This is a genomic window from Pararhizobium sp. A13 (assembly GCF_040126305.1).
In the GTDB taxonomy this organism is placed as follows: Bacteria; Pseudomonadota; Alphaproteobacteria; order Rhizobiales; family Rhizobiaceae; genus Pararhizobium.
Map to the genome: position 1 here is coordinate 3,278,770 of NZ_CP149510.1, position 55,825 is coordinate 3,334,594.

At 60.5% G+C, this 55,825-nt stretch carries 58 protein-coding genes and 3 pseudogenes (2 of these 61 running past the window's edge); 38 read left to right on the forward strand and 23 right to left on the reverse strand.

The window, feature by feature from the left end:
* From WI754_RS16185 to WI754_RS16195, 3 genes are all read left to right on the forward strand, one after another.
* Positions 1-307: the 3' end of a M23 family metallopeptidase gene (locus tag WI754_RS16185; RefSeq protein WP_349434511.1), read on the forward strand. It extends 1,010 nt beyond the left edge of the window; only the last 307 of its 1,317 coding nucleotides appear in the window; its start codon lies beyond the left edge, outside the window; the stop codon is at positions 305-307.
* A gap of 208 nt (positions 308-515) precedes the next feature.
* The gene (locus tag WI754_RS16190; protein WP_349434512.1) at positions 516-2,039 is read left to right on the forward strand and encodes a DEAD/DEAH box helicase; all 1,524 of its coding nucleotides are present in this window, start codon (positions 516-518) and stop codon (positions 2,037-2,039) included.
* A 15-nt stretch (positions 2,040-2,054) separates the two neighbouring features.
* Positions 2,055-2,477 carry an NUDIX domain-containing protein gene (locus tag WI754_RS16195; RefSeq protein WP_349434513.1) on the forward strand — a complete coding sequence of 141 codons (423 nt, stop codon included), beginning with the start codon at positions 2,055-2,057 and terminating at the stop codon, positions 2,475-2,477.
* Here the strand turns inward: WI754_RS16195 and WI754_RS16200 are convergent.
* Both WI754_RS16200 and WI754_RS16205 read right to left on the reverse strand, forming a co-directional pair.
* Positions 2,467-2,784: a TfoX/Sxy family protein gene (locus tag WI754_RS16200; protein ID WP_349434514.1), complete on the reverse strand. Its 318-nt coding sequence runs from the start codon at positions 2,782-2,784 to the stop codon at positions 2,467-2,469. The genes WI754_RS16195 and WI754_RS16200 overlap by 11 nt on opposite strands.
* 45 nt (positions 2,785-2,829) lie before the next feature.
* Positions 2,830-3,279: a flavin reductase family protein gene (locus tag WI754_RS16205; RefSeq protein WP_349437833.1), complete on the reverse strand. Its 450-nt coding sequence runs from the start codon at positions 3,277-3,279 to the stop codon at positions 2,830-2,832.
* A 229-nt stretch (positions 3,280-3,508) separates the two neighbouring features.
* Here WI754_RS16205 and WI754_RS16210 point away from each other — a divergent pair, with 229 nt between their 5' ends.
* The 7 genes from WI754_RS16210 (at position 3,509) to WI754_RS16240 (ending at position 9,583) form a co-directional block, all read left to right on the forward strand.
* The gene (locus tag WI754_RS16210; RefSeq protein ID WP_349434515.1) at positions 3,509-4,597 is read left to right on the forward strand and encodes an ABC transporter substrate-binding protein; all 1,089 of its coding nucleotides are present in this window, start codon (positions 3,509-3,511) and stop codon (positions 4,595-4,597) included.
* Positions 4,594-5,610 carry a P1 family peptidase gene (locus WI754_RS16215; protein ID WP_349434516.1) on the forward strand — a complete coding sequence of 339 codons (1,017 nt, stop codon included), beginning with the start codon at positions 4,594-4,596 and terminating at the stop codon, positions 5,608-5,610. Before WI754_RS16210 ends, WI754_RS16215 begins: the two co-directional genes overlap by 4 nt.
* 79 nt (positions 5,611-5,689) lie before the next feature.
* Positions 5,690-6,367 carry a ribulose-phosphate 3-epimerase gene (gene rpe / locus WI754_RS16220; RefSeq protein WP_349434517.1) on the forward strand — a complete coding sequence of 226 codons (678 nt, stop codon included), beginning with the start codon at positions 5,690-5,692 and terminating at the stop codon, positions 6,365-6,367.
* Positions 6,364-7,101 (forward strand): DUF2259 domain-containing protein, encoded by a 738-nt coding sequence (locus WI754_RS16225; RefSeq protein WP_349434518.1) that lies wholly within the window; start codon positions 6,364-6,366, stop codon positions 7,099-7,101. The genes rpe and WI754_RS16225 overlap by 4 nt, the downstream gene beginning before the upstream one ends.
* Before the next feature lie 41 nt (positions 7,102-7,142).
* The gene (locus WI754_RS16230) at positions 7,143-7,652 is read left to right on the forward strand and encodes a hypothetical protein (RefSeq protein ID WP_349437835.1); all 510 of its coding nucleotides are present in this window, start codon (positions 7,143-7,145) and stop codon (positions 7,650-7,652) included.
* Positions 7,653-7,714: 62 nt separating this feature from the next.
* Positions 7,715-9,016 carry an adenylosuccinate lyase gene (gene purB / locus WI754_RS16235; RefSeq protein ID WP_349434519.1) on the forward strand — a complete coding sequence of 434 codons (1,302 nt, stop codon included), beginning with the start codon at positions 7,715-7,717 and terminating at the stop codon, positions 9,014-9,016.
* Positions 9,017-9,277: 261 nt separating this feature from the next.
* Positions 9,278-9,583 carry a PilZ domain-containing protein gene (locus tag WI754_RS16240; protein WP_349434520.1) on the forward strand — a complete coding sequence of 102 codons (306 nt, stop codon included), beginning with the start codon at positions 9,278-9,280 and terminating at the stop codon, positions 9,581-9,583.
* A 69-nt stretch (positions 9,584-9,652) separates the two neighbouring features.
* On the opposite strand, the gene WI754_RS16245 is transcribed toward WI754_RS16240, so the two are convergent.
* Positions 9,653-10,459: a DUF2189 domain-containing protein gene (locus WI754_RS16245; protein ID WP_349434521.1), complete on the reverse strand. Its 807-nt coding sequence runs from the start codon at positions 10,457-10,459 to the stop codon at positions 9,653-9,655.
* Between the two features lie 229 nt (positions 10,460-10,688).
* Here WI754_RS16245 and WI754_RS16250 point away from each other — a divergent pair, with 229 nt between their 5' ends.
* Both WI754_RS16250 and WI754_RS16255 read left to right on the forward strand, forming a co-directional pair.
* On the forward strand, positions 10,689-11,243 hold the full coding sequence (locus tag WI754_RS16250) for an alpha/beta hydrolase (protein WP_349434522.1): 555 nt from the start codon (positions 10,689-10,691) through the stop codon (positions 11,241-11,243).
* 384 nt (positions 11,244-11,627) lie between these two features.
* Positions 11,628-12,413, forward strand: a complete 786-nt coding sequence (locus WI754_RS16255; RefSeq protein WP_349434523.1) for a class I SAM-dependent methyltransferase — start codon at positions 11,628-11,630, stop codon at positions 12,411-12,413.
* 114 nt (positions 12,414-12,527) lie between these two features.
* Here the strand turns inward: WI754_RS16255 and WI754_RS16260 are convergent, their stop codons facing one another.
* Positions 12,528-12,842, reverse strand: coding sequence for a DUF1476 domain-containing protein (locus WI754_RS16260; RefSeq protein ID WP_349434524.1), 315 nt, complete (start codon positions 12,840-12,842; stop codon positions 12,528-12,530).
* A gap of 235 nt (positions 12,843-13,077) precedes the next feature.
* Here WI754_RS16260 and purC point away from each other — a divergent pair, with 235 nt between their 5' ends.
* The 7 genes from purC (at position 13,078) to arsC (ending at position 16,289) form a co-directional block, all read left to right on the forward strand.
* Positions 13,078-13,842, forward strand: coding sequence for a phosphoribosylaminoimidazolesuccinocarboxamide synthase (purC, locus tag WI754_RS16265; RefSeq protein WP_018324721.1), 765 nt, complete (start codon positions 13,078-13,080; stop codon positions 13,840-13,842).
* Between the two features lie 16 nt (positions 13,843-13,858).
* A complete protein-coding gene (purS, locus tag WI754_RS16270; RefSeq protein WP_349434525.1) occupies positions 13,859-14,101 on the forward strand; it encodes a phosphoribosylformylglycinamidine synthase subunit PurS in 243 nt (80 codons plus the stop codon).
* Between the two features lie 19 nt (positions 14,102-14,120).
* Positions 14,121-14,315, forward strand: coding sequence for a hypothetical protein (locus WI754_RS16275; protein ID WP_349434526.1), 195 nt, complete (start codon positions 14,121-14,123; stop codon positions 14,313-14,315).
* 4 nt (positions 14,316-14,319) lie between these two features.
* Complete coding sequence (locus WI754_RS16280) at positions 14,320-14,559, forward strand: hypothetical protein (RefSeq protein WP_349434527.1); 240 nt, start codon at positions 14,320-14,322, stop codon at positions 14,557-14,559.
* Positions 14,556-15,227, forward strand: coding sequence for a phosphoribosylformylglycinamidine synthase subunit PurQ (gene purQ, locus WI754_RS16285; RefSeq protein WP_349434528.1), 672 nt, complete (start codon positions 14,556-14,558; stop codon positions 15,225-15,227). The genes WI754_RS16280 and purQ overlap by 4 nt, the downstream gene beginning before the upstream one ends.
* 52 nt (positions 15,228-15,279) lie before the next feature.
* Positions 15,280-15,687 (forward strand): hypothetical protein, encoded by a 408-nt coding sequence (locus WI754_RS16290; protein WP_349434529.1) that lies wholly within the window; start codon positions 15,280-15,282, stop codon positions 15,685-15,687.
* A 254-nt stretch (positions 15,688-15,941) separates the two neighbouring features.
* Positions 15,942-16,289, forward strand: coding sequence for an arsenate reductase (glutaredoxin) (arsC, locus tag WI754_RS16295; RefSeq protein WP_349434530.1), 348 nt, complete (start codon positions 15,942-15,944; stop codon positions 16,287-16,289).
* Between the two features lie 15 nt (positions 16,290-16,304).
* Here arsC and WI754_RS16300 read toward each other — a convergent pair whose 3' ends face one another.
* Entirely contained in the window at positions 16,305-16,559 is a 255-nt protein-coding gene (locus WI754_RS16300; RefSeq protein WP_349437837.1) for a DUF1127 domain-containing protein, read from the reverse strand.
* Between the two features lie 81 nt (positions 16,560-16,640).
* On the opposite strand from WI754_RS16300, the gene WI754_RS16305 reads away from it, so the two are divergent.
* The 8 genes from WI754_RS16305 (at position 16,641) to WI754_RS16340 (ending at position 25,297) form a co-directional block, all read left to right on the forward strand.
* Complete coding sequence (locus WI754_RS16305; RefSeq protein WP_349434531.1) at positions 16,641-18,059, forward strand: PLP-dependent aminotransferase family protein; 1,419 nt, start codon at positions 16,641-16,643, stop codon at positions 18,057-18,059.
* A 184-nt stretch (positions 18,060-18,243) separates the two neighbouring features.
* Positions 18,244-20,475, forward strand: a complete 2,232-nt coding sequence (gene purL / locus WI754_RS16310) for a phosphoribosylformylglycinamidine synthase subunit PurL (RefSeq protein WP_349434532.1) — start codon at positions 18,244-18,246, stop codon at positions 20,473-20,475.
* Positions 20,476-20,668: 193 nt separating this feature from the next.
* Positions 20,669-21,424 carry a membrane-anchored protein gene (locus WI754_RS16315; RefSeq protein ID WP_349434533.1) on the forward strand — a complete coding sequence of 252 codons (756 nt, stop codon included), beginning with the start codon at positions 20,669-20,671 and terminating at the stop codon, positions 21,422-21,424.
* A 3-nt stretch (positions 21,425-21,427) separates the two neighbouring features.
* On the forward strand, positions 21,428-21,661 hold the full coding sequence (locus tag WI754_RS16320) for a BolA family transcriptional regulator (RefSeq protein ID WP_018324712.1): 234 nt from the start codon (positions 21,428-21,430) through the stop codon (positions 21,659-21,661).
* A 5-nt stretch (positions 21,662-21,666) separates the two neighbouring features.
* Positions 21,667-21,891 carry a hypothetical protein gene (locus WI754_RS16325; RefSeq protein ID WP_349434534.1) on the forward strand — a complete coding sequence of 75 codons (225 nt, stop codon included), beginning with the start codon at positions 21,667-21,669 and terminating at the stop codon, positions 21,889-21,891.
* Between the two features lie 138 nt (positions 21,892-22,029).
* A complete protein-coding gene (gene grxD, locus WI754_RS16330) occupies positions 22,030-22,365 on the forward strand; it encodes a Grx4 family monothiol glutaredoxin (protein ID WP_113003395.1) in 336 nt (111 codons plus the stop codon).
* 371 nt (positions 22,366-22,736) lie between these two features.
* Positions 22,737-23,972, forward strand: coding sequence for a multidrug effflux MFS transporter (locus tag WI754_RS16335; RefSeq protein ID WP_349434535.1), 1,236 nt, complete (start codon positions 22,737-22,739; stop codon positions 23,970-23,972).
* Positions 23,973-24,010: 38 nt separating this feature from the next.
* Entirely contained in the window at positions 24,011-25,297 is a 1,287-nt protein-coding gene (locus WI754_RS16340) for a multidrug effflux MFS transporter (RefSeq protein ID WP_349434536.1), read from the forward strand.
* Between the two features lie 72 nt (positions 25,298-25,369).
* Here WI754_RS16340 and WI754_RS16345 read toward each other — a convergent pair whose 3' ends face one another.
* From WI754_RS16345 to WI754_RS16365, 5 genes are all read right to left on the reverse strand, one after another.
* Entirely contained in the window at positions 25,370-26,194 is an 825-nt protein-coding gene (locus WI754_RS16345; RefSeq protein ID WP_349434537.1) for an inositol monophosphatase, read from the reverse strand.
* Entirely contained in the window at positions 26,191-27,081 is an 891-nt protein-coding gene (gene ttcA, locus WI754_RS16350) for a tRNA 2-thiocytidine(32) synthetase TtcA (RefSeq protein ID WP_349434538.1), read from the reverse strand. The genes WI754_RS16345 and ttcA overlap by 4 nt, the downstream gene beginning before the upstream one ends.
* 123 nt (positions 27,082-27,204) lie before the next feature.
* Positions 27,205-28,149, reverse strand: a complete 945-nt coding sequence (locus WI754_RS16355; protein ID WP_349434539.1) for a glutaminase — start codon at positions 28,147-28,149, stop codon at positions 27,205-27,207.
* Positions 28,150-28,240: 91 nt separating this feature from the next.
* Positions 28,241-28,858 (reverse strand): 30S ribosomal protein S4, encoded by a 618-nt coding sequence (rpsD, locus tag WI754_RS16360; RefSeq protein ID WP_018324703.1) that lies wholly within the window; start codon positions 28,856-28,858, stop codon positions 28,241-28,243.
* Positions 28,859-29,141: 283 nt separating this feature from the next.
* Entirely contained in the window at positions 29,142-29,669 is a 528-nt protein-coding gene (locus WI754_RS16365; RefSeq protein WP_349434540.1) for a MarR family transcriptional regulator, read from the reverse strand.
* A gap of 110 nt (positions 29,670-29,779) precedes the next feature.
* Between WI754_RS16365 and WI754_RS16370 the strand changes: the two genes are divergently transcribed.
* Positions 29,780-30,115 (forward strand): cupin domain-containing protein, encoded by a 336-nt coding sequence (locus WI754_RS16370; RefSeq protein WP_349434541.1) that lies wholly within the window; start codon positions 29,780-29,782, stop codon positions 30,113-30,115.
* A 19-nt stretch (positions 30,116-30,134) separates the two neighbouring features.
* Here WI754_RS16370 and WI754_RS16375 read toward each other — a convergent pair.
* The 4 genes and pseudogenes from WI754_RS16375 to WI754_RS16390 all read right to left on the reverse strand — a co-directional run bounded on the left by WI754_RS16375 (position 30,135) and on the right by WI754_RS16390 (position 34,003).
* Positions 30,135-31,653, reverse strand: a pseudogene (locus WI754_RS16375) (ATP-binding protein).
* A 125-nt stretch (positions 31,654-31,778) separates the two neighbouring features.
* Positions 31,779-32,582 carry a glutamate racemase gene (gene murI, locus WI754_RS16380; protein ID WP_349434542.1) on the reverse strand — a complete coding sequence of 268 codons (804 nt, stop codon included), beginning with the start codon at positions 32,580-32,582 and terminating at the stop codon, positions 31,779-31,781.
* Positions 32,563-33,396 carry an RNA methyltransferase gene (locus WI754_RS16385; protein WP_349434543.1) on the reverse strand — a complete coding sequence of 278 codons (834 nt, stop codon included), beginning with the start codon at positions 33,394-33,396 and terminating at the stop codon, positions 32,563-32,565. The genes murI and WI754_RS16385 overlap by 20 nt, the downstream gene beginning before the upstream one ends.
* Before the next feature lie 82 nt (positions 33,397-33,478).
* Positions 33,479-34,003 (reverse strand): hypothetical protein, encoded by a 525-nt coding sequence (locus tag WI754_RS16390; RefSeq protein ID WP_349434544.1) that lies wholly within the window; start codon positions 34,001-34,003, stop codon positions 33,479-33,481.
* Positions 34,004-34,202: 199 nt separating this feature from the next.
* Between WI754_RS16390 and WI754_RS16395 the strand changes: the two genes are divergently transcribed.
* The 3 genes from WI754_RS16395 to WI754_RS16405 all read left to right on the forward strand — a co-directional run bounded on the left by WI754_RS16395 (position 34,203) and on the right by WI754_RS16405 (position 36,660).
* On the forward strand, positions 34,203-34,811 hold the full coding sequence (locus WI754_RS16395) for a DJ-1/PfpI family protein (protein ID WP_349434545.1): 609 nt from the start codon (positions 34,203-34,205) through the stop codon (positions 34,809-34,811).
* Positions 34,812-34,927: 116 nt separating this feature from the next.
* Positions 34,928-35,320, forward strand: a complete 393-nt coding sequence (locus WI754_RS16400) for a ribbon-helix-helix domain-containing protein (protein WP_349437838.1) — start codon at positions 34,928-34,930, stop codon at positions 35,318-35,320.
* A gap of 125 nt (positions 35,321-35,445) precedes the next feature.
* Positions 35,446-36,660 carry an NADP-dependent isocitrate dehydrogenase gene (locus tag WI754_RS16405; RefSeq protein WP_349434546.1) on the forward strand — a complete coding sequence of 405 codons (1,215 nt, stop codon included), beginning with the start codon at positions 35,446-35,448 and terminating at the stop codon, positions 36,658-36,660.
* 61 nt (positions 36,661-36,721) lie between these two features.
* Here WI754_RS16405 and WI754_RS16410 read toward each other — a convergent pair whose 3' ends face one another.
* On the reverse strand, positions 36,722-37,246 hold the full coding sequence (locus WI754_RS16410; RefSeq protein ID WP_349434547.1) for an STM3941 family protein: 525 nt from the start codon (positions 37,244-37,246) through the stop codon (positions 36,722-36,724).
* 226 nt (positions 37,247-37,472) lie between these two features.
* On the opposite strand from WI754_RS16410, the gene WI754_RS16415 reads away from it, so the two are divergent.
* A complete protein-coding gene (locus WI754_RS16415) occupies positions 37,473-38,816 on the forward strand; it encodes a glycosyltransferase family 1 protein (protein WP_349434548.1) in 1,344 nt (447 codons plus the stop codon).
* A 5-nt stretch (positions 38,817-38,821) separates the two neighbouring features.
* On the forward strand, positions 38,822-39,580 hold the full coding sequence (locus tag WI754_RS16420; RefSeq protein ID WP_349434549.1) for an HAD-IIB family hydrolase: 759 nt from the start codon (positions 38,822-38,824) through the stop codon (positions 39,578-39,580).
* A gap of 49 nt (positions 39,581-39,629) precedes the next feature.
* On the opposite strand, the gene WI754_RS16425 is transcribed toward WI754_RS16420, so the two are convergent.
* From WI754_RS16425 to recA, 3 genes are all read right to left on the reverse strand, one after another.
* On the reverse strand, positions 39,630-40,481 hold the full coding sequence (locus WI754_RS16425) for an AraC family transcriptional regulator (RefSeq protein ID WP_349434550.1): 852 nt from the start codon (positions 40,479-40,481) through the stop codon (positions 39,630-39,632).
* 165 nt (positions 40,482-40,646) lie between these two features.
* A complete protein-coding gene (alaS, locus tag WI754_RS16430; protein ID WP_349434551.1) occupies positions 40,647-43,310 on the reverse strand; it encodes an alanine--tRNA ligase in 2,664 nt (887 codons plus the stop codon).
* A gap of 223 nt (positions 43,311-43,533) precedes the next feature.
* The gene (recA, locus tag WI754_RS16435) at positions 43,534-44,625 is read right to left on the reverse strand and encodes a recombinase RecA (RefSeq protein ID WP_349434552.1); all 1,092 of its coding nucleotides are present in this window, start codon (positions 44,623-44,625) and stop codon (positions 43,534-43,536) included.
* A gap of 236 nt (positions 44,626-44,861) precedes the next feature.
* Here recA and WI754_RS16440 point away from each other — a divergent pair, with 236 nt between their 5' ends.
* Positions 44,862-45,809, forward strand: a complete 948-nt coding sequence (locus tag WI754_RS16440) for a carbohydrate kinase family protein (protein ID WP_349434553.1) — start codon at positions 44,862-44,864, stop codon at positions 45,807-45,809.
* A gap of 31 nt (positions 45,810-45,840) precedes the next feature.
* Positions 45,841-46,764, forward strand: coding sequence for a pseudouridine-5'-phosphate glycosidase (locus tag WI754_RS16445; protein WP_349434554.1), 924 nt, complete (start codon positions 45,841-45,843; stop codon positions 46,762-46,764).
* Positions 46,765-46,909: 145 nt separating this feature from the next.
* Here the strand turns inward: WI754_RS16445 and pyrF are convergent, their stop codons facing one another.
* Together pyrF and WI754_RS16455 are read right to left on the reverse strand one after the other, a co-directional pair.
* Positions 46,910-47,818, reverse strand: coding sequence for an orotidine-5'-phosphate decarboxylase (gene pyrF, locus WI754_RS16450; protein ID WP_349434555.1), 909 nt, complete (start codon positions 47,816-47,818; stop codon positions 46,910-46,912).
* 122 nt (positions 47,819-47,940) lie between these two features.
* Positions 47,941-48,558 (reverse strand): TetR/AcrR family transcriptional regulator, encoded by a 618-nt coding sequence (locus tag WI754_RS16455; protein ID WP_349437839.1) that lies wholly within the window; start codon positions 48,556-48,558, stop codon positions 47,941-47,943.
* 97 nt (positions 48,559-48,655) lie between these two features.
* Between WI754_RS16455 and WI754_RS16460 the strand changes: the two genes are divergently transcribed.
* Complete coding sequence (locus tag WI754_RS16460; RefSeq protein ID WP_349434556.1) at positions 48,656-49,180, forward strand: DinB family protein; 525 nt, start codon at positions 48,656-48,658, stop codon at positions 49,178-49,180.
* A 41-nt stretch (positions 49,181-49,221) separates the two neighbouring features.
* On the opposite strand, the gene WI754_RS16465 is transcribed toward WI754_RS16460, so the two are convergent.
* Positions 49,222-51,825, reverse strand: a complete 2,604-nt coding sequence (locus WI754_RS16465) for a response regulator (protein ID WP_349434557.1) — start codon at positions 51,823-51,825, stop codon at positions 49,222-49,224.
* 472 nt (positions 51,826-52,297) lie between these two features.
* On the opposite strand from WI754_RS16465, the gene WI754_RS16470 reads away from it, so the two are divergent.
* Positions 52,298-53,365, forward strand: coding sequence for an IS110 family transposase (locus WI754_RS16470; protein WP_349434558.1), 1,068 nt, complete (start codon positions 52,298-52,300; stop codon positions 53,363-53,365).
* A gap of 267 nt (positions 53,366-53,632) precedes the next feature.
* The gene (locus WI754_RS16475; protein WP_349434559.1) at positions 53,633-54,613 is read left to right on the forward strand and encodes a flagellar biosynthetic protein FliO; all 981 of its coding nucleotides are present in this window, start codon (positions 53,633-53,635) and stop codon (positions 54,611-54,613) included.
* A gap of 117 nt (positions 54,614-54,730) precedes the next feature.
* On the opposite strand, the pseudogene tnpA reads toward WI754_RS16475, so the two are convergent.
* A pseudogene (gene tnpA, locus WI754_RS16480) lies at positions 54,731-55,165 on the reverse strand (IS200/IS605 family transposase).
* 48 nt (positions 55,166-55,213) lie between these two features.
* Positions 55,214-55,825, reverse strand: a pseudogene (gene ltrA, locus WI754_RS16485) (group II intron reverse transcriptase/maturase); its annotated part runs 255 nt beyond the window's last position; the annotation flags it as partial.

The following is a 55,825-nucleotide window of genomic DNA, read 5'->3' on the forward strand; positions in this document are numbered from 1 at the left end:
ACCGAGCGGGACGCGGATCGTTGCGACGGCACCCGGAACCGTGATCACTGCCGGCAAGAGTGGCGGCTACGGCAATATGGTCGAGATCGACCACGGCAACGGCATCACGACGCGTTATGCCCACCTATCGTCTATTCTCGTCAATGTCGGCGATACGATTTCGGCAGGCGAAGCGATCGCCCGCTCCGGCAGCACAGGCCGCTCGACGGGTCCGCATCTGCACTATGAGGTTCGCCTGAACGGCGAGGCTGTCGATCCGATGCGCTTCCTGACAGCCGGGATAAAGCTTAGCCACTACATCAACTGACAGATATTTGGTTTGTGAACATGACCTTTTGAACGTCACGCCGGAGCCATCCTATTGATGGCAGGCCGCTTATTTACTCTGCTCCAGAGCAAACCGCCGGTTTTCTTGACTTTGTCCGCCTATGGGACTATGAGCCCCAGCGACGGCATGGAAAGCATTTGCCGAGTCACCAGAGTTCGACCGAACCGGAACGGAAACAGATTTCCCTTTGACCACTTTTTCAGACCTTGGCCTGAGCCAAAAAGTTCTTTCCGCAGTTACCGACGCGGGCTACACCATTCCTACGCCGATCCAGGCCGGCGCCATCCCGCCAGCCCTGCAGCGGCGCGATATTCTCGGCATTGCCCAGACGGGAACCGGCAAGACGGCGTCATTCGTGCTGCCGATGCTGACGCTGCTCGAAAAGGGCCGCGCCCGTGCTCGCATGCCGCGCACGTTGATCCTCGAGCCGACACGTGAACTCGCAGCCCAGGTCGCCGAGAACTTCGAAAAATACGGCAAGAACCACAAGCTCAACATCGCCCTGCTGATCGGCGGCGTCTCCTTCGATGAGCAGGATCGCAAGCTGGAACGCGGCGCCGACGTGCTGATCTGCACGCCCGGCCGCCTGCTCGACCACTGTGAGCGCGGCAAGCTTTTGATGACCGGCGTTGAAATCCTCGTCATCGACGAAGCCGACCGCATGCTCGACATGGGCTTCATTCCCGATATCGAGCGCATCGCCAAGCTGATCCCGTTCACGCGCCAAACGCTGTTCTTCTCGGCAACCATGCCGCCGGAAATCCAGAAGCTCGCCGACCGCTTCCTGCAGAACCCGGAACGCGTCGAAGTCTCCGTCCGCTCCTCGACTGCAACGACCGTGACGCAGCGCTTGGTCGCGACCCACAGCAAGGATTACGAGAAACGCGCGGTTCTGCGCGATCTGATCCAGGCCCAAGAAGAACTGAAGAACGCCATCATCTTCTGCAACCGCAAGCTTGATGTGGCCGATCTGTTCCGTTCGCTCAGCCGCCACGGTTTTTCCGTCGGCGCTCTGCATGGCGATATGGACCAGAGCTCGCGCACGAAGATGCTCGCGAGCTTCAAGGATGGCCAGATTCAGCTGCTCGTCGCCTCGGACGTGGCAGCCCGCGGTCTCGACATTCCGGATGTCAGCCACGTGTTCAACTTCGATGTGCCGATCCATGCGGAAGACTACGTCCATCGCATCGGTCGCACAGGTCGCGCCGGCCGTTCCGGTGCCGCCTTCACGCTGGTTTCCAAGCGTGACACGAAGTTCGCAGACGCCATCGAAAAGCTGATCGACAAGAAGATCGAATGGCTGAACGGCGACCTTTCCGCCCTGCCTGCCCCGATGGAAAGCCACGACAGTGGCCGGTCCGAACGCGGCGGACGAGACGGCAAACGCGGCGGACGCCGCAACGACAGGGATCGTGAGCACGCTCCCCGTCCGGTGTCCGGTCACAAATCGGACATCAAATCAGACGATATATCGACGGACCAGGAACCGGTTACAGCAAAGGCAGAACCTGTGAGATCAGAACGCAAGGCAGACACGAAACCGCAGAATGCCGGCCGCCACAGCAATCGCCCTGCGCCTCAGCCGTATCCTGCCAACGACGACAATCGCGATCGCCGCAACCGTTATCGCCGCGATCACGATGATGGTCCGACGCCGATCGGCTTCGGCGACGATATTCCGGCCTTCATGCTGATCGCCGGCAAGGCTTGATTATCAGGCAGTCGCATGGCGTATCCAGGCATTGATTTTCCCGGTGTGGGATCAGGGCTTGCCGTCTTGAATGACGGCAAGCTTTTGCTTTGCAAGCGTTTGAAGGCACCGGAAGCTGGCCATTGGAGCATTGTTGGCGGCAAGGTCGAACATATGGAGCCGACCGCAGACGCCGCGCGCCGTGAAGCGGAAGAGGAAAGCGGCCTGACGATCCATTCCGCGCGTTTTCTCTGCCTCAGCGAGCAACGGGTCGAAGCCGACCGCCAGCACTGGGTCTCACTGATCTACGTGACCGAGGATTTCTCCGGCGAACCACGGCTGATGGAGCCGGACAAGCTCTCCGAAATCGGCTGGTATGCGCTCGACGACCTGCCGCAGCCCCTGTCAGTGTTCGCGCAGGATGCGGTCAAGGCGTTGCAGTCGAGGGCTATTTCCTAGCGCGCAAGGCTGCCTCATAGGCAAGCCGCACCCAGCGGGCCATCTCGTCCGGGTCGTCGAAAGCTTCGTCCGGAATCGACCAGTAGGGCATTTTCACCGGCTTTCCCTTGCCGTCATAGGTCCATTGCGAACTTCCGGCAGCTTCGAATTCCGGCGCGCTTTCGGCATCCGCCTTGAGCAGGATGTCCCCGTCGACCTCCAGCGCCAGGATGCGACCCTCGAAATAGATGCCCTTGCCGCCGAACATGCGCTTGACTGTGACCGGACCGAGCGCCGCGAACATCTCCTCGATTGCCGCATTGTCCATTTCCACCAGCCTTTCGCTCTGTTTCCTCGACTCTCTTCGAGGAAACTACAGCGTGCGATAATCCCGGTCGAGGTAGACGAGTGCCGGTTTTTGTTCGCCAAGGGTGACAGCCACGACCTCGCCGAACAGCACGATGTGCGTGGCAACCGTCTTGATGTCGATCAGCCGGCAATCGAAGGCCGCGACGGCCTCGCGAAGAATGGGCGCACCGGTCTTCAACTCATCCCATGTGCCATGTTCAAACCGTTCGGCAGGATCGATGCTGTTGCGGCCGGAAAAGACCTGGGCGAGATCCATCTGATCGGCGCCGAGCAGATTGAGGGCAAAGCTGCCGCTGCGCGCAAAAATGTCATTTCTCGGGTTCGCGCCATTGAGGCAGACGAGCAGCGTCGCCGGCGTGTCGGACACCGAGCACGCCGCGGTGATCGTCACGCCGCGGCGTTCGCCTTCATACGCTGCAGTCACGATATGGACGTGGCCCGCCAGACGGCTCATGGCATCGCGGTAGGTCAGCGGATCCAGTTGGGTCTTGTCCAACACGGCAGTCTCCAGATCGATGTTCGCATTTTACACATAGACGCTACGGCAAAATATGAAAGCCATCAGCCGGATTTTCTTGGTCATGCGCGGCAATTGCCGTTCACGCGGCGAAGGTCACGATCTTTTCCTTTGACGCCTTCGGCCACATCTTTAAAACATGCGCATTATCCATCTGGAAAAGCGCATGTTCCGTTCGATTGTCGCAAGCCTCCTCATTACCGGATCGGTGCAGGCCGCTCCCGCGCTGGCGGCTGGCGTGAAGATCGCTGTCGTCGCGCCGGTTGAAGGACCGTTCGCGCTGCTCGGAAAGCAGATGCTCGACGGCGCGCGCTTCCAGGCCGAAGATCGCGGGTCCGAGATCATCCAGATTCCGGAAACCTGCGAACCGAACGACGCAGAAAGCCTCAGGAAGGCCTTGCTTTCCAGCGGCGCGGAAGCCGCAATCGGGTTTCTCTGCACCGAAAGCCTCGAGGCAACGCTTCCCGCGCTCGCCGAAGCCGGCATTCCTGCTCTGACGTTGAGCGTGCGTTCCGATGTCCTGATGGAGGACGCACTGAAAAAGAAGTGGCCGTTCTTCCGTCTCGTGCCGAGCGCCCGCATGGAAGCGGCCAAGGTCACCGAGATCATCCTGTCGCGTTGGAAGAACGAGCCGCTGGCGCTGATCGAGGACGGGACGATCCATGGGCGCGAGTTGGTGGAAGGCGTGCGTGCGGCTCTGGCCGAAGTCGGGTTAACGCCGGTGTTTTCCGACACCTATCGTCCGGCGCAGGAGCAGCAGGTGAGCCTGGTGCGCCGACTGGCAAAGAGTGGCGCGACACATGTCTTCACTGGCGGCGACCGGCCGGACACGGCCATCATCGCCCGCGACGCCGCCTCAGAACAGGTCACGCTGACGCTGATGGGCGGCGAAGCCTTGAACGCGGCCGACCAGCCTGTTGCGCTGGCGAACGGTGTGCTGGCGGTGTCATTGCCGGACTACGCGGCGCAGCCGGAGGCAAAGGTCGCAAGCGAGGCGATGACGGCGGCCAAGCTCATTCCGGAGGGCTATGTATTGCCGGCATTTTCCGCTGTTGCCCTTTTGGAACAGGCGAAGGACCAGGCCGGCAAAGACGACGCGCCGCTTCCAGAGGCGCTTCTCAAAGGTCCCTATCAGACCGCGATCGGCCCGATCCGGTTCAATGCGGGCCATGAACTGGCGGACAATCCCTACCGGTTGCTCCAGTGGCAAGATGGCCGTTTCGTGCCCGCTCCCACTGCCACGGGAACCGAATGATGCGCGCCGGCCCGAAAAATTCGATTACCGATGTCGCAGGCCTCAGGGTCGGCAACGCCGAGGATCATCGCCTGAAATCCGGCGTTTCCGTTGTCGTCTGCGATCAGCCAGCCGTCGCCGCCGTTCAGGTGCTCGGCGGTGCCCCCGGCACGCGGGAGACGGACCTGCTCGATCCCCACAATACGGTGCAGACGGTCGATGCGGTGGTCTTGTCCGGTGGCTCGGCTTTCGGTCTCGACGCGGCATCGGGCGTCCAGGCGGCGCTGCGTGAAGTGGGCCGCGGCTTTGCCGTCGGCCCCTTGCGTATTCCGATCGTGCCCGCCGCCATCCTGTTTGATCTGCTCAATGGCGGCGACAAGGATTGGGGCCAGTATCCGCCCTATCGCGAACTCGGTTACGAGGCAGTCCGGGCGGCGTCTGAGGATTTCATGACGGGCACCGCGGGCGCCGGCACAGGCGCGCTCACCGCCACGTTCAAGGGCGGCCTCGGCACAGCCTCGACGGTGCTGGATAACGGCATCACCATCGGCGCACTGGTGGCCGTCAACGCGCTTGGCTCCGCAACCATCGGTGATACCCGGCACTTCTGGGCTGCACCCTTCGAAATAGGCGCAGAATTCGGCCGCCTCGGCATGCCGCAGCCTTTTCCACTCGATGCCAGCGACCTTCGCATCAAGTTCCGCGACGGGCAGCGGCAAACGCAAAACACCACCATCGCCGTCATCGCTACCGATGCGGTTCTGACGAAGGCGGAAGCGAAGAGGCTGGCGATATCAGCCCATGACGGTTTTTCACGGGCGCTCTGGCCGTCACACACGCCGCTTGACGGTGATCTCGTCTTTGCACTGGCAACCGGGACGAGCGGAATGACCGCGACTGTGCAGGACTTTATCGATCTTGGTGCCGCGGCGGCATCGACCATGGCCCGTGCGATCGCGCGCGGTGTCCATGATGCGACGACCGCTGAAAACGATCTCTTTCCCGTCTGGTCGCCCGAAGATAGAACCGCATAACGTCAAAGCTGCGCTCACCAATGTTGTTTGCGGCGAAGAGCAGTGTTATTTGGCCGGAAAACAGTTGGAGCCTTGCATCATGCCCCTGCCCATCCGGATCGCACCGTCCATTCTTGCCGCTGACTATGCCAAACTCGGGCAGGAAGTGCGCGATGTCGTCGCCGCCGGCGCCGATTGGATCCATCTCGACATCATGGACGGCCACTTCGTCCCGAACATTTCCTTCGGCCCCGACATCATCAAGTCGCTGCGTCCGCACACGGACGCCTATTTCGACTGCCATCTGATGATCGCGCCCGCTGACCCCTATCTCGAAGCCTTCGCCAAGGCTGGCTGCGATAGCATCACAGTGCATGCAGAGGCAGGCCCGCATCTCGATCGTTCGCTGCAGGCGATCAAGGCGCTCGGCAAGAAGGCCGGCGTTTCGATCAATCCGGCAACGCCCGAAAGCGTTCTCGACTATCTGCTCGACAAGCTCGACCTCATTCTTGTGATGACGGTCAATCCCGGTTTCGGCGGCCAGAAGTTCATTCCGGCGATGGAAGAGAAAATCCGCCGCATCCGGGCGATGATCGGCGATCGACCGATCGATCTTCAGGTCGATGGCGGCATCACGGTCGACACGATCGCGCCTCCGGCCTCTGCCGGCGCCAATGTCTTCGTGGCAGGCTCGGCGATCTTCAGTGGCGGCCACGTTGACGCCTATCGCAAAACCATCGACACTCTGCGCGCCAATGCCGAGGGGAGCCGCGGGTGAAATTTTCGGGCGGGATCGCTGCCGCAGTTTTCGCATCGGTGTTGATGGCCGATGTTGTTTGCGCCGGTGATATTGCCTCGTTGCAACCCATCGGCTTTTCACCGGACGGCGGCGTTTTCGCCTTCGAGGAATATGGCGTCCAGGACGGTTCCGGCTTTCCCTACTCCAGCATCTTCTTCATCGACACGCGCAAGGACACCTACCTGCCGGGGACGCCGATCCGCGCGCGCATCGACGACGAGAATGCCGGTCTCGCCAAGGTGCGGGCGCAGACGCAGGCGAAAGCCGCCGCCCTCGTCGATCGCTACGATATGACAGACCATCCGGGCTTGATGGCCGCCTTCAATCCGGTCACGGAGACCGCAGCCCCGGCGTATCGGCTGGTATACCGGCAACACGCCGTGGAGCCGCCGGTTGGCGGCATCTTCACGCTGGCGCTGAAGGAAATCACGCTGCCGCCGTCAGCGCTCTGCAAAGACATGTCACCGCAATCGATCGGCTTCAGCCTCGCCTTCGAAAGCGAGGATGGCCAGCCGTCGGATCGCGTGCTTCACATCGACACGGCCATCCCCGAGAGCCGCAAATGCCCGACCGGTTACCGGATCGGCGGTGTCATGGTTCACCACCCGGTCGGCCGGGATCCTGTCCACATCGTCCTGGTGCAGGTGCTGAGCTTCGGTTTCGAGGGACGCGACGGTCGTTGGATCGCCGTTCCGGTGCCTGCGGCGCCATGAATCAAGTTCAGGTCTCCGAGGCAAAACACTATCCAAGCTTGATGCGGCGCACGGGCCAGAGGTTTCTGGCAGCCCTTCCGGGCGCGCGCGACATTCTTCTTGGCGCACCGATCTGGGGTGTGATGATGGCGCTGTCGGCGCTCGCAGCGCTCTATCTGCGCAACGGTGCCGAAACGTCCCATTTCTACAGCATTCTCCTGCTGTTCTTCCTCGGTGGCTTGATCGCCTGGCCTTTCGCCCTTGTTCTTGGCCGCTTCTGTGCGCAGGGCCGCGCCAGCGAAACGCGTTTTGCCGCCTTCTTTCTCTGCTTGACCGTCTGCACCATCGCCGCAACGGCTTTCCTCTTCGCCTTGGATTACCGGAGCTTCTACGCCCGCTGGCATGCCCCTGTCGGTACACTGACCTGGTTCTATCAGTTCGGTTTCACCTCGGCCGGCGCCATCTATCAGTTCGTCGTGATGGGCATTCGCCTCTATCTGCCGGTCGGATTTGCGGCACTTGCAACCGCCAGCTTGTGGCTCGCATGCAAGATGCCCCATCAGCAGCGTTGAGATTACCGGCCATCTTTGCTAGAGGCTCAGCCAACTCCACCGATGACGAAAGCTGAAAGCCCATGATCCCCCGTTACTCCCGGCCGGAAATGGTGGCCATCTGGTCGCCCGAAACCAAATTCCGCATCTGGTTCGAAATCGAGGCGCATGCCTGCGACGCGCTCGCCGAGCTTGGCGTGATCCCGAAGGAAGCGGCGAAAACCATCTGGGAACGGGGCGGCGCGGCCACCTTCGACGTCGAACGGATCGACGAGATCGAAGCCATCACCAAACATGACGTCATTGCCTTCCTGACACATCTTGCCGAAATCGTCGGTCCTGACGCGCGTTTCGTGCACCAAGGCATGACCTCTTCCGACGTGCTCGACACCTGCTTCAACGTGCAACTCGTCAAGGCCAGCGACCTCCTGCTCGCCGACCTCGACAAACTGCTGGAAGCGCTGAAGCGCCGGGCCTTCGAACACAAGGACACGGTGACGATCGGCCGTTCGCACGGCATCCACGCCGAGCCGACCACCTTCGGCATCAAGCTGGCCCTGGCCTATGCCGAGTTCGAGCGCTGCAAGAAGCGCCTGATCGCCGCGCGTGAGGAAATCGCCACATGCGCTATTTCCGGCGCCGTCGGCACCTTTGCGAATATCGATCCGCGTGTCGAAGAACACGTCGCCAAGGCCATGGGCCTTGCCGCTGAGCCGGTCTCGACCCAGGTCATCCCGCGTGACCGTCATGCGATGTATTTTGCCACCCTCGGCGTCATCGCTTCGAGCGTGGAGCGCCTGGCAACCGAAATCCGCCACCTGCAACGCACCGAAGTCCTCGAAGCCGAGGAATATTTCTCGCCGGGCCAGAAGGGCTCGTCGGCGATGCCGCACAAGCGTAACCCGGTGCTGACGGAAAATCTCACCGGCCTGTCGCGCATGGTGCGCGCCTTCGCCCTGCCCGCCATGGAAAACGTCGCCTTGTGGCACGAGCGCGATATTTCCCACTCCTCCGTCGAGCGCATGATCGGCCCCGACGCGACGGTGACGCTCGACTTCGCGCTGGCGCGCCTGACGGGCGTGATCGACAAGCTGCTCGTCTATCCGGACAACATGATGAAGAACATGAACAAGTTCCGCGGGCTCGTTCATTCCCAACGCGTGCTGCTTGCCCTGACGCAAGCCGGCGCATCCCGCGAGGATGCCTATCGCCTCGTTCAGCGCAACGCCATGAAGGTCTGGGAACAGGGCAAGGATTTCCTCGAGGAACTGCTCGCCGACAGCGAAGTCAGGGCCTTGCTGCCCGAAGCGGATATCCGCGAAAAATTCGACCTCGGCTATCACACGAAGCACGTCGATACGATCTTCAATCGCGTTTTCGGTTGATGCATAACGCGTATCGCGTCAAAACGGATTCGTGCGATGCGCTTTAGGTCTTTGTTTTTATGCATGTCGTTGTCCCAAAAACCGCTGCACACTGTTCTGCGACATGCATTAGGGGAGCCGAAGAGGCTCCCCGTTCCAACGTCGCGCGCAGGGTGTCCGGTTTCGGCCCACATCGCTCCATTTTGAACGGTTTTCTCAAGCCTTTCGTCAGTCTTCCGTGAGAGGCTGCGGAAAAATGAGCAAATGGGAGCGGGCTGGAGCATGCCGTATCAGCAGACGATCGAACGCAAGGTAGCGCGCACGACAACCAAATTTACCGGTACCGTGACCTGCAAGGGCGGGTCGAGTCGCGGGATCGTCAAAGACCTTTCGGCAGCCGGAATTTGTTTCCAGCTCTATTTCGATATCAATGCCAAGACTGGGCAGGAAGTGTCGATCGAAAGCAACGAATTCGGTCATCTTACTGGCGTCGTGCAATGGTATCGCGGCGACAAGATTGGCATTCGTCTCGACCCGTCGTCGAATACCGCGGCGCAAATCTCGTCCTATTTCAAATATTTCCGCTAAGCGGCACGCATGACAGCACGAACGTGCCGCTACTCTGGCGGCACGTTCGTTTTTTCGGATCGCTCCGTGTTATTTCGTCTCCGGCGCAACCACGAGCTTGCGATAGAGATGCCACGTCGCATGGCCGAGGATCGGCATGATGACGGCGAGACCGACGAAGACCGGGATTGAGCCGATGACGAGGCCTCCGGCAACGATCAGTCCCCACACGGCAACCGGAACCGGATTGGTGAGCGTTGCCCGCACGGACGTCTCGACCGCGGCCACGGCGCCGACATCCCTGTCGAGCAACAGCGGGAAGGACACGAGGACGGTCGACAACACGATCACGGCAAAGACGAAACCGACGGCGTTACCGACCAGAATGAGGTTCCACCCCTGTTCTGTTCCGAACACCTGGTTGGCGAAGGCTGAGATCGATGCCGGTGGCACGTCACCGAACATCTGCACATAAAGCGACTGGGCAACGAGCAGCCAGGCGACGAACAGCACGAACAACATGAAAGCAAGCGCGATGATCGACGGTAAGGCTGGCGAACGGCGAACATCGAAAGCGTGCCGCCACGACGTGTTCATCCCCTTTTCGCGCCGCCTGCTGATCTCATAGAGACCGATCGCGGCTACCGGGCCGAGCAAGGCAAAACCGGAAGCCAGCGGATAGAGGATCGGCAACATGTTGGCGCCCGAACTCCATGTGGCAAGCACAACACCGGCGATCGGATAGATCAGGCAGAGGAAGACGTAATGAGACGGCTTGGCATTAAAGTCCTGCCAGCCGAGGCGCAACGCGTCGAAGACATCGGCGATGCCGATCTTGCGAACTACCGGATGCTCGATAGTGGTGCTGGATCCTGCCAATACATGGAATGTTGTCATGACCAATTCTCCTCCTTGGACACACGCATCGTCACGTCATTCGAGAACAATCAGTAGTGCCGGTTTCGAGGGGATTTCGGCATCGCTGACCGCGATCCAATGCTCTCGATATTGGCGGCTTTCGCCGTCACGGAACGTCGTGACCAATCATCCCGTGCAGCGAGCATATACCAGATCTGCGTCTCTTTCACTTGACTTCCATCTCCCCCGAGCACAAATCGCCGTTATTATGAAAGCATCTGAAGCAGATATCCTGATCGTTCCCGGCTATACCAACTCCGGCCCGGACCATTGGCAGACCCGGTGGCAGAGCAAACTTGCCTCCGCGCGCCGCGTCGAACAGGCCGAATGGGCAAAGCCAGTACGCGAGGACTGGGTCCGGCGCATGGTCGACGAGATCAATGCGGCGGCCAAACCCGTCGTCATCGTGGCGCATTCGCTTGGCGTCGCAACCGCCATCCTCGCCCTGCCGCAGGCGGAAAAGAAGATCGCAGGCGCTTTCCTCGTCGCCCCGCCGGAAGTGACAAATCCGAAAATTCGGCCGAAGCACCTGATGACGTTCGGCCCCTACCCGCGCGACCCGCTGCCGTTCCCGAGTCTGGTCATCGCAAGCCGCAACGACCCGTTCGGATCGTATGATCACGCCGGCGATATCGCCAACGCCTGGGGCTCGATGCTGGTGGACGCCGGCGAATCCGGCCACATCAACGCCGAATCCGGTCACGGTCCGTGGCCGGAAGGCACAATGGTTTTCGCCCAGTTTCTCAGCCGGCTTCGCCCCTAAGCCGACATCAAGCGCTGCGTAGCAACGTCGCCGGAAAATCGCGGGACCGTGACGGTTTCCGTGCCAGCTGCGGACCCGGGCAGCCACCGTTTCTCGATACTACTATGACGCCGGGCAATGAGCCTTGCTTCGAAACAATCCGGACCGATTGCACCAGCGCGTAATGCATCCTCCAACACAACGTTTGATGGTGAAGATGACGCGCTTTAGCCGTTTGGTGGCCCCATAATGGCCCCACTTATGAACTTTGTTGCAATGCAAATAGAATTCTTCGGCTCACAGTTTTGAGTCTCCGCACAGCCTCGTGTTCCACTTGTCGGCTGTCAGCTCCGATCGAATATCCCATTCGTTCTGTTGCATCAACCAAACCGGATTCGCCATCTGATGACCTCAGCCATTCGCAAATTCATATTCCACGATCTCCAGACGATCGAGGGCTATATCGACCCACCGGACGCTCTTGTTTTCCTTTCGCTTTTGCAAAGTCAGAAAGACAGAAGCCTTGGCGGCGCCGTTGCCGAGATCGGTGTGTTCTATGGCCGTTCCTATTTTCTGTTGAGAAAAATCAGCGGAAGCGACGAGAAGATATTGGCAATCGACCTTTTCAACATAGGTCAGGCGACCGAAGGCGTCGCTGCGCAATACCGCCGCTTTTTGGAAAACGGGCGCCGGCTCGGCATGGCCGTGGACGAAGAACTGATCATCAAAGGCGACAGCACAATGCTGGAGCCGGCCCAACTGACCGCCAAGATCGGCAAGATTCGGTTCTTCAGCATCGATGGCGGGCACATGCTTCAGCATGTCGCCTCCGACAGCAGGCTGGCGATGGAAACGCTGGCGGATCATGGCGTCATCGCCTTTGACGATACGTTTAATCCGGCCTGGCCGGAAGTCACAGTAGGCGTGGCCGATTTCCTGCGTCAAAGCGGCGGCGCCTTTTCCGCCTTCTGCATGACCAAGTACAAAACCTACGTCTGCCGCCGCGAATTCCACGGGCTCTACAGCGACCTGATCGCCAATTCAGCCGATCTCGCCGCTTTCGATCATGTCGAAACGGAGTTTCTGGGCTCAAAGGTTGCCCGGCTCCACAACCCGTTCAGCCGCCGGATGGTCTATGAACTGATGGTCCGCTCCGGCATGAGCGCTTTTTCCGAGCGCGTTTATCGATAATCGAACCGCAGATGGCCGGACCAGCTGGTTGTGATATTCCGCAATGCATCCAGGTGCCGGAACAAAAAAGCCGCCCGCAACCGGACGGCCCAGGAACCATTGCAATGGCCGGTATCAGCCGTTCTGGATCTGCGTGACGGCCTCGGAGAGAAGCTCCAGCATCTTTAGGCGAATCTGGTCATCGGTCTGGGCGATGCCGGCAGAATCGAAGTCTGCGCGGATCTTGCGCACGACGTCCTCATGTCCGGCCTCCGTGAAATCGGCGGCGACGATCTCCGTGGCATAGGCCGCCGGATCGCTCTTGCCCAGAAGCTCAGCGGCCCAGAGGCCGAGCAGCTTGTTGCGGCGCGCCTCGGCCTTGAACCGCAGTTCTTCATCCAGCGCAAACTTCGCCTCAAACGCCTTCTCGCGATCCTGCATACTGGTCATTCGTCGATCTCCCTGAAAACCATGCCGCAAACAGCTTTTCGCCCATAAACCAAAAGCCTGCCAAAAGTGCAATGCGAAGTTTTCCGCTTTGATGACTTTCCGTGTTACCCTCTTGCTAATTCAGGGGATCGGATCAGACGCCGATTGTGAAATAGTTTCTTTTCAGCTATGGACCCGATTAGAAAATGCCAATGGCGCAGCCCAAGAGCGCCGACAACCATAGAGAACAATATTGATGAACCGTCGCCGCCGTATCTACGAAGGCAAAGCCAAGATCCTTTACGAGGGTCCTGAGCCAGGCACGCTGATCCAGTTTTTCAAAGATGACGCCACCGCCTTCAACAAGAAGAAGCACGATGTCATCGACGGCAAGGGCGTGCTCAACAACCGGATTTCGGAATACATCTTCACGCATCTGAACAGGATCGGCATTCCCACGCACTTCATCCGCCGCCTCAACATGCGCGAACAGCTGATCAAGGAAGTGGAAATCATTCCACTCGAGATCGTCGTGCGCAACGTGGCCGCAGGCTCGCTCTCCAAGCGCCTCGGAATCGAGGAAGGCGTCGTCCTGCCGCGCTCCATCATCGAATTCTACTATAAGGCCGATGCGCTCGACGACCCGATGGTCTCCGAAGAGCACATCACCGCCTTCGGCTGGGCTAGCCCGCAGGAACTCGACGACATCATGGCGCTCGCCATCCGGATCAACGACTTCCTCACCGGCCTGTTCCTGGGTGTCGGCATCCAGCTCGTCGATTTCAAGATCGAATGCGGCCGCCTGTTCGAGGGCGACATGATGCGCATCATCCTGGCGGACGAAATCTCGCCGGACAGCTGCCGTCTCTGGGACGTCGAAACCAAGGAAAAGATGGACAAGGACCGGTTCCGCCGCGACATGGGCGGCCTCGTCGAGGCCTATCAGGAAGTGGCCCGCCGCCTTGGCATCATGAACGAGAACGAGCCGCCCCGCGGCACCGGCCCCGTGCTGGTGAAATAAGCAGGAAAAGACAAAAGTGATCAATGCACGCGTAACAGTGACGCTGAAGAACGGCGTTCTCGACCCGCAGGGCAAGGCAATCGAGGGCGCGCTTGGCGCTCTCGGTTTCGACGGCATCGGCCATGTTCGCCAAGGCAAGGTTTTCGATCTCCAGATCGAGACCGCCGACAAGGCGAAGGCCGAAGCCGACCTCAAGGCCATGTGCGAGAAACTTCTGGCTAACACGGTGATCGAGAACTACACGATCGCTCTCGACTGAGGGTTGAAGGAGCCGTCTCATGGGCGACGTGACGAAGGAGATGCTCTACGCTGAAGTCGTGGAACCTGACCGGCGTCTCGGCGAAACCGTGAGCTCACTTGAAGAATTGGTCTCCCTCATGAGGGTGACCAATCGGGAACTGGCAGAAGGCCGTGCGCGAACGGAAGCGCTGAAACAAGCGCTGTTCGGGAATCGCTTCGAGACCGCGGGCTGATTGCATGGCTGATGTCACTCAGGAGCTCATTCATGAGATGCTGCGACGAGTGCATGTCAGAGCTGACAAGGCTGATACCGGCATACGTGACCTGCGAAGACTTTCGCTGCACGCCCACCAGAATGACACCAACACGCTCTACACAATGCTTCATCAAACTGATGAGCGCTTGGAGAGAATAGAAAACCGCCTCGAACTGCGTGAGCTTGCAGAGGCCCAATCCAGGTTTGAACCGCACCCATGAAATCCGCCGTCGTCCAGCTCCCAGGCCTCAACCGTGACCGCGACATGATCGCGGCGCTAACCAAGATTTCCGGCAAGGCGCCGGTGACGATCTGGCAGACCGAGACGGATATTCCGGATGTCGATCTGATCGTCATCCCCGGCGGCTTCTCCTATGGCGACTATCTGCGTTGCGGCGCAATCGCGGCGCGCATGCCGGTGATGCAGGCGATCAAGGCAAAAGCCGAGACCGGCGTCAAGGTGCTGGGCGTCTGCAACGGCTTCCAGATCCTGGTCGAGGCCGGCCTTTTGCCTGGCGCGCTGATGCGCAATGCCTCGCTGAAATTCGTGTGCAAGGAAATCATGCTGGAAGTCGTCAACGCCAACACCGACTTCAGCCGCGCCTATGAACAGGGACAGATCATCCGCTGCCCCGTCGCCCATCACGATGGCAATTATTTTGCCGACGCGGAAACGCTGAAGACCATAGAGGGCAACGGCCAGGTCGTTTTCCGCTATGCCGCAGGCACCAACCCGAACGGTTCGATCAACGACATTGCCGGTGTTGTCAACGCCAAGGGCAATGTCCTCGGCATGATGCCGCATCCGGAAAACCTGATCGAGGCCGCCCACGGCGGCGCCGATGGGCGCGGCCTGTTCGCTTCCGCTCTTGATGTAATCGCTGCTTAACATTCCGTCTGATAGAAGGCTCCCTCAGAGATAGAATCACAGGGGCCTTCCGATGCGTGGCGCAACTTTCATCCGTTTCATTGCAACTGCCGGCGCAGTCGCCACCCTTGGGCTTATCGCCGGATGCCAGTCGGCGAGCCCGCCCGCACCTGCGCAGAGCACGGCGGCTTTGCCGACCATGGAACGCGTCGCGCTCGGCGCCAACGCCTGCTGGTTCAAGTCTGGGGACGCAGCCTTCAAGCCGTATCGCCTGGCGCCGGAACTCAACTCTTTCTCCGGACGCCCGCGCATCCTGCTCGTCAAGCGCAATTCACCTGAATCGCGCCCGCTCGCCGTCGTCCAGGCAGAGGGACACCCTGCCCGGCTTCAAGCCTTCGGACCGCTGTTCAATGAAGCGGTTGGAGCGAGAATGGCAACAGACGTGAAGCGCTGGGCCGCGGGCGGTACCGGTTGCCGATAAGGCGCTTGCGGGAACGGACCCACCGCGACGACAGCACTCCGCCAAATCTTGCAGCTTTTCTTTTTTAGAGTTTTGCTCGACAATTCCCCGTCGCGGACTTTTGACCGAGCCTCCCGAGATGCGGGCAGTATTTTGTGCGTTTCCAGCCAGGGATGCGCTCAAGCCTGTCACGAAACTGAGTTACGTCGCTCAAAGCGAGTCCACAGCAAATGCCGCCGTCCTCCCACGGCCAGGAATGCACCAAAGGCATATTGATGAGTGTTACGATCTATCACAACAACCGTTGCACCACGTCCCGGGCGGTGCTGGAGACGATCCGCGAATCCGGTATCGAGCCTGTCATCATCGACTACATGAAGACGCCGCCAACCCACGAGCAGATGCTGGCCCTTCTGCTGGCCATGGACATGTCACCGCGCGCGCTGTTGCGCACGAAAGAGCACTCTTACCTGTCGCTTAAACTTGACGATGAGAGCAAGACAGACCGACAGATCCTGGATGCCATGCTGGAACACCCCGAACTGATCGAACGGCCGATCGTCGTCACCGGAAAAGGCGTTGCGGTCTGCCGGCCGAAGACGAAGGTTCTCGAGCTCCTGTAGCCGGCAGAACCGCGATCAATTCCAGAAGGGTTGCGAGGCCTCGCGCCGGGCCTCCGCTGGCGTGACGCCTATGTCCGCAAGCTGTTCATCTGTCAGTTCGGCAAGGGCAAGGCGGCTGAGCCGCTTTTCCTCCCGCGCCGCAACCCAGGAGATCACCCGCCAGAACAGGAGCCTCGCACGTGGCAGGACGCCAACGGGTGCCCGAATTGTATTTTTTTTCGATGAGCAAATTGAATCATCTGCAGTGCAAATTGTACCCATTGCCATCATCCTATCGATTGTCACGGTTACTTTCGAGTGTTTCAATGTCTTAATTGACTCAAAAATGGATGCAATGTAGAAATTGTAACCATGACAACTTGGATGCCAGACCCCGGCCAAGGCCAAGGCCCTCTTTACGCGCGCATTGCCGACCAGATCGAGCAGGCGATTGCCGGCGGCGTGCTGCCGGCTGGCACGAAACTGCCGCCGCAGCGCAATCTTGCCTTTGATATCGGCGTGACAATCGGCACAATCGGCCGTGCCTATCATCTGGTGCGCGAACGCGGCCTTGTTAGCGGCGAGGTTGGCCGCGGCACCTATGTACTCGACAATGCGGACATGCGGCCGGCCGAACAGGCCGATCCGATGACCGCGGCACTTGCCGGCACCCGGCCGATCAAGGCGCCGCCGGGCAAGCTCAGGTTCGACAGCACGGCCGCGCCAGATATCGGCCAGGGCAAGTCGCTCGAAAAGTTGCTGATCGACATCAGCCGCGAACACCATGCCGACATCGCCAGCTATGCTCGCGATTTCCCGGCGCACTGGTTCGAAGCGGGAAGCCGGTGGCTTGCCAAGGGAGCGTTCAAGCCGCAGCCCGATCGAATCGTCCCGACCCTCGGCGCCCACGCCGGTGCAGTCGCCGTCATCGCGGCCGTTACCGCTCCGGGCGACAAGATCGCTTTCGAAAACATCACCTATTCACAGATCAGCCGCAGCGCCGGCCTGATCGGTCGACGCACGATTCTCCTGCGCACCGACGAATACGGCCTTGATCCGGAAGACTTCGAGCGCGTCTGTGCCCAGCAGCATCCGAAACTCGCCTTCCTGATGCCGACCGCACAAAATCCGACAGTCGTGACATTGTCGTTGGAGCGCCGGCAGGCGATCGCCGACATTGCCCGCCGCTACGGCGTCTGGCTGCTGGAGGATGATCTCTATGGCGCAATGACCGGCGACATGACGCCGCTTCTCGCCGAACTAGCGCCGGAGCGGACATTTCTGGTTGGCGGCCTGTCGAAATCGGTTGCGGCCGGGGTGCGCGGCGGTTGGGTCGCCTGCCCTCCCCATTTCAGCCAACGCATCCGTATTGCCCACAAGATGGTGAGCGGCGGCATGCCGTTTCTGCTCGCCGAACTCTGCGCACGCCTCGTGCTGAGCGGCGAAGCCGCGATCCTGCGCTCCAGATGTATCGATGAGATCCGCGCGCGCGAGCAGATGGCGCGCGCGATATTTTCAGGGATCGAGTTCAACTCTCATCCGCATGTGCCTTTCCTCTGGCTGAAGCTGTCCGAGCCGTGGTTCTCCGGCACCTTCAAGCACGCAGCCTTCGAGGAGGGCGTGCTGGTCGATGACGAGGACGAGTTCAAGGCAGGGCGGACGGAGAGCGTCTTTCATCGCGTGCGGATCGGCTTCTCCTCGCCCGCCGACCGCAACGAGGTGCGGCGCGGATTCCTGACGCTTCGCCGGCTGCTCGACAGCGGCCGCACCGGCTATGACAGCTTCGCCTGATCGAACCACCGGTCGCGCCAGCAAAAAGCCCGCGATCTCCTGTGCTTTTCCGGCATTTTCCTGTCGCATCCCGGGATAGCATCGGCTAAAGAAACGCCGACGCGATCTCTTTGTTTTGACGCATCCCTTCAGGCAGACGGCATCCTGGCCGTCCGGGATGCTCCAACGGACCGAATGGACCACGATGACCATTTCCAATACCCGCCCCATCACCGCCGACCTCATTGCCTCGCACGGCCTGAAGCCGGATGAGTACCAGCGCATCCTGGAGCTGATCGGCCGCGAGCCGACCTTCACGGAACTCGGCATCTTTTCGGCGATGTGGAACGAACATTGCTCCTACAAGTCATCGAAGAAATGGCTGCGCACGCTGCCGACCACCGGTCCGCGCGTCATCCAGGGACCGGGCGAAAATGCCGGCGTGGTTGATATCGATGATGGCGACTGCGTCGTCTTCAAGATGGAGAGCCACAACCACCCCTCCTACATCGAGCCATATCAGGGTGCTGCGACCGGCGTCGGCGGCATCCTGCGCGACGTCTTCACCATGGGCGCGCGGCCGATCGCAGCAATGAACGCCCTGCGTTTCGGCGCGCCTGACCATCCGAAGACCCGCCATCTTGTTTCCGGCGTCGTCGCCGGTGTCGGCGGTTACGGCAATTCCTTCGGCGTGCCGACCGTCGGCGGCGAGGTCGAGTTCGATGCGCGCTACAACGGCAACATCCTCGTCAACGCCTTTGCCGCCGGCCTTGCCAAGTCCGATGCGATCTTCCTGTCGGAAGCCAAGGGTGTCGGCCTGCCGGTCGTCTATCTCGGTGCGAAGACCGGTCGCGACGGCGTCGGCGGTGCGACTATGGCTTCGGCAGAATTCGACGAGTCGATCGAAGAGAAGCGCCCGACCGTTCAGGTCGGCGACCCCTTCACCGAAAAATGCCTGCTCGAAGCCTGCCTCGAACTGATGAAGACCGGTGCGGTTATCGCCATTCAGGACATGGGCGCCGCCGGCCTCACCTGCTCCGCCGTCGAAATGGGCGCCAAGGGCGACCTCGGCATCGAATTGCAGCTCGATCAGGTTCCCGTACGCGAAGAGCGTATGACCGCCTATGAAATGATGCTGTCGGAAAGCCAGGAGCGTATGCTGATGGTGCTGGAACCGGCCAAGGAAGAGGTCGCCAAGGCGATCTTCGTCAAGTGGGGCCTGGATTTCGCCATCGTCGGTAAGACCACCGACGATCTGCGTTTCCGTGTCATCCACCAGGGCGAGGAAGTGGCAAACCTGCCGATCAAGGAACTGGGCGACCAGGCGCCGGAATATGACCGCCCGTGGACACCGGCGAAAACCGCTGCGCCGCTTGCTGCCGATGATATTCCCCAGGCGGATGTCGCCGATGCTGTGCTGTCGCTTGTCGGGTCTGCCAACAACTCCTCGCGCCGCTGGGTCTACGAGCAGTACGACACGCTGATCCAGGGCAATTCGCTGCAGCTGCCGGGCGGCGACGCTGGCGTCGTGCGCGTCGAAGGTCACCCGACCAAAGCGCTGGCCTTCTCCTCCGACGTGACACCGCGTTATGTCGAAGCCGATCCGTTCGAAGGCGGCAAGCAGGCTGTGGCCGAATGCTGGCGCAACATCACCGCGACCGGTGCGCTGCCGCTTGCCGCCACGGACAACCTCAATTTCGGCAATCCGGAACGACCGGAAATCATGAGCCAGCTCGTCCATGCCATCAAAGGCATCGGCGAAGCCTGCCGCGCGCTCGAGTTCCCGATCGTGTCCGGCAATGTCTCGCTCTACAACGAGACGAACGGCCAAGGGATCCTGCCGACCCCAACCATCGGCGGTGTCGGCCTGCTCAGCGACTGGTCGCAGATGGCGCGCATCCGCTTTGCGGCTGAAGGTGAGGACATCTTTCTCGTCGGCGCGCCGGAGGGGCTTGGTGCTCATCTCGGCCAGTCCGTCTATCTGCGCGACATCCATGGCCGCACTGACGGCCCTGCCCCGCATGTTGATCTCGCCCATGAGCGCAAGACTGGCGATTTTGTCCGCAGCCTCATTGTCGACGGCCTGACGACCGCCGTGCATGATTGCTCCTCGGGCGGACTGGCGTTGGCAATCGCCGAAATGGCGATGGCGTCGGGCATCGGCGCAAAGGTTTCGGCGGTAGCGGGCCGCGATCCGATCCCTGTCTTCTTTGGAGAAGACCAGGGACGCTATGTCGTGACCGTAAAGCCGGAGCATGCAGACCTTGTCGCCGAGCGGGCAAAGGCTGCGGGCGTGTCAGCGCCCGTGATCGGATTGACCGACGGTACCGAAGTCGTGCTTGGCTCGGCCAAGCCGCTTGCAATCGTGCAATTGCGCTCGGCACATGAATCATGGTTCCCGGATTTCATGGAAGGCAGCCTGCCGGAATCAAACTGAAGGCCGGTGGGTCTTGGCTTTGATTCCGCCCGGATTTTCCGAATGGCTGGCCATCAATTTAGCGGCTTGCCCCGGAACGGTCGCCTCGCGTTAAGGAAAGACGCTGAAACAAACGACAGCAGCCCTTCCCAACTTTAACCTGAACCCTATCTGACGATCCAAAAGAACACACGGATAGGTTTCAGGGGGACGCATGAGCGGAGGTGAAGTGCACTGGTACACGTGGTTGAACAAATTGCGCCGCTCTTGGCGGTATCGCCTGGCTTATCGGCTGGCGCGGCCGCAGGCGCCGAAACAACCCATCCCTTTCCGTGGCCCGGCGCTGATCGTTGGTTCTGCGCCGGCTTCCAACTTGCCAGACGGATTTGACAGCCGATTTTCCGTTATTTGCGTCAACGGTTCCCAGATTGTGACGGCGGACTGGGGTATAGATGCGCCAGACGTCACCTTCCTGCAATTCAACCAGGTAGAAGGCAACGGCGAACGCGCGACCGCTGTGCGCCGCGCTCTGTCGGGCAAACGCTGCCGCATTCTCTATGTGCTTCGATGGCCGAAGAGCGAAGCACGATTGCGCGAAGGTCTCGCAGCGTTTGACTATGGCTTCGATGAATTGCGGCTCATCAACCAGTATGATCGAACCCGGCTGGCCGAATCGGTGCTCGGACGCGTCATTGCTGAAGGTGACAATGAATCGAAATTTTCCAATGGCATAACGTCGCTCCTCTACGCCATTCACAATGGCGCAACCGCGGTCATCATTACAGGGATCGATCCTTCGTCGACCGGCCATATCTACAACGCCCTCAACATGCAGAGGCTGCACTCCGATACCGACGTAAAAATATTGATCGAACTGTTGGAACGCGGTTTTCGCCTCTATACAAGTGATCCTCATGTGGCAGAATCGACTGGATTGCCGCTTTGGAGCAAGAAAGAATTGAGGGAGTAGCGTATGCCGATGACACCGGGCGATATTGAAGACATGATCAAATCCGGTATCCCGGGCGCCAAGGTGACGATCCGGGATCTGGCCGGAGACGGCGACCATTATGCGGCTGAAGTCGTGGCAGAAGCCTTCCGCGGCAAGAGCCGGGTTCAGCAGCACCAGATGGTCTACAATGCTCTGAAGGGAAATATGGGCGGCGTGCTGCACGCGCTTGCCCTTCAGACATCCGCGCCGGAGTAGGCTTGATGGCCGGCCTGATGAATGAACTGGTCAGTGGCGTCGTTGCGAGTGTTCTGAAGGAAATCCTAAAGAAGACCGGTGGCAGGACCGCGACGAAGCGCCAGAAACGTCAGGCGCGGTCTGCCACCACCGGCCGCTTTAAGAAAGCGACCGCGACAAGGGGCGCGAAGCCAGCGAAGAAGCAGGTGAGCCGCCGCAGGACGGCAGCCTCGCGGAGCAAGACGCGATGATTGCGCCGGCGGCGTGTTGCCGCCCTGCAAGCCATCAATTTTTGTTGGGATCGGGTGATGAAAATCACCGGCCTGCATGCTATCTAAAACGGATCGACACCCCCGGCCCTTGAAGCTGGAGCAGGAAGGACACGACATATGAGCGGAATCAACGAATTTATCGACAACGAAGTAAAGAGCAACGACGTCGTTCTTTTCATGAAGGGCACGCCGCAATTCCCCCAATGTGGGTTCTCTGGCCAAGTGGTCCAGATGCTCGACTATATCGGTGTCGACTATAAGGGCATCAACGTGCTCGCCGATGCTGATCTTCGCCAGGGCATCAAGGACTATTCCAACTGGCCGACCATTCCGCAGCTCTACATCAAGGGCGAATTCATCGGCGGCTGCGACATCGTGCGCGAAATGTTCCAGGCTGGCGAACTCCAGTCGCATTTCGAAGAACATGGCGTCGCCGTCAAGGGCGCAGCCTGAAATCTGATTTCGGTTACAGTGGCACCTGAAAAAGGCGGGTCACCGCCTTTTTTGATTCCGGCGAATTGTGAAGGCTACCTAATATTGCGCGACCTTTAACAGTCGCGGCCAATATGAAGCGGCTGTCACAAGATGGTCGCGAAACAGGGCGTAAGCACGCGCAGGCAAACGTTCGGCACCGAAATCCGAATAATTGCCTACGCCTCCTCGGCCAGCCCGGATCATCCGGTTCTTTTCTTGAAAGCGCTCGGAGCCTCGCTTTCGACCAGATATGGGACTACCGGCTCCTGCATTTTCATCCGCGCCTGTTCTTGACTGGAAACGTATTCGTTTCAGTTCAGGTGCCCGGCACCTCCGCCAGGAATATTCCTATGACCATTACCACCGAAGCACCGGGCCCTCAGGCTTTGTCGAAACCCCAATTCGTCACGCTGATGGCCATGCTGATGGCGATCAATGCGATTTCGATCGATATCATGTTGCCGGGCCTGCAGCAGATCGGCGCCAGCCTCGGCGTGGCCGATGAGAACACGCGCCAATATGTCATTACCGCCTATCTGCTCGGCATGGGCTGCGCCCAGTTGTTCTTTGGTCCGCTTTCCGACCGGTTCGGGCGCAAGCTGCCGCTTCTCGGCGGCCTCGGCGTCTATGCGCTCTGTGCGCTTGCGATCGTCTTCGTGCCGTCCTTCGCCGGGCTGCTGGCGCTGCGGTTCATGCAGGGCATCGGTGCCGCCGCGACGCGGGTCATCACCATTTCGATCGTTCGCGATATCTATGGCGGGCGGATGATGGCGGAGGTCATGTCGCTGGTCATGATGGTCTTCATGATCGTGCCGGTCATTGCGCCAAGCATCGGCCAGTTGATCATGATCTTTGCCGAATGGCACATGATCTTCGTGGTCATCTGCCTGTTTGCGCTGCTGGTGGCGACGCTGGTTGCGCTGCGACTGCCGGAGACGCTCTCGGTCGAACGTCGCCGCCCCTTCACGATCGCATCCATCGCCGATGCATTCCGCATCGTGCTGACCAACCGTGTTTCGCTCTGCTATTCGCTGGCCGCATCCTTCATCTTCGGCGGGCTGTTCGGCTTCATCAATTCCGCGCAGCAGGTTCTGGTCGGCATATACGGGCTTGGGCACTGGTTCCCGCTGGTCTTTGCAGGTTTTGCCGGTACGATGGCGGTCGCCTCCTTCACCAATTCGCGTCTTGTCAAACGCTACGGCATGCGCCGTCTCTCGCACGGCGCGCTGATCGGATTCGTCCTGGTGAGCCTTGCCTGGGCAGCGGCATCGATCTTCGGTGCGCTTCCTTTCTGGCTTTTCGTCCTTCTCTATGGCATGGCCATGTTCCAGTTCGGCCTGATCGGTGCGAATTTTAACGCCATGGCCATGGAACCGCTCGGCCACGTCGCCGGAACTGCATCCTCCGTGCTCGGCTTCGCCCAGACGATCGGCGGCGCAGTCATCGGGGCATTGATCGGGCAGGCATTCGACGGCACCGTCACGCCGCTTGCCATCGGGTTCCTGTCGGTCTCCGTCATCGGCCTGTGCTTCGTGCTCGTCGCCGAAAAAGGCTGGCTTTTCAGCCCGCATAATCCGTCAGTTTAACGACTGCTGTCTCCTCCCAAGACATCATAGGTCCTTTCATGTCCGCCACCACGACCGCTGAACACATCGAAAATATCGGCTCCTCCCGAATAGGCCTCGGCTTCTTCGAATTCGTCATCACCATAGCGCTCATGACCGCGAGCGTGGCGATCGCCATCGACATCATGCTGCCGGCCCTGCCCGCCATCGGCCAGTCGCTCAACGTCGCCAACACCAACGACGCGCAGCTGGTCATCGGTATCTTCTTCCTCGGATTCGGCTGCTCGCAGATCATCTTCGGCAGCCTGTCGGACACCTTTGGACGCCGCGCGATCCTGCTGGGTGGTCTTGTCTTCTTTACCGTGACGATGTTCGGTGCGGCCGCGACAGAGAGCTTCGAAATGCTCCTTCTGCTCCGGTTCGTCCAGGGCATCGGTGCCGCAGCAGTTCGCATCACCACCATGGCGGTGGTGCGCGACTGTTTCGGTGGCCGTGAAATGGCGCGTGTCATGTCCTATGTGATGATCGTCTTCATGATCGTGCCGATCGTTGCCCCTTCGCTTGGCCAGGCCGTGATCTATTATGCGAACTGGCATTGGATCTTCATCCTACTCGGCTGCGTCGGCACCATCCTTTTCGTCTGGGCCGGCCTGCGCCTCAAGGAATCGCTGCCGCACGAAGAACGGCTGCCTCTGTCGGTGGCCTCCGTCGCCTCCGGCTTCCGCACCGTTCTCACCAACCGCATCACCTGCGGCTACATGATCGGCATGACCCTGTTCACCGCCGTCATCTGCGCCTACATCGTCACCGTTCAGCAGATCTTCGGCGAGGTCTACGGCCTCGGCGACTGGCTGCCGATCGCCTTTGCCGGAACCGCCGGCGGCATCGCCGTCGCCAACTTCGCCAATGGCTATTTCGTCCGCAGCTTCGGCATGCGGCGCATCTCGCATGCAGCGATGATCCTGTTCACGCTGCTCTCCGGTGCAGGGCTCCTCGTGTCGCTCGGAGGAACGCCGTCCTTCCTGGTTGCCTATCTGCTGTTCTCGGTCCTGTTAATGATGTTTGCCGTGATCGGCACCAATTTCACGGCGATCAGCCTCGAACCGATGGGCCATCTGGCAGGTACGGCCACGGCCATCACCGGTTTCGTTTCCACCACCGGCGGCGCGCTGATCGGCGGCGCTGTCGGGCAGATGTTCAACGGTACAGTCCAGCCGCTGTTTGCCGGCTTTACCGCCTTCGGTGCGGTGACAATCCTGGCTGTGCTCTGGGCAGAAAAAGGCAAGCTCTTTACTCACCCGGGCGATGATCATGCCCTGCTTGAGGGTGGCGGCGGACATGTGTGATCTCACAACCATGAAAAAGGCCCGCTCGAACGATGTCGAGCGGGCCTTTTTCATGGTGTATTCTTCATCGTCTCAGACGGTAAACACCTCCCGGCGAAGCACGTCCCAGCAATCCTTGTCGGACGCGAGCAGAAGGCCGCCATTCACATGTTCCGGGCGATAGGGCGAACCATCGAAGCGCGCGGCATAGGCGCCCGCCTCTTCCGCGATCAGCGTTCCGGCAAGGTGATCCCATGGCATCAGCTTCTGATACATCAGGAAGTGGAAATGCCCCGCCGCGAAGGCGCGGTATTCATGCGCCGCACAGCGATAGCTCGTGGCAATGCGCACCTTCGCCATGTTGCCCATGACGATGCGCCGGTTTTCCGGCGAATAGAAACCGGTCGACGCGCAGCCGACAAGGCTTTCCAGCGGCAGCGACGGCGCGACGCTCAATCGTTCCTGCGAACCATCCGCCTTGCACAGCCAGGCGCCTGCGCCTTTTTCCGCGATCACCCAGTCATTGCCCATCGGGTCGTAGATCACGCCGGCAACGGTTTCGCCCTTGGCGACGACAGAGGCCATGACGCCGAACAGCGGCATGCCGGCGGCATAGTTGAACGTGCCGTCGATCGGATCGACGATGAAAGCGAGATCGGCCCCCGCAAGGCGGTCCAGCAGCGCCGGATCGGCGGCGACGGACTCTTCGCCGATAAACAGCGCATCCTGCGCGACTTCCGCCATGCGCGCCTTGATCAGGCGTTCCGCCGCTTCGTCGGCTTCCGTCACAAGATCGATGGCCTCCGATTTCATCCGCACGTCACCCGTGCCGAGATTGCGGAACTTCGGCAGGATCTCCTTGACCGCAGCCTCCTGCAGGATATTGGCGATGGCTGCGATATCGATGGCAGATGTCATGCTTTGGGCTCCGCGAACAGGGATTGGAAATCGAACAGTTTCGGATCGAGCAGGTGCGACGGATTGACGTGGCCGAGCGCCCTCAGCATCGTGTCCTTGCGACCGGGCATGCGGCGCTCGATATCCGACAGCATCGCCTTCATGGCATTGCGCTCCAGCCCGTCCTGCGAGCCGCAGAGGTCGCAGGGAATGATCGGAAATTCCATCGCCGCCGCGAATTTGGCGAGATCGTCCTCGGCCGCATAGGCAAGCGGCCGGAGCACCATCAGATCGCCGTCGTCGTTCAGGAGTTTGGCCGGCATCGAGGCAAGCCTTCCCCCATGGAAGAAGTTCATGAAGAAGGTCTCGAGGATATCCTCGCGGTGATGGCCGAGCACCAGCGCGTCGCAGCCTTCCTCGCGGGCGATCCGGTAGAGATTGCCGCGGCGCAGGCGCGAACAGAGCGCGCAATAGGTGCCGCCCGCCGGCACTTTTTCCTTCACGATCGAATAGGTGTCGCGATATTCGATCCGGTGCTGGACGCCGATCGAGGTCAGGTAATCCGGCAGCACATGCTTGGGGAAATTCGGCTGGCCCTGGTCAAGGTTGCAGGCGACCAGTTCGACCGGCAGGAGGCCGCGCCATTGCAGGTCCATCAAGAGCGCCAGCAGACTGTAGCTGTCCTTGCCGCCGGACACGCCGATCAGCCAGCGCTTCTGGCCCTTCAGCATGCCGAAATCCTCAATCGCCTGGCGCACCTGCCGCAGCAACCGCTTGCGCAGTTTATTGAACGAAACCGAGGACGGCATCTTGGCGAAGATCGGATGCAGCGCGTCATCAAGGGCCTGATCCGATCCGGACGAAGGCTCTTCGAGATCGGCGACCGGCGATGGGGTGGAAATATCCATGACAAAGTCCCGGATTGGAAAACGCGATAAGGAGCATGCGTTGTGAACTGCACTTGCCCGTGTATGCCGGCAAGATCAAGGAAAATGCACGCGGATCGATGTGAAACTTCGGGAAAGGACCGCTCAGGCGCCGAATACAGACCATCCGGTGCGACTGGCCAGCATTTCGAGCGCCAGGGAACCAAGCAGCGAGTTGCCGTTGTGGTTGAGGCCGGGCGACCAGACTGCGACGGAAGCTTTGCCGGGCGCCGCCACCAGAATACCGCCGCCGACACCGCTCTTGCCGGGCAGACCGACACGATAGGCGAAATCGCCCGAGCCGTCATAATGGCCGCAGGTCAGCATCAGCGCATTGATGCGCCGCGCCCTCTGGCGCGAAACGACGGAATGTTTCGTCAGCGGATTGCTGCCGGAGGCGGCAAGGAACAGGCCAGCCTTTGCCAGCTGGACGCAGCTCATCGCCAGGGCGCATTGATGGAAATAGACGCCGAGCACGTGCTCGACCGGATGATCGAGCTTGCCGAAGGCACGCATGAAATTGGCGAGCGCGACGTTGCGATAGCCGGTCGCTGCCTCCGATCGCGCCACCTCATGATCGATGAGGATATCCTCCTCGTCGGCAAGGTAGCGGACAAAGCGGACGATCTCGCCGATCGCCTCCTTGGGCGTGTGGCCCGCCAGAACCAGATCGGTAATCGCGATCGCGCCGGCATTGATGAAGGGATTGCGGGGAATGCCGTGCTCGTGCTCGAGCTGGACGATCGAATTGAAGGCGGAGCCGGACGGCTCTCGGCCGACCCGCGCCCAGATGCTTTCGCCGTGTTTGCCGAGCGCCAGCGTCAGCGTGAAGACCTTGGAGATACTCTGGATCGAGAAGGGAACCTCGGCATCGCCGGCCTTGTAGACATCGCCATCGACGGTCACGACGGCCATGCCGAAACGCTTGGGATCGACGCGGGCGAGCTGAGGAATGTAATCGGCAACCTTCCCCTCACCGAGCCTTGGTGTCAGCTCGTGGTGGATATCATCAACAATCGACTGCAGGTCCAACGGTTCCGTGCCGGGCATCAGTCATTCTCCGCGTCAGTGCAGCGCAACAAAAAAGCCACCCATCTCTGAGTGGCTTTTCCGAATTTCACAAGGCCGAGGCCAGAAGAAATTATCGCGAATAGAATTCGACGACGAGGTTCGGTTCCATGACGACCGGGTACGGAACGTCAGTCAGGCCCGGAACGCGAGCATAGGTCGCAACCATCTTGTTGTGGTCGACTTCGATGTAGTCCGGAACGTCGCGCTCAGCGAGCTGAACGGCTTCGAGAACCGAAACGAGCTGCTTGGACTTTTCGCGGACTTCGATGACGTCGCCGGCCTTGCAGCGGTAGGAACCGATGTTGACGCGAACGCCGTTGACCTTGACGTGGCCGTGGTTGACGAACTGACGGGCAGCAAAGACCGTCGGAACGAACTTGGCGCGGTAGACGATCGCGTCGAGGCGCGATTCGAGCAGACCGATCAGGTTTTCCGAGGTGTCGCCCTTGCGGCGGTTGGCTTCGTCGTAGATCGCGCGGAACTGCTTCTCGCGGATGTCGCCGTAGTAGCCCTTGAGCTTCTGCTTGGCGCGCAGCTGCACGCCGAAGTCGGAAAGCTTGGACTTGCGGCGCTGGCCGTGCTGGCCCGGGCCGTATTCGCGACGGTTGACCGGCGACTTCGGGCGGCCCCAGATATTTTCGCCCATACGGCGATCGATTTTGTACTTGGACGATTCGCGCTTGCTCATCGCATTTCCTTTCAAACGGTTACACCGGTCTGTTGACAAACCGGATCAAGGAAACACGCCCTCCTCTGAACCTCGTTTTAGAAGCTCTGACAGGTTTCTCACGATCACGCTGACGGAGAAGCCACGGGACATGTCGGTTCACGCATTTGCCGTTCCGCCCTTGTCGGACAGGACAGGCATATGCGCCATTAAAAAGTAACACCGGGCATTTCGGCCCGGCGTTGGGGCGGCTTTAGTGGCTTCAGCCCCAATTGTCAAACGAATTTGCGCGTTTTGGCCTGGGTCAGGCTCTATCGCCGTCTTTCCGCGCCTCCAGCGAGATCAGGAGCTTGCGCAGCAAAGACGCAAGATCGACCCGATCCTTTGGACTTAGACCGGCAAGATAAAAGGATTCGCTGGCCATGTCGGCGCGAAACGCAGTCTCGGCCAAGCGCGCGCCCTCCTTGGTCAAACCGACGACGACGCTGCGTCCATCCTCTGCCGACCGCTCCCGCACGACAAGGCCCGCCTTCTGCAACCGGTCGAGCCGGTGCGTCAGGCCGCCCGATGAGATCATCAGCGAGGTATAGAGCTCGGTCGGCGTCAGCCTGCAAGGCGCTCCTGACCGCCGCAATGTCGCAATGACGTCGAACTCGCCGCGATCGAGCCCGAAGGAGGCGAAAGTCTCCTCGATCGACGGCCGCACGAGGTTCGTAAGCCGGTAGGCACGTCCCAGGATCGTCATCGGCTCGGTGTCGAGGTCCGGCAGCTCGTTCGCCCATTGCTGCTGCAACCGGTCCACATGGTCCGAGTTTTCACGTTCATTCGCCACGGCTGGTCTCCGCTTTCACGCATATATCTTGATAGGAAGATAGTTTCCCGATATATCTTCTCGCTAAGATATATTCGCTCGACAGTCGGTTCAATCCCATGGAGGCCAGCATGTTTCATGTCATCCCGCGCGCCAAACAGGATCAGCGCCCGAACCGGACGATTCTGTTTGAAGGCGGACAATATGGCGCGCCGATCTCGCTGTTTCTGGTTGACAATGCGCCCGGCGAAGGCCCTGCGCTTCACACGCATCCCTATACGGAGACGTGGATCGTCCGCTCCGGACAGGCGCAGTTCACCGTCGACCGGGAAACGATCGATGCCAATCCCGGCGATATCATCGTCGTCAATCCAGAAACGCCGCACCGTTTCGTCAATACGGGCGCTGGCCGACTGGAGCTGACCTGCATCCACGCGTCGGAACGCGTCGTCCAAACGTGGGTGTAACCGCGCAGGCGACGGAGCATCACTCCGCTGCGCTACGGCTTCCTGCGTCATCGTAAACGGCATCCGCCGCCCCTGGCGCCGTCTCCACCTGCAGATCGGGAAACGCAACAATCCTCTTGCCGGAGAGATCGCTGTGGACAACGATCAGCCCTTGCTCCTCGAAATAGCCAAGGAGACGCCGCGCGCGGCGGGCGGAATGGGTGCCATAGGCCCGCGCGATCATCGCATCCGACGGACATGGCAGACCGCGCACAGCCGACTGCGCAACCAGCAGGAAAACGCCCTGCAAGTCCTCGGTCACCTGCCGCGACAGTTCCAGCGCTGAAGCCCAGATTTCGCTTGCTGCCGTTTGCGGATCCACGCCCGAGCGCGCGACCGCCATTTTGCGGCGGAAGGCGCTCAGCGAAAGCGGGGCACCGGGCACGCGGCGGATACGGCAGCGGACAAGAAAATCCTGGAACAGTTCGGCATCGGCACGGAAAGCGGCCTCCGGGTTTTCGAGGATTTCGGCAAGCAGGCTGTCGAGCAGCGCTTCGCGTTCCATAGCCGGCATTTCAGGCACCGGCGCCTTCGGTTCTGCAAGTGTTGCCGGTTCAGGCCGCGGACGCGACAGTTCGGCCAGAATATCGGTGGCCGGTCGCGGCTGGGCGCTCGGGCGGCGAAGGATCGGGCGGATCAGTTCCTCCGGGTCCGGTGTGAAGATCAGATCTTCGACGTCGGCGACCGCTTCCGGCAGCGGCGTCAGTTTCGGACTGGTGGACCGGGCCGAGGTCTCGACATTGCCGATTGTGACCGGCAGCGGACGGCGCGACAGGGCGGGACCAAGCGCCACGAAAGAGCCGCGCTTCAAATCGCGAAACATTTCGGCCGTACGCCGGTCCATGCCAAGAAGGTCAGCGGCGCGGGCCATGTCGATATCGAGAAAGGTGCGGCCCATCAGGAAATTGGAGGCTTCGGCCGCGACGTTCTTGGCGAGCTTTGCCAATCGCTGGGTCGCGATAACGCCGGCAAGCCCGCGCTTGCGGCTTGCCACGGCACATCAGGTTGGTCATGGCGCCGAGCGAGATTTTGCGCGCCTCTTCCGAGACGTCGCCCGCAACGGACGGGGCAAACATCTGCGCCTCATCGACGACGACCAGAACCGGATACCAATAATCGCGGTCGGCATCGAACATTGCGTTAAGGAAGATGCCGGCATTGCGCATCTGCTGCTCGATATCGAGCCCTTCGAGCGAGAGGACGCAGGAAACGCGATGCTGGCGGATACGGGTGGCGATGCCGATCAGTTCAGATTCCGTCCGCTCGCCCTCGATCACCACATGGCCGAACTTGTCGGCCAGCGTCACGAAATCGCCTTCGGGATCGATGATGCATTGCTGCACCCAAGGGGCGGACTGTTCCAGAAGCCGGCGCAGGAGATGCGATTTCCCGGAGCCTGAATTGCCCTGCACCAGAAGGCGCGTCGCCAGAAGCTCCTCGATATCGAGCGGAACGGATGCGCCATCGGACGCCGTCCCCATATCGATGCCGACTTTCATATCCACCTCGTCAAAACTGCCATGCCGGATGCGCCGCCACGAACCCGCAAGCGTCGAGCTTTAGCATCGTTTCGGCAGCTTTGCGCCCCGACCACGCCGAAACCCACAGGTAAGAAACATTTTGTTTACCGTATGGTAAGCCCGAACCCTTGCATCAACCTGCGGGTGGTGAAATCCGGTTTGCCCGATGTGAAGATCGCAGGGTCAACCCCGTTCAGAGGTTCAAAACCATCCGGCAGCGGCACCAGCCGCCGCGCCTGCCGCGCGATCGCCTCTGCCGGATCGAGCCAATCCACCGGCCAGGGCGCGAGGCGGCGGAAGACATTGGCCATGAAGGGGTAGTGGGTGCAGGCGAGCACGACGATATCGGTCTTGCGGCCGTCCTGCTCGACGAAACACTGTTCGATCTCGGCGACAACCGCCACATCGTCGATGGGTTCGCCGCGGATATAGGCTTCCGCCATCCGCGCCAGATTTTCCGAGCCGACCAGCCGGACATGGCATTGCGAGGCGAAGGACTGGATGAGATCACGCGTATAGGCCCGCTTTACCGTCCCAGGCGTTGCCAGCACGGAAACGAGTCCCGTGCGGGTGCGCTCCGCCGCCGGCTTGATTGCGGGCACCGTGCCGACGAAACGCATTTCCGGAAAGGCGGCGCGCAGTTCCGCCCCCACGAGGGTGAACGCGGTATTGCAGGCGATGATGCAGATTTCCGGGTCGTGCTCGGCCAGCAATTGCCCGAACAGTTTGATGACATGCTCCTTCAGCGCCGGCTCTTCCCAGCCACCGTAAGGAAAAGCCGCGTCGTCGGCGACATAGATGAAATGCCGCTCCGGCATCAGGACACGCGCCTCGCGCAGCACCGTGAGGCCGCCGATGCCGCTGTCGAAGACGAGGATGGGCTTCAGTTCAGAGGTCGTCGCCGGCATCGTCGGCCTTTTTCGCGCGCGAATTTTCCGGTGCTCCGGCACCGCGCGGCGCCTCGCGGGTGAAGCGATCTAGCGAAGAAATGACGCCTCGCACAAGACGAATTTCGGATTCGGTAAAGGCCGGGCGGGTCAGGACCGCGCGCAGATTTTCGACCAATTTCGGCTTTTTGGCGACCGGACGAAAATATCCGCGCGCATCGAGCGCTTCCTCGACGTGATCGAACAGGCCCTGCAGATGTTCCTTCGTCGCCGGCTTTTGCGAGAGCGCCTGAAACGATGTTTCCTCAGGCGATACCATGCTCGTCTTCAGCCACTCGTAGGACATGAGCAGAACCGCTTGTGCCAGATTGAGCGAGGCGAAGGCGGGATTGACGGGAAAGGTGACGATCTCGTCGGCGAGCGCGATTTCTTCGTTGGTGAGACCCGTGCGCTCCCGGCCGAACAGGATGCCCGTCGCCTGCCCTGCCGAGAACTTTTGGCGGAGCGTTTCCGCCGCGACAAGCGGAGACCGGACCGGCTTGTAGCCATAGCGGTCCCGCGCCGTCGTTGCATAGACGAAATTGAGATCGGCAATCGCCTCCTCCGTCGAAGCATAGAGCTTGGCGTTTTCGATGACGTGATCCGCCCGGCTCGCCGCCGATTTCGCCTTCTCGCTCGGCCAGCCATCGCGCGGATTGACGAGGCGCAGTTCGGAGAGCCCGAAATTGGCCATGGCGCGCGCCACCATGCCGATGTTCTCGCCAAGCTGCGGATGCACCAGAATGATCGCGGGACCTTCCGTCAGTAGTTCGCGCTCGCTGTTCGTTCCTGCCATGCTCTTGCCTTTAAGTCAGTTGCGGCGCTTCCCTTGCACAATTGAAAGGATTTTGAAAGGCGCACCGGTCCAAACGGGCCAATTACGGGTCGTTGGCGCCCTGGCTTGCGATGCCTTCAAGCTCCGCCTTGAGCGATCCTGCATCGCTGGCCCTGACGATATCGTCGATGACGGCATGGCCACTTTCCTCGATCACCATGAAATGCAGTTCGCTCGGCTTCCAGTCGGCCGCGCGATCGCCCAGGCAATGGGTGTTGTCGAAGGTTACCGTCACGTCGCTTTTGCCGCCTGTTTCAGGACCTGCAATCACGGTAAGGTCCTTGATGGCGCAACTGTCCTGGCCGCTGACGATGACATCGTAGTCGAAGGGAGAATCGCCCTCGTCATAGGCCGGGAATTTCGCAGCCGCGCGATAGGCCTTGGCAAAATCCTGGCTGTAGATGCGCCCGAGACGGGCTTCGGAAAAATAGTCCTCGCCCGGCTGAGCCTCTTCCGCCCAGCCCTTGACCGCTTCCTGCATGATCTCGTTGACAGGCGCTGCCGGATCCGCCGCCTCCGCCGTCGAGACGGTGCAGCAGGCAAGAAGCAAAAGCACGAAGCGCTTCATAATTATCTCCCGATTCGCATCTATAACCGACGCCAGCGCCGGATCGTCACGGTCATAGCCATTTTCACGGCGGCATGCGAGGCCGGTCTTATGCGCGTCGCGCCCGTCCCTCGCGTCTGTTGATGTAGTAACCGGCTAATACCCGGCTGCAAGGCGCACATGGCATTGTTTTCCCGCACGCGACACGATGGAGGATAAGATGAGCGGCAAGAAAATTCTGATGATCTGCGGCGACTTCACCGAAGACTACGAGACCATGGTGCCGTTCCAGGCGCTGCTCGCCGTTGGCCACACCGTCCACGCCGTCTGCCCCGGCAAAGCGGCCGGCGAACAGATCGCGACGGCTATCCACGATTTCGAGGGAAATCAGACCTATTCGGAAAAGCGCGGCCATAATTTTACGCTGAATGCCACTTTCGCCGAAACCAAAGCCGATGCCTACGATGCCCTCGTCATCCCCGGCGGCCGGGCGCCGGAATATCTTCGGCTCGACGCCGCCGTCATCGCCATGGTCCGGCATTTCTTCGATGCGGGAAAACCGGTCGCAGCCATCTGCCATGGCGCGCAGCTACTCTCTGCTGCGGGTGTGCTGAAAGGGCGAACCTGCTCGGCCTATCCGGCATGCCGTTTCGATGTCGAGCTGGCGGGCGGCCACTACGCGGAGATCCCGGTCGATCAGGCTGTCACCGACGGCAATCTGGTGACCGCTCCAGCCTGGCCTGCCCATCCTGCCTGGATCGGCCAGTTCCTCAAGGTTCTCGGCACCGAGATCCGCCATAGTCCCTCGCTGACGCGCTCGGCAGCCTGACAACCCCTTGTCAGACCGCACCAAAGCGCGGACACTGCGGGGCATGATGTTGTTCGAAACGCGCGAAATCGGACAACATCGTGGCTCATGGAAAGCCGGAATTCTGGGAGGAATGGATGTGCAGGCTATTCATCGGCGCCGATCCGGCGCTCTGGCAGAGTGTGACCCGCTCGGTGCGCATCGACGGCGTGGCGACGAGCATTCGGCTTGAAAGTTTCTTCTGGTCCATTCTCGAAGACATTGGAGAACGCGACGGCATGTCGGTCGGCCGCCTGATCGGGCGGCTCTATATGGAATCGATCGAGGAAGGACATGCGCCCGAAAACTTCACGTCCTTCCTCAGGGTCTGCTGCGGGCGGTACCTTGCGTTGCAGCTCGACGGGCTTGTGCCGGCCGGCCGCGAAGCGCCGATCGCCTCGCTCGATGCGCCCGCCATCCTGGCGCGGGAGAAACGCGGCTATCCAAAGTCTCCCGCTGGCTATTTTCCAAGGGCAGCACGGGGACATTGAACTGCGTCGCCGCCCCATACGAAACGCCAACGAATTCATGCACTCTATGCCTTTGCCTGTGGTGAACTGGATGCTATAGGGGCCCGACCCCGTTTCCATTCCAACCCCATGCAGAGGTTTGCATCATGACAAAGATCAAGGTCGCCAATCCCGTCGTCGAGCTCGACGGCGACGAGATGACCCGCATCATCTGGCAGTTCATCAAGGATAAGCTGATCCATCCGTATCTGGATATCGATCTGGAATACTACGACCTCGGCATGGAAAACCGCGACGCCACCGACGACCAGGTGACGATCGATGCGGCGAACGCGATCAAGAAGCATGGCGTCGGCGTCAAGTGCGCGACCATTACCCCGGATGAGGCCCGCGTCGAGGAATTCAAGCTGAAGAAGATGTGGAAGTCGCCGAACGGCACCATCCGCAACATCCTCGGCGGCGTGATCTTCCGCGAGCCGATCATCTGCAAGAACGTGCCGCGCCTCGTTCCCGGCTGGACCAAGCCGATCATCGTCGGCCGCCACGCCTTCGGCGACCAGTATCGCGCCACCGACTTCAAGTTCCCCGGCAAGGGCAAGCTCTACATGAAGTTCGTCGGCGACGACGGCAAGGAAATCGAGCACGAGGTCTACGACGCACCGGCGGCCGGCGTCGCCATGGGCATGTACAACCTCGACGAATCGATCACCGAATTCGCCCGCGCCTCGCTGAATTACGGCCTGCAGCGCAAGGTTCCGGTCTACCTGTCGACCAAGAACACCATCCTCAAGGTCTATGACGGCCGCTTCAAGGACATCTTCCAGAAGGTGTTCGACGAAGAATTCGCCGACAAGTTCAAGGAACTGAAAATCTGGTACGAACACCGCCTGATCGACGACATGGTCGCTTCGGCGCTCAAGTGGTCCGGCGGCTACGTCTGGGCCTGCAAGAACTATGATGGCGACGTCCAGTCCGATATCGTCGCGCAGGGCTTCGGCTCGCTCGGCTTGATGACCTCCGTTTTGATGACGCCGGACGGCAAGACGGTGGAAGCCGAAGCCGCCCACGGTACCGTCACCCGCCACTACCGCCAGCATCAGAAGGGTGAGGAAACCTCGACCAACTCGATCGCCTCGATCTTCGCCTGGACCCGTGGCCTTGCCCACCGCGCCAAGCTCGACAACAACACTGAGCTCGCAAGGTTCGCCGATACGCTGGAAAAGGTCTGCGTCGATACCGTCGAAGCCGGCTTCATGACGAAGGACCTGGCGCTGCTCATCGGACCCGACCAGCCCTGGCTCTCGACCACCGGCTTCCTTGACAAGATCGACGAGAACCTGCGCAAGGCAATGGCTGCCTGATTGCGGCCCACCATGGTGAATTGAGAAACCCGGCCCCGCGCCGGGTTTTTCAATTCAGATGTCAATGCGCCGAAGGCTGAACCTTTTCCGCCCACTCTCCGATCAGGTCGACAATGTCCGGCGCAGGCCGCTGAAGTCCCGCCGCACTCAAACACACGCCGTTGATGCCAAGTCCACGGTTGGCGGCGCGGGTGTAGCGCACCATTCGCGTAAAGGGCAGAGACTGTTCTGCCGCCGGAGACAGGATCAGCTCGATGATTGGTTGGTTGCGATAAGAGATGAGCCGCGCTGCGACAATGTCCAACCAGTTGATCGGCACGGCCGATATATCCCGCACCAGAAGACCTTCCTTCAAGAATTCGACTGCCGGACGCCCATCGAAAATCTTTACGAGGATGAGGACGCCACAAAAGCCGAAGAAGATGATGCAGACAAGGCCGATGAAGACCCCAAAGGCGCCAGCACCCTGCTCGGCGTAGGTTACCTTCGCCATGAACGCACCCAGTGCGACAAAGGCCACGGCGCCCAAAAGGAGCAGGATCATCTTCGCCTTTGATCGATAGATCACGAGAGTGCTTTCGGTCATTGAATTATTCCCCAACAGTAAGCGGTGCCCGCATGGTCTTTTAAACCACTATTGCTACAACTCGATGCGTCGCAGACAGTAGAGGCTAAACCATTGGCTGCGCAACGTCACGCCGTACACGCGTCATTTTTATTGGAACCTTTTCCGCTTCCGATCGTTCGCGATGTGAACCTTTCTGCGTGCCAGGCACGCTTCACCTCCCAAAAAAGATCGCGACTGCTAATAGATGACCGTTTCCACTGACAAAATCCCTTCGCACCTTCCCCGTATCGCCCTCGTATCAACCCACGGATACGTCGCCGCCGAACCGCCGCTTGGCGCCGCCGATACAGGAGGCCAGGTCGTTTACGTGATCGAACTGGCGCGAAAACTGGCGCTGCTCGGCCATGAGGTGGATATCTATACCCGCCGCTTTGAGGATCAGCCGGAATTCGATGAGGTCGATGAACGCGTCCGCGTCATTCGCATCCCCTGCGGCGGCAAGGACTTCATTCCGAAGGAGTACCTCTACCGGCATCTGATGGAATGGTGCGAAAATGCCGTCCGGTTCATCCGCAGGAACAATTTCACCTATACGCTGATCAACAGCCACTATTGGGACGCCGGCATTGCCGGGCAGCGTTTGTCGGAAGCGCTGGGCGTTACCCATATCCATACGCCGCATTCCCTCGGCCTGTGGAAGAAACGGCAGATGGAGACCGACTATCCCGACAAGGCGGATACATTCGAAAAGGAATTCAACTTCGCCGAACGCATCAAGCACGAGCTGATCATCTACCGCTCCTGCAGCATGGTGATCGCCACCACACCGATCCAGGTGGAGGTGCTCGTCAACGACTACAATCTGCCGCGCGACAGAGTGCACATGATTCCACCGGGCTATGACGACAACCGCTTCTTCCCGGTATCGAAGGCCACCCGCGAGATGGCCCGCCAGCGTTTCGGCTTCGAGGGCAAAGTGGTGATGGCGATGGGACGCCTCGCCACCAACAAGGGCTACGATCTCCTGATTGACGGCTTTTCCGTGCTTGCGGAACGCGAGCCGGAAGCGCGGCTTCATCTCGCGGTGGGCGGTGAAAACATGGATGCCCACGATGCAGCGCTTCTCGCCGAACTGAAAGAGCGAGTGGCTGGGCTGGAATTGGAGGACAAAGTCGTATTTTCCGGCTTCGTCACCGAAGAGGAGCTGCCGGATTTCTATCGCGCCGCCGATCTCTTCGTGCTGTCGAGCCGCTACGAGCCATTCGGTATGACGGCGATCGAAGCCATGGCGAGCGGCACGCCGACCGTCATCACCATTCACGGCGGCCTTTTCCGGGCGGTGAGCTATGGTCGCCATGCGCTGTTTGCCGATCCTTTCGATAAATACGATCTCGGCATCACCATGATGAAACCGCTGAAACACGAGCGGCTCTATGGTCGGCTGTCGCGCATGGGCGCCCACAAGGCGCGCAGCCTGTTTACCTGGACCGGGATCGCCCAGCAACTGATCGGTGTCGTAGAGGGACGCCCGATGCCGCAAGCCATGGACGACAACGAATGGGCCGAACCATGGACGGACGGAGATTGAGGCGCGTGCGGCTGCTCTGCAGCGATATCGACGGCACGCTGGCCGGCGACCGGGCAGCGGAGACGCGGTTTTGCGAGGCATGGCAAGGTCTTCAACCGGAAAACCGGCCGCTGCTCGTCGTCAACAGCGGCCGGCTGATCGAAGATCAACGGGCGTTTATCGCCACTACTGCCCTTCCCTCGCCGGACGTCTATATCGGTGGCGTCGGAACCATGCTGCACAACGAGAGTGAACCATCCCACGCAAAGCTCTACACCCGCTCCATCGGTGCCGGTTTCGACCGGGCGCTGATTGCCGCAGCGCTCGCCGACGTCGCGGATGTCGTCGTCCAGCCGGATGCATATCAGCATGCCCACAAGTCAAGCTGGTACCTGCGCGACGCCGACACGGCGACGCTGACGAGCATCGAGGAAAGGCTGGCAGCTGCGGGGATACCAGCCCGCCTGGTCTATTCCAGCAACCGCGATCTCGACATCCTGCCGGCTGGCGTGGACAAGGGAGCGGCGCTCTCCTGGCTCTGCCGCCAACTTGGCCTTTCCCATGATGACGTCGTCGTTGCAGGCGACACGAACAATGATCGCAGCATGTTCGACCTGCCGGGCGTACGCGGCATCGTCGTCGGCAACGCCCTTCCGGAATTGCGGGCAATCGCGGACGACAGGCAGGACATCTATCGCGCCAACGGCTCCACTGCGGATGGCGTATGGGAGGGACTGATGCACTGGGGCATCTTCAGCGTGTCGTCACCCCATATGCTCCCGTGAATATTTTGGCGAGCAAGGAAATATCCTTAGCCAGGTAATAAAATTCCGACTATTTCAGCGGCAGATGGATATCAGTCAGCAGATCGGTTGGCGCCAAGTCGCGCGGGTTGTTGATATATTCCTCGAACATCACCGTATCGCGGACTTCACGGCCGGACTGCGGCAGCCATTTGCCGTAAAGCCATTGATAGGCCTTGTGCATGTCGGCATAAGGCCCCTTGTGGCGTAGCACCGCATACTCGCCGCCATCGAGGTGGCGGTGAACCAGCGGCGCTTCGGCCGGCACATGCTCGCCCTCCGTCATGCAGGCAAAGGAGCGCAGCTTGTCTTCCGGCACCAGTTCCGGATCATCGAGATAGACGCCGATCATCTTCATCTCCGGCCGGTAGAGATGACGCGCCTGAAGCGTGCCGCCAAGCGTTTCGAAGGCGCGGCCGATCCCCATATAGGAGCCCGAGTGGCTGACGCCGACCAGCTCGCGCGGCGCCAGGGTTTTCGTTGTCACGTCGTACATATCGCCAAGTCCTTTTTCCGATATCGATTGAAAGACCATGTGGCTTCCCTCCCGCCGATACCGGGCCGGCGGCATGCCGAACACCGATTTGAAAATCCGGTTGAAGGATTGGAGATTGGGATAGCCGGTTCGTCTTGCAATCTCCTCGACGGTGAGGCTGGTACGCACGAGATCGCCGGCGGCCCTGTGCAGCCGCAGCCGCTTGACCGTCACCGCAAGCGTCTCGCCATGCACAGCCCGGTAGATCCGGTGCCAGTGATGTGGCGACAGGCAGGCGATTTCGGAGAGCCTATCGAGATCAAGCTCCTCGTCCAGGTGATCATGGATATAGGCCGATACGCGATGCAGACGCTGCTCGTAAACCGCCCAGATGCTCTCTTCCCTCATGTCGATCCTCATGCAAGCCGAACAGGAAGACACAACCATATTGGCGTTTGACAAATCCTGCGGAGTTGGCGCGGAGCGATTTGAGCACCGGAAAGCAACTGGCCAAGGAAAAACCGGACCTCTCAGTCCGGTTTCCCATCTCCAAGCAATCCAGTTGAAGCAGGCTTACGCCGCGAGCGCTGCACCAACCGCATCAATGGCATCCTTTGCCTTTGCGCCATCCGGGCCGCCGGCCTGCGCCATGTCGGCGCGGCCGCCACCACCCTTGCCGCCGAGCGCGGCGGAGGCGACACGGACCAGATCGACGGCGCTGAAGCGGCCGGTCAGGTCGTCGGTAACGGCAACCACGGCGCTCGCCTTGCCGTCATCGGACACACCGACGAAGGCAACGATACCGGAGCCGAGGCTCTTCTTGCCATCGTCCGCAAGGCTTTTCAGATCCTTCGGCTCGACGCCGGTGACGACCTTGCCGAGGAACTTGACACCGGCGATGTCCTGCACCTGATCGGCAGAGCCATTGGCGTCGCCACCGCCGAGTGCCAGCTTCTTCTTTGCTTCGTTCAGCTCACGCTCCAGCTTGCGGCGCTCGTCCATCAGTGTTTCGACGCGGGTCAAAACGTCTGCGGGCTGCACCTTCAGGGTGGTGGCAAGCGTCTTCACCCGCTCATCCTGCTCGTTGAGATAGGCGAGCGCGGACGCACCGGTCAGCGCTTCGAGGCGGCGAACGCCGGCACCGACGGCACTTTCGCCGACGATCCGCACCAGGCCGATCTCGCCGGTGGCGCCAACATGGGTGCCGCCGCAGAGTTCGACCGAATAGGGCCGGTTGGCCTTGGAGCCATGAATGCCCTGCCCCATCGACACGACACGGACTTCATCGCCATATTTTTCGCCGAACAGCGCCATGGCGCCCTCGGCAATCGCATCATCGACGCTCATCAGCCGCGTCGTCACCGGCGAATTCTGCACGATGATCTCGTTGGCCATCTCCTCAACGACTTTCAGCTCGTCGCCCGTCATCGGTTTCGGATGCGACACGTCGAAACGCAGGCGCTCCGGTGCGACCAGCGAGCCCTTCTGCGCCACATGGGTACCGAGCACTTCGCGCAGGGCCTCATGCAACAAGTGTGTCGCCGAATGGTTGGCACGCAGGCGTGAACGGCGGGCGTGATCGACGGTGAGCGCAGCGGCGTCGTCGACCTTGACGGTGCCTTCGTCCACAACGCAGGAATGCACAAACAGGCCCTCGCCACGCTTCTGCGTGTCGGTCACCGTCAGCTTGGCGCCGTCGGTCGAAATCACACCTGTGTCGCCCATCTGGCCGCCGGATTCGCCGTAGAACGGCGTCTGATTAAGCACCAACTGGACCGTCTCGCCCTTGGAGGCCGCCTCGATCGCCTTGCCGTCGCGCACGATCGCCTGGACGACGCCTTCGGCGGTCTCGGTGTCGTAGCCGAGGAAATCGGTGGCACCGAGCTTTTCCTTGAGTTCGTACCAGATGGTTTCCGTCGCCTTGTCGCCGGAGCCGGACCAGGAGGCGCGCGCCTCCGCCTTCTGCCGTTCCATGGCGGCGGAAAACGCATCGGTGTCGACGCCAATGCCGCGGGCGCGCAGCGCGTCCTGAGTCAGGTCGAGCGGGAAACCATAGGTGTCGTAGAGCTTGAAGGCGGTCTCGCCGTTCAGCCGATCACCTTCCGAGAGATCAGCCGTCGCATCGGAGAGAAGGCCGAGACCACGCTCCAGCGTCTTGCGGAAGCGGGTTTCCTCGAGTTTCAGCGTTTCGGAAATCAGCGCTTCGGCGCGCATCAACTCCGGATAGGCGCGGCCCATCTGGCCGACCAGCGCCGGCAGCAGCTTCCACATCAAGGGCTCCTTGGCGCCGAGCAGCTGCGCATGGCGCATGGCGCGGCGCATGATGCGGCGAAGCACGTACCCGCGGCCTTCGTTCGACGGCAGAACGCCATCGGCAATCAAGAAGGCGGAGGAGCGCAGATGGTCGGCGATGACGCGGTGGCTGGCGCGGCGGTCGCCCTCAGCCTTGACGCCGGTCGCCTCTTCGGAGGCCTCGATCAGCGTGCGGAACAGATCGATGTCGTAGTTGTCATGTTTGCCCTGCAGGAGAGCCGCGACGCGCTCGAGGCCCATGCCGGTGTCGATCGACGGACGCGGAAGATCGACGCGCTCTTCCTTCGTCACCTGCTCGTACTGCATGAAGACGAGGTTCCAGATCTCGATGAAGCGGTCACCATCCTCATCCTTCGAGCCCGGAGGACCGCCCCAGATATGATCGCCGTGGTCGTAGAAGATTTCCGAACACGGACCGCAGGGACCGGTATCGCCCATCGCCCAGAAATTGTCGCTGGTCGGGATGCGGATGATCCGGTCATCGCTGAAACCGGCGATCTTCTTCCAGAGGCCGAAAGCCTCGTCGTCGGTATGATAGACGGTGACCAGCAGGCGCTTGGCGTCGATGCCGAACTCCTTGGTGATCAGGTTCCAGGCAAGCTCGATCGCTCGCTCCTTGAAATAATCGCCGAACGAGAAGTTGCCGAGCATTTCGAAGAAGGTGTGGTGGCGCGCGGTATAACCGACATTGTCGAGGTCGTTATGCTTGCCGCCGGCACGCACGCATTTCTGCGCCGTCGCAGCCGTCGAATAGGGACGCTGCTCGAGACCGGTGAAAACGTTCTTGAACTGCACCATGCCGGCATTGGTGAACATCAGGGTCGGATCGTTGCGCGGAACCAGCGGGCTCGACGGCACGACCTCGTGGCCGTTCTTCTTGAAGTAGTCGAGGAACGTCGACCGGATTTCATTCACGCCGTTCATAATGCGCCCTTACCTCTGCATCAGACGTCCACGGCCGACTTGGCCGAACCGCGAACCGGAAAACTCTTGAAAATCGCGGATCGCCGGATATTCGCTGATCCCACTCCCGCCATTGGAACACAGGCTTTTATCGTCCGCGCCAACCCCTGTCCAGACGGCAAAAGAAAACCGACCGCCCTGTCAAAGGGCGGTCGGCGAAGTCATCCGGCAAAATCAGACGATCCTATGCCAAAGCGGCATCGTCACCATCGTCTCCGGCTTCCGGTCCACCGTTTTCAAGGAATTTTTCCGCGATCAGGCCGGCATTCTGGCGTAACGCAAGTTCGATCTCGCGCGCCGTATCCGGGTTGTCGCGCAGGAAGGTCTTGGCATTTTCTCGGCCCTGGCCGAGACGCTGGCTGTTGTAGGAGAACCAGGCGCCCGACTTTTCGACAATGCCGGCCTTGACGCCGAGATCGACGAGTTCGCCGGTCTTGGAAACACCTTCGCCATACATGATGTCGAACTCGACCTGCTTGAAGGGAGGCGCCATCTTGTTCTTGACGACCTTGACGCGGGTCTGGTTGCCGACGACCTCTTCGCGCTCCTTCACCGAGCCGATGCGGCGGATGTCGAGACGAACCGACGCGTAGAACTTCAGCGCGTTGCCGCCCGTCGTCGTTTCCGGCGAACCGAACATGACGCCGATCTTCATGCGGATCTGGTTGATGAAGATCACCATGCAGTTCGACTTGGAGATCGACGCGGTCAGCTTGCGCAGCGCCTGGCTCATCAGGCGAGCCTGCAGCCCCGGCAGGCTGTCGCCCATTTCGCCTTCGATTTCAGCCCGAGGCGTCAACGCTGCCACGGAGTCGATGACGAGAACGTCGATCGCACCGGAGCGCACCAGTGTATCGGTGATTTCAAGCGCCTGTTCGCCGGTATCCGGCTGGGAGATCAAAAGGTTTTCCAGATCGACGCCGAGCTTGCGGGCATAGACCGGATCGAGCGCGTGTTCCGCATCGACGAAGGCGCAGATGCCACCCTTCTTCTGGGCCTCGGCAATCGTCTGCAGTGCCAGCGTCGTCTTGCCCGAGCTTTCCGGTCCGTAGATTTCGACAATACGCCCCTTGGGCAGCCCGCCGATGCCGAGTGCGATATCCAGACTCAAGGAGCCCGTCGAAACGGTTTCGATTTCGACGATGCTGTCCTTCCCACCGAGCTTCATGATCGATCCCTTGCCGAACGACCGTTCGATCTGGGAGAGTGCCGCTTCAAGTGCCTTGCTTTTATCCACCGATTTGTCCTCTACGAGCCGCAAAGAGTTTTGTGCCATTTGATCCACCTTTAGGTTATGGAAGCTGCTGAGGCAATGAAGCTGCCGATGAAAGCTATGTACACTTTTTGTTCTCATTTTGCAAGAGGCGTCTATATAATTGAAAAAATTAAATAAATGACTGAATGTTCTTTCCTTGTTCCGGATTTTTCAGAAGCCGGTAAAAAAGTGGAACAAGAAATGCAATCAAGAGACCGGCACGACGAATCGGATCGCAGAGACACACGGGAAAACGCATGACAGGCAGTAAAGTTTCCATCTTCGGCGGCGCGCATATCGACCGCCGGGGGCGTATCTCCGGCGCGACTGTTCCAAGCGCGAGCAATCCGGGCAGCTGGTTCGAAGAGGCCGGCGGCGGCGGCTTCAACGCGGCGCGCAATCTGGCACGGCTCGGGCTCGAGGTCCGCATGATCAGTCCGCGCGGCGGCGATGCGGCGGGCGACACGGTCGCCGAGGCCGCCGCCGCAGCGGGCGTGATAGACAACCCGTTCGTCTTCCTCGATCGCAAGACGCCGAGCTACACGGCCATTCTCGAAAACGACGGCAATCTGGTGATCGCGCTGGCCGACATGGATCTCTACCGGCTGTTCTCCCCACGGCGGCTGCAGCAACGCGCCATGCGGGAGGTTGTTTCTTTGAGCGACCTTGTCGTCACCGATGCCAATCTGCCGGAAGAAACCCTCGCGAGCCTCATCGAGCGGGCCGCACAGGAATCAAAGCCGGTCGCTGCCATCGCCATTTCACCCGCCAAGGTCGTGCGTCTTGCAAACAGCCTCGCTGGCATCAGCTTTCTGTTCATGAACGAGGCGGAAGCGCGCGCCCTCACGGGCCGCGATGTGACGGAGGCAGCGGCGTGGCCCGCCCCCCTGCAGGCGGCCGGTCTTTCCGGCGGCGTCATCACCCGCGGCGGCAGATCGGCAATCGCATTTCGGCAGGGGCAGACCATCACCGTCGCCCCACCCGCCCTCGATGCGCTGGGTGATGTTACCGGCGCCGGCGATGCGCTGGCCGCTGGTTTCCTGGCGGCATTTCTGGAAGGAGAGCCGCTGGACGTCTGCCTGCGTTCAGGTGTCGCTGCTGCCGGTATCACCGTCCGCTCACCGCTCGCCGTGTCGGAAAAAATGTCGCGCGAGGCGCTGAGAGAAGCAATTCGGCTTGTGCCGCCAGCCGAAATCCTGTCATGAACGCGCCTTAAAAAGCCAAAAAGGACCCGCGATGACCAAGCCGTTTTCACCCCTTCTGCCGATGGAGTATTCCGACGAAGTCGCTGCCGCCAAGGCGCGCGGCGCGCCGCTCGTGGCGCTGGAATCGACCATCATCACCCATGGCATGCCCTTCCCCGGCAATCTGGACATGGCCCGCAGCGTCGAGGCGATCATCCGCGAGGAAGGCGCCGTACCCGCAACGATCGCCGTCATCGACGGTATCTTGCACATCGGTCTGGAAGACGCGCAGCTGGAAGCGCTGGCTCAGACCGAAGGCGCGATGAAGCTGTCGCGCGCCGACCTCGCCTTTGCGATCGCCGAACGCCGCACCGGCGCGACCACGGTCGCGGCGACCATGATCGCGGCGGCTCGCGCTGGCATCCGTGTCTTTGCGACCGGCGGCATCGGCGGCGTGCACCGCAAGGCCGAGGAGACATTCGACATTTCCGCCGACCTCGACGAACTGGCGCGCACCGGCGTGATCGTCGTCTGCGCCGGCGCCAAGGCCATCCTCGACATTCCGAAGACGCTCGAAGTGCTGGAAACCCGCGGCGTTCCGGTCGTCACCTATGACAGCGACATCTTCCCGGCCTTCTGGTCGCGCGATTCTGGCCTGAAAAGCCCGCTGATGCTCAACAGCCCGGCGGCAATCGCCAATTTTCAGAAGATGCGCGACCTGCTCGGCGTCGATGGCGGCATGCTGATCGCCAACCCGGTGCCAGAGGAAAACGAAATCCCGCGCGACGAAATGGAAATCTACATTGCCCGGGCGCTCGACAATGCCGAACGCGACGAGATTTCCGGCAAGGCGGTCACGCCCTATCTGCTCGACAGCATCTTCGGACTGACCGACGGCCGCAGCCTCGAAACCAACATCGCGTTGGTCGAGAACAACGCCCGCCTTGCCGCCGAGATCGCGGTTGCGCTGGAATAGGGCCAACAGGCGCTGGGAAACGCGAAGCGTGGCGCCTGGCCTTGGCCGAAATATGGAAGGTTTGTTTGGGCGGTATTGCAAAACATGGTTGCAGAATTCAGACTTTTGTGAGCGAGTTCTGCGACACGTCTGCTCCTGAACCCGATTACGCCAAACGGGTTCGCATATCGGCGTAGTCATAGGCAATTGCGGCCTTGAACCCTTTGATCCTGCTTGTGATGAGTTGGCGATAGTCACTGGCTGAAATGCCACGATCCTCGACACGGCTGAGGCCGCGAGACACAGGCACGAGCAGATCACCGGGTATGCTGCCTCTCAAGGAATGGATTGAGGCGGGATCCCCGCCTTGTGCACCGAGGCCCGGCGCGAGAATGATCGTGCGGGGCAGCAACTGCCGCAATCGCCGGCCTTCATTCGGCGCCGTTGCTCCGATCACCGCCCCGACCGGGCCGAGGCGCGAGGCAGAACCGGGAATAGTGCTGTATCCGCCGATCAAATCGGCCACACGATCGGAGATGAGACGGTTGCCTGCCATCTTGTCCTGAAGCCAGCTGGCGCCGGGATTTGATGTTCGGCACAGAACGAACAAGCCTTTGCCGAAACGCGTGGCGCAATCCACGAAGGGCTCGAGAGTATCCGGCCCCATCAAGGGATTGACGGTGAGGCAATCAGCTTCAAAGTCGGCGCTTCCACCGTGAGATACGGGCGTCAGATAGGCGCGGGCATAGGCAGCGGCGGTCGCACCTATATCTCCCCTTTTGGCATCGAGAATGACACCAATACCTGCTTCTCTTGCCCTTTTCATTCCAGCGGAAAGAGCGGCCAGACCGGCGAGACCGCAGGCTTCGAAATAGGCTGACTGGAATTTTACGAACCCGACCTGCCCCTCTATGGTGTCGAGGACGAAATTCACGAAGTCGCCAATCCAGGCGCCCTCGTCACGCTGACCAAAGAAGCCCGGAATCTCGGGTAAAAACGGATCAATGCCGGCGACCAGATCACCGAACCGCTCGATATTGTTTTCTACCAGTTCGCCCCACGTCGGATTGCTCATGTCGGTTTGTCCTTTCAGATTGCCGGGTCACGCAGGCCTTTTGCTCAGAATGAAAGCGTCTGACAGTTGCAACATCGCAACGGCCTTTTGCCACAACCTAAAACGCCGCCGTCCGTTCTAAATTAGGACTCGTCCTGATCCCACCCAACATCGCCCGCGTCCGAAAGGTATAGGCTGACCAGTCGAACAAGTTCGCTCTGCACTGTCGGATTTCCTATCGTGCCACGGCGCGCGGCATTGTGGATCGCTCCATCAATAGCATCGGAAATGACCAGAGCGGCGGTGTGGTCGGCTACACTGGGCTGGCGTTTCCGGTGAGTAGCCACAGCTTCCACATAGTAGGCAAGATATTCGATCTCAAATTCGCTGTTGGGATTCCTGTAGTCGTCAGAGCTGGGAGCTTCATCAAGCAATACCCTATGCAGTCCAGGATAGATGCTGTGGGCAGCGATCATATCGCGAACGAGGTTCGCCGCGAATTGCGCCGCCGATAGCCCATTGATGCGAGATTTCCGCAGGACTGCAAGACAGTCGTCGAGGTGGCGACGGCGAATAGCATCGACCAACGAGAGCTTGTCCGGAAAATACTGATACAGCGAACCGATGCTCACTCCGGCTAAGTCAGCAACTTTGTTGGTCGTGAAACCGGCCCATCCTTCATCGCTCAAAATGCGAGCACCAGCTTGGATGAGCGTTTCAACCGTAGCGCGGGAACGGGCTTGGCTGGGCTCTTTCCGCATTACCGGCTGCTGCTTTGCAATGCGAGTAGACAACGGAATCCCCTCGTAGAGAATATGAACGCTTTACTCACATTTCACACAATTTGGAAGGACCGCAATGACCGCCTTACTCCAAAAGCTCTTCGGCTATCATGCCTGGGCCAACAATGACCTGTTCGACAAATTGGAAACTCTCGACCAAGCGCAGCACAAGAGCGAATTGCACACTGCCTTGCGGCTGATTAATCACTATCATGTGGTGGCTCAAATCTTCGCCGCGAATCTAAGCGGCGTGCAGCACAACTATGCCTCCGGCAATACGGCCGAGACGCCAACATTGGACGAACTGCGTGCTGCCTTGGCATCTTCCGATCAATGGTATCTCAACTATCTTCGCAGCGTGCCACCTGCAAATCTACGCGAGACCATCCCATTCGCCTTCACCGATGGCGACAAGGGTTATATGTCCAGAGAAGAGATGCTGACCCATGTTGCCCTGCATGGAGGCTATCACCGGGGCGAGGTTGGTCGACTCCTTTGGCAGCTTTCGGTCACCCCGCCCTGGGACACCTTTGCGGTCTACCTTCACCAGACTGAACCAGGGCGGCGACTACAGGGCGGCGAGCCGTCCGTTTCGGCTTGACGGGCACGCACGATTGCCACTTGTCGCAATCTTGACGGCAATCAGCTATCCAGCATCTCGCGCACGGCAACGGCAAGCTGCTTCAGCGAAAACGGCTTCGGCAGAAAGCCGAATTTCGCGTCGGCCGGCAGGTTCTTGGCGAAGGCGTCCTCGGCATAGCCGGAGACGAAGATGAATTTCAGGTCCGGATAACTCTTGCGGATTTCCCGAAGCAGCGTCGGCCCGTCCATTTCGGGCATGACGACGTCGGAGACGACGATATCGACCGCACCGTGCAGTTCCTCCATGATCTCGAGCGCCTCGACACCCGAACCTGCCTCGTGCACGGTATAGCCGCGGGTCTCCAGCATGCGCTTGCCACCGCGGCGGACGGCTTCCTCGTCCTCCACCAGAAGCACCACAGCCGAGTTGCCGGTAAGGTCGGTCGGCTCCTCCGCCTTGGAAGGAGGCTTCGTTCCAAGCAGGGTGGCGGCCGGCGCGTCAGCCACGTCGCCCGGCAGTGGCGCTTCCTCGATATAGCGCGGCAGCAGGATGCGGAACGTCGTTCCCTTGCCGACTTCGGATTCGGGATAGATGTAGCCGCCGGACTGCTTGATGATGCCGTAGACCATCGACAGCCCGAGACCGGTGCCTTTACCGACTTCCTTGGTGGTGAAGAAGGGTTCGAAGATCTTGTCGAGAATCTCGGGCGGAATGCCCGTGCCCTGGTCGGACACCTCGACCATCACATAATCCTCCTCCGGCAGTTCGCGCCTGTTCAGCGCCGCGACTTCCGCAGCCGGCAGGTTGCGCGTGCGCAGCGTAATCACGCCGCCATCGGGCATGGCATCGCGGGCGTTGACGGCAAGGTTGAGAATGACCTGTTCGAACTGGCCAAGATCGGTGCGCACCGGCCAGAGATCGCGGCCGTAATCGACTTCCAATCTGACGTTGGTGCCGGTCATGCGATCAACCAGCATCCGCAGATCGCCAACGACGTCGGTCATGCTGAGCACGGTTGGACGCATGGTCTGCTTGCGGGAAAAGGCGAGAAGCTGGCGAACCAGCACTGCGGCGCGGTTGGCGTTGCGCTTGATCTCCATCAAATCGGCAAAGCTCGCGTCGGACGGACGGGCCGAGAGAAGCAGGTGATCCGAGGAGAGGAGTATCGCCGTCAGCACGTTGTTGAAGTCATGCGCGATACCGCCTGCCAGCGTGCCGACCGCATTCATCTTCTGCGTCTGCGCCATCTGGGTTTCGAGCGCCTTCTGCTCGGTAATCTCCACGGCATAGACGATCGCTGCTTCTTCCGGCGCCTGATCGCTCTGGTCGATGACGGCGTTCACATAAAAGCGAAAATGCCGCGTCTCATCGGTCGGATGGAGCGAATCGATAGGGGCAATATCGCCCTGCCGGTCCTTGGCCGCCTCCAGCGCCTCACGCAGTTGCGGCCGGTCCGGCGCGTGGACGACGGCTTCAAGCAGCGCCCCATGCTCCATGTCATCCTGCGAGACAACGCCCGAAAACAGTTTCAGGAACGGCGCATTGGTTCTCAAGATCCGGCCGTCACCATCGACGGAGGCGATCGCCATCGGCGTGTTGTTGAAAAAGCGGGTGAAGCGCATGGCAGCGATCGAAGCCGACTGGTCGCTTTCATCGTCGTTGGAGCGGGCAAGCACGATCGTTCGGCTTTCGCCCGGAGCGCCGTCGCGGGTCGAGGAAACCCGGTGGACCATGCGCACGGCAAAACTCTGGCCGTTGGCCTTGCGCAGGTCGAGGTCGAGCGTCTTGGTCTTTTTCAGGCCCGGTTCGGCTTGCACGGACTGGACGAGCGCCAGCCCCTCGCCCGCCACCAGATCGGCGATCGTCATCGATCCCGGCTGGAATTTCGTGAGGTCGAGCCCCAGCCAGTCTGCGAGCGTGGCGTTGACGTAGAAGATCTCGCCCTTCTTGCCGGCGGAGAAGAAGCCGGCCGGCGCGTGATCGAGATAATCGATGGCGTTCTGCAATTCCTTGAAGAACCGCTCCTGATCGTCACGCTCGGAGGTGATGTCGGAAATCTGCCAGATATAGAGCGGGTGGCGATCACCGTCTTCGAGCGGCAGCACGCGCGCCTTGAGCCGAAACCAGTGCGCACCCGAGCCGTTAGCGCCACCGGCCGAGCTCAACGGCTTCAGCAGGCGGAACTCCTCATGGCCGGGCTTGCGCTCGTGCAGGCCGTTGGTCAGCCGGTAGATCGCCTCGGTTGCCTCGCGGTTACGCGACAGAATGGTTTCGAGCGACTGGATTTCCGTCGCCTTGGTCGCGCCGGTGAGCGCGCCATAGGCGGCATTGGCATAGATGATCCGGCCCTTGCGGTCGGTAATCAGGGTTCCGTCCTGGTGGCCGTCGAGAAAGGCGCGAGCGAGTTCATCGGGCCGCGACTGCGGCATGACTTCGATGAAGCCGATGACGGAAGAGACCAGAAAGAAGATGCCGACCATGGCCAGCACGCCGAGTATCCCAAGCACGATCTCGTTTTCGAGCTGATTTTTGAAAATGACGAAGGCCACGGCCGAACCGGTTAGGACGATGGCGAGCAGAATAATCCGCAGCACCGTTCCCGGCCGGCTTCCACGGTCCACAATCGGCATGTGATAGTCACCTGCCTGCCGCAATTTCGTCATAGGGCCCTCGTCTACAACCGGTGCCGCGCGCCTTCGGAATGAATGCGTGGGTTCGGTCTATCTGCTCCGCTTAGCGGCAGCCGGGGCGGATATGCAATCCGCGCTGGCGGACCGCGAAACACCAAGCAGAATCATCTTTAACAGCCACGGGGAAGAGCAGAAAGCACCTATGAAAGGCACTGGCGTCAATTCACAGGGAATGTCCCGCGCGACCTCGCCAAAGTCGGCTATGACGCTACATCGATGATACACCAATGAGACTTGGACAAAGTGCAACATCGCTTGTCTCTATCTGAAAAAAGCCGTCAAATGGACGCAAGTCAAGATATCACGAAGGAGGTGGCATGAAAGAGTCCGCCTCTGGAGAGAACGGATCACTGAGATGCAGGTGATGATCGAGGGACAGTCACACTTCCAGCCTTTCGGCTTATCCTATTGGGGTTCGCAAGATCTCAACAAGGGAGTTGGAAGCATGACTGCCTCTTATGAATACCATATCGGCGTCGACTACCACAAATCCTACAGTCATCTGGTGGTGCAGGACAGCAGCGGCAAGACGCTCAGATCCGGCCGGGTGAAGAACGACCGCCAGTCGCTGGGCGGCTTTCTCGAACGCTACCGCGAGAGCTCGCATGCGGTTGTCGAGGCGACCCGCAACTGGATGGTGATGTATGACTGGCTCGACGACATTTGTGACGATGTCGTTCTCGCCCATCCGTTGAAGGTCAAGGCGATCGCCGACGCCAAGATCAAGACCGACAAGATCGATGCGACGGTGCTGGCGCATCTGCTCAGGGCCGACCTGGTGCCGGAAGCTTGGGCACCGGGCGAACAATCCCGAGAGCTGCGCATCGCGCTGCGCGAGCGGATGTTTTACGTGCGGCTGCGCACGATGACGAAGAACCGCATCGTCACGGTGTTCGATCGTTATCCGGAGCAGACGGCGCAGTTGAAGAAGCTCGGCGACCTGTTCGGTAGGGCCGGCCGCATCCAGTTGGCGCAGGTCAACGTCTCAGAGATCGACCGTATCCAGATCGATCGCGGCCTCGCCTTCATCGGCGACATCGACGTGCGGATCAAGCAGTCGGAAGCGACGATCCGGGCGATGACCAGGGCCAATGCCAACGTCAAACTGTTGAAGACGATCCCCGGCATCGGCGAGTTCTTCGCAAGGCTGGTCGATGCGGAGATCGACGACATAGCGCGGTTCCGCAGCCCGAAGAAGCTTGCCGCCTATGCCGGGCTGGTGCCGTCGACCTATTCGAGCGGCGGCAAGACCTTCCACGGCAAGATCATCAGACAAGGCAACAAGTGGCTGCGCTGGGCTTTCGTCGAGGCGGTGACGCCCGCCATCGCCAGCGATGCTCAGCTTCGCGCCCAATACGAACACCTGAAGATCAGAGGCGTGAACAAGGCGCGAGTGGCGATTGCACGCAAGCTTTTGACGATCGCCTTCCAGATCCTGCGTGACCAGCGCGCTTACGAGCCGCGCGGCACCACCACGATGGAAGGCGCGTCGACGATATCCCGGTTGTCCTGATGTGCGTCTAGCGAGCCCGGCAAGACTGGGCTGCGCTCCTTAAGGAGAATGGGAAACCGGGAGCCGAACGCCACTCTGTGACCGAAGCCACAGGCATCAGGTCACGCATTGGAGATTGGTTCAAGAACCGAACGGCAGATGCCTGTCGCGCGGAAGGAAGAGATTTAGCCGATCGGCAAAAAAGCTGATCAAACCATAACCGAACCCAAGGAAAAGCCGCCAAACGGAAGTGTTTTGCCCCTTGTGTTCTTTCATTGGAGGACGCACATGATCGAAGATATCGTTGGCAACAACGGTACCCGTTTTATCATCGCCGCGGGCGCTGTGGCTCTTGGTCTTTTTTGCCTCGTGGCCGTGCTCTGGTTCATCCGCAACCGGCCGTCCTCTCCCTTCATCCGCGGCGGCAAGAACCGCCAGCCGCGGCTCGCCGTGCTCGATGCAGCCGCCATCGATACGCGCAGGCGCCTGGTTCTGGTACGCCGGGACGATGTCGAGCATCTGATCATGATCGGCGGCCCGACGGACGTGGTCATCGAGAGCCGCATTGCTGCACAGGCCGCACCGCAGGCGGCAGCAACATCCTCCCTTCCGGAAACGGCAGCTACGCGTCCGACGACGGAACGCCGCGCGGCGCCACAGGCCGACACCCGGACCGTGCCAGTCTCAGCGATGGGGCAGGTTCTCTATGGCGAAAGCTCCGACCAAGTCTCGACCACAGCGGCAAGGGGTGCCCCGGCAAGACCGCAGACGATCGCCTCGGACGACATCCGTCAATCAATGCCGGAACGTGTGGTCGCTACCCAGCCGCGCCCCCAACCCGTGGCCTCGAATACGATACCGACGGTCGCGGTCGAGAGGGCCGAGTCTCCGGAAGACATTCTGGAGGCGGCGAGAACGCGCGTGCTGGCCGCGAACCAGCCAACTCCGGTGCAACGTCCCCTGACGCAGACAACTCCCGTGCCGGGCTCAGGCGCGCAAACCGCCCTGCCGGCCACGCAGAGCCAGCGGGATACCTCCAGCGCCGAATTCGAACGCATCCTCGATGCCCAGATCACCGGTGACCTCGGCAAGCTAACGGCTGATGACGTTCGCGTTGACGGTGACCAGCGCGCGAACGCGTCCTCATCCAACCCGGTGAGCCGCCAGGAACCGCGGCTCGGGAGCCTTGCGGGCGGGCGGACGGAACCGACGCTGGAAGACGAGATGAACCGGATGCTGAACGAGATCGCCGTCAACCGGAAGAACTGACCTTGGGAAGTGCGTTCGAATGCAGTGACAGCCCTGCGAGGTAAAAGTCATGACCTCCACCAGAGGTGGAGGTTTGAAACGCTGCGCTTGAACCACTAGAAGTGGTTTTGTTAGCGCTTAGTAGCTACGATTGAAGAGGTCGGCAAAGTCGGAAGCTTTGTCGGCCTTTTCCTGATTACGGATGTATTGTCTGACGACCTGCTCATTCTAGCCCGTCGTCGAGACGAAATAGCCGCGTGCCCAAAAGTGATACCCCTTATATCGCCGCTTGCAGGCATATTTGTTGGCAACATAAAGAGCGGTCTTGCCTTTCAGAAAGCCGACAATATGCGCCACCGAGTATTTCGGCGGGATCGATATCAGCATGTGCACATGGTCGGGCATCAATTGGCCCTGCTCGATCTGGCAGCCCTTTTGCAGCGCCAGCCGACGTAGGAGTTCACCCAACTCACGCCGTCCGTCCCCGTAGAATCTTTTCGTCCGGTATTTGCTGCCAAAGACCACATGATATTTGCAGTCCCAGGTCGCATGTGAGAGCGATTGTTCATCCATATAGCCTCCATGTTCGATTGTCTTGGCCACGCCCGGCGCCACCCAGAGGGCGTAGCCGAGGAACTTGCGGCCGAAGACGCTGGCAACGGCGCTTTTGGTCTCGTTCACCGTCAGGTGAAGTCGGCCATAAAGGCGCCGCAGCAGAGCCATCACCCGTTCACCCGCCCGCTGCGACCGCGCATAGACATTGCAGTCGTCGGCATAGCGGCAGAACGCATGGCCCCGCCGTTCAAGTTCCTTGTCCACCTCATCCAGCAGCAGGTTGGCCAGAAGCGGCGACAGCGGCCCGCCTTGCGGCGTGCCCCTGATCCGCTTGACGGTGGCATCCCCATCGACAATGTCGGCGTTCAGGTACGCCCGGACCAGGCGGATAATGCCGGGATCGGGGTTTTTCCTGCGCAGACGGTCGATCAGGATGTCGTGGTCAACCCGGTCGAAGAACTTCTCCAGGTCCACGTCCACCACGACCCGCCGCCCGGACTGCACGAACGATTGCGCCGCCAGGACGGCATTGTGCGCACTCTTTCCCGGGCGGAAGCCGTAGCTGTGCTGGCTGAAGGTCGGATCAAGGATTGGCTGGAGGACTTGCAGGAGCGCCTGTTGGATCAGGCAGTCCTGCACCGTGGGGATGCCAAGCTCGCGCGCGCCGCCCCCCGGCTT

Bases quoted from the DNA above. Each gene is read 5' to 3' on its own strand.
- WI754_RS16415 (WP_349434548.1), top strand. From the start codon at position 37,473: ATGACCGTTTCCACTGACAAAATCCCTTCGCACCTTCCCCGTATCGCC.
- WI754_RS16255 (WP_349434523.1), top strand. From the start codon at position 11,628: ATGACCTCAGCCATTCGCAAATTCATATTCCACGATCTCCAGACGATC.
- WI754_RS16215 (WP_349434516.1), top strand. From the start codon at position 4,594: ATGATGCGCGCCGGCCCGAAAAATTCGATTACCGATGTCGCAGGCCTC.
- grxD (WP_113003395.1), top strand. From the start codon at position 22,030: ATGAGCGGAATCAACGAATTTATCGACAACGAAGTAAAGAGCAACGAC.
- WI754_RS16305 (WP_349434531.1), top strand. From the start codon at position 16,641: ATGACAACTTGGATGCCAGACCCCGGCCAAGGCCAAGGCCCTCTTTAC.
- WI754_RS16370 (WP_349434541.1), top strand. From the start codon at position 29,780: ATGTTTCATGTCATCCCGCGCGCCAAACAGGATCAGCGCCCGAACCGG.
- recA (WP_349434552.1), bottom strand. From the start codon at position 44,625: ATGGCACAAAACTCTTTGCGGCTCGTAGAGGACAAATCGGTGGATAAA.
- WI754_RS16405 (WP_349434546.1), top strand. From the start codon at position 35,446: ATGACAAAGATCAAGGTCGCCAATCCCGTCGTCGAGCTCGACGGCGAC.
- WI754_RS16345 (WP_349434537.1), bottom strand. From the start codon at position 26,194: ATGACATCTGCCATCGATATCGCAGCCATCGCCAATATCCTGCAGGAG.
- WI754_RS16200 (WP_349434514.1), bottom strand. From the start codon at position 2,784: ATGGACAATGCGGCAATCGAGGAGATGTTCGCGGCGCTCGGTCCGGTC.
- WI754_RS16400 (WP_349437838.1), top strand. From the start codon at position 34,928: ATGTGCAGGCTATTCATCGGCGCCGATCCGGCGCTCTGGCAGAGTGTG.
- purL (WP_349434532.1), top strand. From the start codon at position 18,244: ATGACCATTTCCAATACCCGCCCCATCACCGCCGACCTCATTGCCTCG.
- arsC (WP_349434530.1), top strand. From the start codon at position 15,942: ATGAGTGTTACGATCTATCACAACAACCGTTGCACCACGTCCCGGGCG.
- ttcA (WP_349434538.1), bottom strand. From the start codon at position 27,081: ATGGATATTTCCACCCCATCGCCGGTCGCCGATCTCGAAGAGCCTTCG.
- WI754_RS16260 (WP_349434524.1), bottom strand. From the start codon at position 12,842: ATGACCAGTATGCAGGATCGCGAGAAGGCGTTTGAGGCGAAGTTTGCG.
- rpsD (WP_018324703.1), bottom strand. From the start codon at position 28,858: ATGAGCAAGCGCGAATCGTCCAAGTACAAAATCGATCGCCGTATGGGC.
- WI754_RS16280 (WP_349434527.1), top strand. From the start codon at position 14,320: ATGGCTGATGTCACTCAGGAGCTCATTCATGAGATGCTGCGACGAGTG.
- rpe (WP_349434517.1), top strand. From the start codon at position 5,690: ATGCCCCTGCCCATCCGGATCGCACCGTCCATTCTTGCCGCTGACTAT.
- WI754_RS16460 (WP_349434556.1), top strand. From the start codon at position 48,656: ATGACCGCCTTACTCCAAAAGCTCTTCGGCTATCATGCCTGGGCCAAC.
- WI754_RS16425 (WP_349434550.1), bottom strand. From the start codon at position 40,481: ATGAGGGAAGAGAGCATCTGGGCGGTTTACGAGCAGCGTCTGCATCGC.
- WI754_RS16440 (WP_349434553.1), top strand. From the start codon at position 44,862: ATGACAGGCAGTAAAGTTTCCATCTTCGGCGGCGCGCATATCGACCGC.
- WI754_RS16470 (WP_349434558.1), top strand. From the start codon at position 52,298: ATGACTGCCTCTTATGAATACCATATCGGCGTCGACTACCACAAATCC.
- WI754_RS16315 (WP_349434533.1), top strand. From the start codon at position 20,669: ATGAGCGGAGGTGAAGTGCACTGGTACACGTGGTTGAACAAATTGCGC.
- WI754_RS16210 (WP_349434515.1), top strand. From the start codon at position 3,509: ATGTTCCGTTCGATTGTCGCAAGCCTCCTCATTACCGGATCGGTGCAG.
- WI754_RS16465 (WP_349434557.1), bottom strand. From the start codon at position 51,825: ATGACGAAATTGCGGCAGGCAGGTGACTATCACATGCCGATTGTGGAC.
- WI754_RS16325 (WP_349434534.1), top strand. From the start codon at position 21,667: ATGGCCGGCCTGATGAATGAACTGGTCAGTGGCGTCGTTGCGAGTGTT.
- WI754_RS16335 (WP_349434535.1), top strand. From the start codon at position 22,737: ATGACCATTACCACCGAAGCACCGGGCCCTCAGGCTTTGTCGAAACCC.
- WI754_RS16275 (WP_349434526.1), top strand. From the start codon at position 14,121: ATGGGCGACGTGACGAAGGAGATGCTCTACGCTGAAGTCGTGGAACCT.
- murI (WP_349434542.1), bottom strand. From the start codon at position 32,582: ATGCCGGCGACGACCTCTGAACTGAAGCCCATCCTCGTCTTCGACAGC.
- alaS (WP_349434551.1), bottom strand. From the start codon at position 43,310: ATGAACGGCGTGAATGAAATCCGGTCGACGTTCCTCGACTACTTCAAG.
- WI754_RS16455 (WP_349437839.1), bottom strand. From the start codon at position 48,558: ATGCGGAAAGAGCCCAGCCAAGCCCGTTCCCGCGCTACGGTTGAAACG.
- purC (WP_018324721.1), top strand. From the start codon at position 13,078: ATGAACCGTCGCCGCCGTATCTACGAAGGCAAAGCCAAGATCCTTTAC.
- WI754_RS16395 (WP_349434545.1), top strand. From the start codon at position 34,203: ATGAGCGGCAAGAAAATTCTGATGATCTGCGGCGACTTCACCGAAGAC.
- purQ (WP_349434528.1), top strand. From the start codon at position 14,556: ATGAAATCCGCCGTCGTCCAGCTCCCAGGCCTCAACCGTGACCGCGAC.
- WI754_RS16390 (WP_349434544.1), bottom strand. From the start codon at position 34,003: ATGAAGCGCTTCGTGCTTTTGCTTCTTGCCTGCTGCACCGTCTCGACG.
- WI754_RS16340 (WP_349434536.1), top strand. From the start codon at position 24,011: ATGTCCGCCACCACGACCGCTGAACACATCGAAAATATCGGCTCCTCC.
- WI754_RS16320 (WP_018324712.1), top strand. From the start codon at position 21,428: ATGCCGATGACACCGGGCGATATTGAAGACATGATCAAATCCGGTATC.
- WI754_RS16245 (WP_349434521.1), bottom strand. From the start codon at position 10,459: ATGACAACATTCCATGTATTGGCAGGATCCAGCACCACTATCGAGCAT.
- WI754_RS16355 (WP_349434539.1), bottom strand. From the start codon at position 28,149: ATGCCCGGCACGGAACCGTTGGACCTGCAGTCGATTGTTGATGATATC.
- WI754_RS16195 (WP_349434513.1), top strand. From the start codon at position 2,055: ATGGCGTATCCAGGCATTGATTTTCCCGGTGTGGGATCAGGGCTTGCC.
- WI754_RS16410 (WP_349434547.1), bottom strand. From the start codon at position 37,246: ATGACCGAAAGCACTCTCGTGATCTATCGATCAAAGGCGAAGATGATC.
- WI754_RS16385 (WP_349434543.1), bottom strand. From the start codon at position 33,396: ATGGCAGGAACGAACAGCGAGCGCGAACTACTGACGGAAGGTCCCGCG.
- WI754_RS16205 (WP_349437833.1), bottom strand. From the start codon at position 3,279: ATGAGCCGTCTGGCGGGCCACGTCCATATCGTGACTGCAGCGTATGAA.
- WI754_RS16240 (WP_349434520.1), top strand. From the start codon at position 9,278: ATGCCGTATCAGCAGACGATCGAACGCAAGGTAGCGCGCACGACAACC.
- WI754_RS16290 (WP_349434529.1), top strand. From the start codon at position 15,280: ATGCGTGGCGCAACTTTCATCCGTTTCATTGCAACTGCCGGCGCAGTC.
- purB (WP_349434519.1), top strand. From the start codon at position 7,715: ATGATCCCCCGTTACTCCCGGCCGGAAATGGTGGCCATCTGGTCGCCC.
- WI754_RS16445 (WP_349434554.1), top strand. From the start codon at position 45,841: ATGACCAAGCCGTTTTCACCCCTTCTGCCGATGGAGTATTCCGACGAA.
- pyrF (WP_349434555.1), bottom strand. From the start codon at position 47,818: ATGAGCAATCCGACGTGGGGCGAACTGGTAGAAAACAATATCGAGCGG.
- WI754_RS16475 (WP_349434559.1), top strand. From the start codon at position 53,633: ATGATCGAAGATATCGTTGGCAACAACGGTACCCGTTTTATCATCGCC.
- WI754_RS16230 (WP_349437835.1), top strand. From the start codon at position 7,143: ATGCGGCGCACGGGCCAGAGGTTTCTGGCAGCCCTTCCGGGCGCGCGC.
- WI754_RS16300 (WP_349437837.1), bottom strand. From the start codon at position 16,559: ATGATGGCAATGGGTACAATTTGCACTGCAGATGATTCAATTTGCTCA.
- WI754_RS16250 (WP_349434522.1), top strand. From the start codon at position 10,689: ATGAAAGCATCTGAAGCAGATATCCTGATCGTTCCCGGCTATACCAAC.